General features: G+C 75.0%; 44 protein-coding genes and 1 pseudogene (2 of these 45 cut by a window edge). 10 read left to right on the forward strand and 35 right to left on the reverse strand.

Annotated features, from left to right (window positions below; all coding sequences use genetic code 11):
• Both ACIPYS_RS24990 and ACIPYS_RS24995 read right to left on the reverse strand, forming a co-directional pair.
• On the reverse strand, positions 1-646 hold the 5' portion of the coding sequence (locus ACIPYS_RS24990) for a YdcF family protein (RefSeq protein WP_093863605.1). It extends 368 nt beyond the left edge of the window; 646 of the gene's 1,014 nt are visible here — the first part of the coding sequence; the start codon lies at positions 644-646; its stop codon lies off the left edge, out of view.
• Positions 643-2,016 carry an MFS transporter gene (locus ACIPYS_RS24995; protein ID WP_400749725.1) on the reverse strand — a complete coding sequence of 458 codons (1,374 nt, stop codon included), beginning with the start codon at positions 2,014-2,016 and terminating at the stop codon, positions 643-645. The genes ACIPYS_RS24990 and ACIPYS_RS24995 overlap by 4 nt, the downstream gene beginning before the upstream one ends.
• An 89-nt stretch (positions 2,017-2,105) precedes the next feature.
• Here ACIPYS_RS24995 and ACIPYS_RS25000 point away from each other — a divergent pair.
• Positions 2,106-2,627: pseudogene (locus tag ACIPYS_RS25000) on the forward strand (MarR family winged helix-turn-helix transcriptional regulator); the annotation flags it as partial.
• A 234-nt stretch (positions 2,628-2,861) separates the two neighbouring features.
• Here the strand turns inward: ACIPYS_RS25000 and ACIPYS_RS25005 are convergent.
• Positions 2,862-4,478: an esterase/lipase family protein gene (locus ACIPYS_RS25005; RefSeq protein WP_400749728.1), complete on the reverse strand. Its 1,617-nt coding sequence runs from the start codon at positions 4,476-4,478 to the stop codon at positions 2,862-2,864.
• Positions 4,479-4,717: 239 nt separating this feature from the next.
• The gene (locus ACIPYS_RS25010; RefSeq protein ID WP_159425129.1) at positions 4,718-5,455 is read right to left on the reverse strand and encodes a TetR/AcrR family transcriptional regulator; all 738 of its coding nucleotides are present in this window, start codon (positions 5,453-5,455) and stop codon (positions 4,718-4,720) included.
• Positions 5,456-5,561: 106 nt separating this feature from the next.
• Here ACIPYS_RS25010 and ACIPYS_RS25015 point away from each other — a divergent pair, with 106 nt between their 5' ends.
• Positions 5,562-7,115 (forward strand): MFS transporter, encoded by a 1,554-nt coding sequence (locus ACIPYS_RS25015; protein WP_400749732.1) that lies wholly within the window; start codon positions 5,562-5,564, stop codon positions 7,113-7,115.
• A gap of 21 nt (positions 7,116-7,136) precedes the next feature.
• Here ACIPYS_RS25015 and ACIPYS_RS25020 read toward each other — a convergent pair whose 3' ends face one another.
• The 5 genes from ACIPYS_RS25020 to ACIPYS_RS25040 all read right to left on the reverse strand — a co-directional run bounded on the left by ACIPYS_RS25020 (position 7,137) and on the right by ACIPYS_RS25040 (position 12,272).
• Entirely contained in the window at positions 7,137-7,919 is a 783-nt protein-coding gene (locus tag ACIPYS_RS25020; RefSeq protein ID WP_093863611.1) for a hypothetical protein, read from the reverse strand.
• Positions 7,920-8,048: 129 nt separating this feature from the next.
• Positions 8,049-9,221 carry a substrate-binding domain-containing protein gene (locus ACIPYS_RS25025; protein ID WP_400749736.1) on the reverse strand — a complete coding sequence of 391 codons (1,173 nt, stop codon included), beginning with the start codon at positions 9,219-9,221 and terminating at the stop codon, positions 8,049-8,051.
• Positions 9,218-10,456, reverse strand: a complete 1,239-nt coding sequence (locus ACIPYS_RS25030) for a hypothetical protein (RefSeq protein WP_400749739.1) — start codon at positions 10,454-10,456, stop codon at positions 9,218-9,220. The genes ACIPYS_RS25025 and ACIPYS_RS25030 overlap by 4 nt, the downstream gene beginning before the upstream one ends.
• 98 nt (positions 10,457-10,554) lie before the next feature.
• Positions 10,555-11,373: a lysophospholipid acyltransferase family protein gene (locus tag ACIPYS_RS25035; protein ID WP_400749742.1), complete on the reverse strand. Its 819-nt coding sequence runs from the start codon at positions 11,371-11,373 to the stop codon at positions 10,555-10,557.
• On the reverse strand, positions 11,370-12,272 hold the full coding sequence (locus ACIPYS_RS25040) for a GNAT family N-acetyltransferase (RefSeq protein ID WP_400749745.1): 903 nt from the start codon (positions 12,270-12,272) through the stop codon (positions 11,370-11,372). Before ACIPYS_RS25040 ends, ACIPYS_RS25035 begins: the two co-directional genes overlap by 4 nt.
• 278 nt (positions 12,273-12,550) lie before the next feature.
• Between ACIPYS_RS25040 and ACIPYS_RS25045 the strand changes: the two genes are divergently transcribed.
• Positions 12,551-12,961 carry a hypothetical protein gene (locus ACIPYS_RS25045; RefSeq protein ID WP_159425130.1) on the forward strand — a complete coding sequence of 137 codons (411 nt, stop codon included), beginning with the start codon at positions 12,551-12,553 and terminating at the stop codon, positions 12,959-12,961.
• Between the two features lie 76 nt (positions 12,962-13,037).
• Here the strand turns inward: ACIPYS_RS25045 and ACIPYS_RS25050 are convergent, their stop codons facing one another.
• Positions 13,038-14,420 (reverse strand): serine hydrolase domain-containing protein, encoded by a 1,383-nt coding sequence (locus tag ACIPYS_RS25050; protein ID WP_400749748.1) that lies wholly within the window; start codon positions 14,418-14,420, stop codon positions 13,038-13,040.
• Between the two features lie 202 nt (positions 14,421-14,622).
• Here ACIPYS_RS25050 and ACIPYS_RS25055 point away from each other — a divergent pair, with 202 nt between their 5' ends.
• Complete coding sequence (locus tag ACIPYS_RS25055; RefSeq protein ID WP_400749750.1) at positions 14,623-15,936, forward strand: YhgE/Pip domain-containing protein; 1,314 nt, start codon at positions 14,623-14,625, stop codon at positions 15,934-15,936.
• 43 nt (positions 15,937-15,979) lie between these two features.
• Here the strand turns inward: ACIPYS_RS25055 and ACIPYS_RS25060 are convergent, their stop codons facing one another.
• The 6 genes from ACIPYS_RS25060 to ACIPYS_RS25085 all read right to left on the reverse strand — a co-directional run bounded on the left by ACIPYS_RS25060 (position 15,980) and on the right by ACIPYS_RS25085 (position 24,320).
• A complete protein-coding gene (locus ACIPYS_RS25060; protein ID WP_093863619.1) occupies positions 15,980-17,323 on the reverse strand; it encodes a M1 family metallopeptidase in 1,344 nt (447 codons plus the stop codon).
• Positions 17,324-17,453: 130 nt separating this feature from the next.
• Positions 17,454-21,386 (reverse strand): Pls/PosA family non-ribosomal peptide synthetase, encoded by a 3,933-nt coding sequence (locus tag ACIPYS_RS25065; protein ID WP_400749754.1) that lies wholly within the window; start codon positions 21,384-21,386, stop codon positions 17,454-17,456.
• A gap of 463 nt (positions 21,387-21,849) precedes the next feature.
• Positions 21,850-22,716 (reverse strand): NmrA family NAD(P)-binding protein, encoded by an 867-nt coding sequence (locus tag ACIPYS_RS25070; protein ID WP_400749757.1) that lies wholly within the window; start codon positions 22,714-22,716, stop codon positions 21,850-21,852.
• A gap of 104 nt (positions 22,717-22,820) precedes the next feature.
• Positions 22,821-23,318: a hypothetical protein gene (locus tag ACIPYS_RS25075; protein ID WP_400749759.1), complete on the reverse strand. Its 498-nt coding sequence runs from the start codon at positions 23,316-23,318 to the stop codon at positions 22,821-22,823.
• 140 nt (positions 23,319-23,458) lie between these two features.
• Positions 23,459-23,980 carry a MarR family winged helix-turn-helix transcriptional regulator gene (locus ACIPYS_RS25080; RefSeq protein ID WP_093863622.1) on the reverse strand — a complete coding sequence of 174 codons (522 nt, stop codon included), beginning with the start codon at positions 23,978-23,980 and terminating at the stop codon, positions 23,459-23,461.
• A gap of 136 nt (positions 23,981-24,116) precedes the next feature.
• Positions 24,117-24,320 carry a hypothetical protein gene (locus ACIPYS_RS25085; RefSeq protein ID WP_093863623.1) on the reverse strand — a complete coding sequence of 68 codons (204 nt, stop codon included), beginning with the start codon at positions 24,318-24,320 and terminating at the stop codon, positions 24,117-24,119.
• Positions 24,321-24,610: 290 nt separating this feature from the next.
• On the opposite strand from ACIPYS_RS25085, the gene ACIPYS_RS25090 reads away from it, so the two are divergent.
• Positions 24,611-26,245: an FAD-binding oxidoreductase gene (locus ACIPYS_RS25090; protein ID WP_400749763.1), complete on the forward strand. Its 1,635-nt coding sequence runs from the start codon at positions 24,611-24,613 to the stop codon at positions 26,243-26,245.
• On the opposite strand, the gene ACIPYS_RS25095 is transcribed toward ACIPYS_RS25090, so the two are convergent.
• The 3 genes from ACIPYS_RS25095 to ACIPYS_RS25105 all read right to left on the reverse strand — a co-directional run bounded on the left by ACIPYS_RS25095 (position 26,161) and on the right by ACIPYS_RS25105 (position 31,907).
• On the reverse strand, positions 26,161-26,541 hold the full coding sequence (locus ACIPYS_RS25095; protein WP_400749766.1) for a class I SAM-dependent methyltransferase: 381 nt from the start codon (positions 26,539-26,541) through the stop codon (positions 26,161-26,163). The two genes, ACIPYS_RS25090 and ACIPYS_RS25095, sit on opposite strands and share 85 nt — an antisense overlap.
• Before the next feature lie 21 nt (positions 26,542-26,562).
• Positions 26,563-30,522, reverse strand: coding sequence for a hypothetical protein (locus ACIPYS_RS25100; RefSeq protein ID WP_400749769.1), 3,960 nt, complete (start codon positions 30,520-30,522; stop codon positions 26,563-26,565).
• Between the two features lie 137 nt (positions 30,523-30,659).
• Positions 30,660-31,907 carry an aminotransferase class III-fold pyridoxal phosphate-dependent enzyme gene (locus ACIPYS_RS25105; protein ID WP_400749772.1) on the reverse strand — a complete coding sequence of 416 codons (1,248 nt, stop codon included), beginning with the start codon at positions 31,905-31,907 and terminating at the stop codon, positions 30,660-30,662.
• Between the two features lie 95 nt (positions 31,908-32,002).
• Between ACIPYS_RS25105 and ACIPYS_RS25110 the strand changes: the two genes are divergently transcribed.
• Positions 32,003-33,964 carry a hypothetical protein gene (locus ACIPYS_RS25110; protein WP_400749775.1) on the forward strand — a complete coding sequence of 654 codons (1,962 nt, stop codon included), beginning with the start codon at positions 32,003-32,005 and terminating at the stop codon, positions 33,962-33,964.
• Between the two features lie 71 nt (positions 33,965-34,035).
• On the opposite strand, the gene ACIPYS_RS25115 is transcribed toward ACIPYS_RS25110, so the two are convergent.
• The 12 genes from ACIPYS_RS25115 to ACIPYS_RS25170 form a co-directional block, all read right to left on the reverse strand.
• Positions 34,036-34,869, reverse strand: coding sequence for a PIG-L deacetylase family protein (locus tag ACIPYS_RS25115; RefSeq protein ID WP_400749778.1), 834 nt, complete (start codon positions 34,867-34,869; stop codon positions 34,036-34,038).
• Positions 34,866-35,936 (reverse strand): hypothetical protein, encoded by a 1,071-nt coding sequence (locus tag ACIPYS_RS25120; protein WP_400749781.1) that lies wholly within the window; start codon positions 35,934-35,936, stop codon positions 34,866-34,868. The genes ACIPYS_RS25115 and ACIPYS_RS25120 overlap by 4 nt, the downstream gene beginning before the upstream one ends.
• Complete coding sequence (locus ACIPYS_RS25125; RefSeq protein ID WP_093863631.1) at positions 35,929-36,165, reverse strand: DUF6137 domain-containing protein; 237 nt, start codon at positions 36,163-36,165, stop codon at positions 35,929-35,931. Before ACIPYS_RS25125 ends, ACIPYS_RS25120 begins: the two co-directional genes overlap by 8 nt.
• Positions 36,162-36,827, reverse strand: a complete 666-nt coding sequence (locus ACIPYS_RS25130) for a histidine phosphatase family protein (protein ID WP_400749785.1) — start codon at positions 36,825-36,827, stop codon at positions 36,162-36,164. The genes ACIPYS_RS25125 and ACIPYS_RS25130 overlap by 4 nt, the downstream gene beginning before the upstream one ends.
• Positions 36,824-37,726, reverse strand: a complete 903-nt coding sequence (locus tag ACIPYS_RS25135; protein WP_093863633.1) for a radical SAM protein — start codon at positions 37,724-37,726, stop codon at positions 36,824-36,826. Before ACIPYS_RS25135 ends, ACIPYS_RS25130 begins: the two co-directional genes overlap by 4 nt.
• Before the next feature lie 30 nt (positions 37,727-37,756).
• Complete coding sequence (locus tag ACIPYS_RS25140; RefSeq protein ID WP_400749789.1) at positions 37,757-39,397, reverse strand: GMC oxidoreductase; 1,641 nt, start codon at positions 39,395-39,397, stop codon at positions 37,757-37,759.
• Positions 39,394-41,364: an ABC transporter ATP-binding protein gene (locus ACIPYS_RS25145; protein WP_400749792.1), complete on the reverse strand. Its 1,971-nt coding sequence runs from the start codon at positions 41,362-41,364 to the stop codon at positions 39,394-39,396. Before ACIPYS_RS25145 ends, ACIPYS_RS25140 begins: the two co-directional genes overlap by 4 nt.
• Entirely contained in the window at positions 41,361-43,130 is a 1,770-nt protein-coding gene (locus ACIPYS_RS25150; protein ID WP_400749794.1) for an ABC transporter ATP-binding protein, read from the reverse strand. Before ACIPYS_RS25150 ends, ACIPYS_RS25145 begins: the two co-directional genes overlap by 4 nt.
• Positions 43,127-44,377, reverse strand: coding sequence for a glycosyltransferase family 4 protein (locus ACIPYS_RS25155; RefSeq protein WP_093863636.1), 1,251 nt, complete (start codon positions 44,375-44,377; stop codon positions 43,127-43,129). Before ACIPYS_RS25155 ends, ACIPYS_RS25150 begins: the two co-directional genes overlap by 4 nt.
• 48 nt (positions 44,378-44,425) lie before the next feature.
• On the reverse strand, positions 44,426-45,541 hold the full coding sequence (locus ACIPYS_RS25160; RefSeq protein WP_400749798.1) for a 2-deoxy-scyllo-inosose synthase: 1,116 nt from the start codon (positions 45,539-45,541) through the stop codon (positions 44,426-44,428).
• Positions 45,542-45,600: 59 nt separating this feature from the next.
• On the reverse strand, positions 45,601-46,878 hold the full coding sequence (locus tag ACIPYS_RS25165; protein ID WP_093863638.1) for a DegT/DnrJ/EryC1/StrS family aminotransferase: 1,278 nt from the start codon (positions 46,876-46,878) through the stop codon (positions 45,601-45,603).
• 64 nt (positions 46,879-46,942) lie between these two features.
• A complete protein-coding gene (locus tag ACIPYS_RS25170) occupies positions 46,943-47,962 on the reverse strand; it encodes a zinc-binding dehydrogenase (RefSeq protein WP_400749802.1) in 1,020 nt (339 codons plus the stop codon).
• Positions 47,963-48,229: 267 nt separating this feature from the next.
• Here ACIPYS_RS25170 and ACIPYS_RS25175 point away from each other — a divergent pair, with 267 nt between their 5' ends.
• Genes ACIPYS_RS25175 through ACIPYS_RS25185 form a run of 3 tightly spaced genes read left to right on the forward strand, consistent with a single transcriptional unit; the run spans position 48,230 to position 50,790 of the window.
• Positions 48,230-48,751: a hypothetical protein gene (locus tag ACIPYS_RS25175; RefSeq protein ID WP_093863640.1), complete on the forward strand. Its 522-nt coding sequence runs from the start codon at positions 48,230-48,232 to the stop codon at positions 48,749-48,751.
• Positions 48,741-49,964 carry an MAB_1171c family putative transporter gene (locus ACIPYS_RS25180; RefSeq protein WP_400749806.1) on the forward strand — a complete coding sequence of 408 codons (1,224 nt, stop codon included), beginning with the start codon at positions 48,741-48,743 and terminating at the stop codon, positions 49,962-49,964. The genes ACIPYS_RS25175 and ACIPYS_RS25180 overlap by 11 nt, the downstream gene beginning before the upstream one ends.
• Before the next feature lie 28 nt (positions 49,965-49,992).
• On the forward strand, positions 49,993-50,790 hold the full coding sequence (locus ACIPYS_RS25185) for an APH(3') family aminoglycoside O-phosphotransferase (RefSeq protein ID WP_400749809.1): 798 nt from the start codon (positions 49,993-49,995) through the stop codon (positions 50,788-50,790).
• 106 nt (positions 50,791-50,896) lie between these two features.
• On the opposite strand, the gene ACIPYS_RS25190 is transcribed toward ACIPYS_RS25185, so the two are convergent.
• The gene (locus tag ACIPYS_RS25190; RefSeq protein WP_400749813.1) at positions 50,897-52,282 is read right to left on the reverse strand and encodes an alkaline phosphatase; all 1,386 of its coding nucleotides are present in this window, start codon (positions 52,280-52,282) and stop codon (positions 50,897-50,899) included.
• A 198-nt stretch (positions 52,283-52,480) separates the two neighbouring features.
• Here ACIPYS_RS25190 and ACIPYS_RS25195 point away from each other — a divergent pair, with 198 nt between their 5' ends.
• On the forward strand, positions 52,481-52,966 hold the full coding sequence (locus ACIPYS_RS25195) for a hypothetical protein (protein WP_093863643.1): 486 nt from the start codon (positions 52,481-52,483) through the stop codon (positions 52,964-52,966).
• 611 nt (positions 52,967-53,577) lie between these two features.
• Here ACIPYS_RS25195 and ACIPYS_RS25200 read toward each other — a convergent pair.
• The 3 genes from ACIPYS_RS25200 to ACIPYS_RS25210 form a co-directional block, all read right to left on the reverse strand.
• Positions 53,578-54,288: an NADase-type glycan-binding domain-containing protein gene (locus ACIPYS_RS25200; protein WP_400749816.1), complete on the reverse strand. Its 711-nt coding sequence runs from the start codon at positions 54,286-54,288 to the stop codon at positions 53,578-53,580.
• Between the two features lie 416 nt (positions 54,289-54,704).
• Positions 54,705-55,301, reverse strand: a complete 597-nt coding sequence (locus tag ACIPYS_RS25205) for a phage tail protein (protein ID WP_400749819.1) — start codon at positions 55,299-55,301, stop codon at positions 54,705-54,707.
• Positions 55,298-56,893, reverse strand: partial view of a putative baseplate assembly protein gene (locus ACIPYS_RS25210; RefSeq protein ID WP_400749822.1) — the 3' portion only. It continues 366 nt past the right edge of the window; 1,596 of the gene's 1,962 nt are visible here — the last part of the coding sequence; its start codon lies beyond the right edge, outside the window; its stop codon occupies positions 55,298-55,300. Before ACIPYS_RS25210 ends, ACIPYS_RS25205 begins: the two co-directional genes overlap by 4 nt.

Raw genomic sequence — 56,893 nt, forward strand, 5'->3', positions numbered from 1 at the left:
ACTCCGGCACCTTCTCGTCCGGACCCTGGCCGCCCGAGGTGATCAGCACCGGCGGGTTGCCCCGTGCCGACTGCAGCTCGTAGAGCGCGCGGCCGAGGTCGAGCCGGCTGGCGAGCAGCGGCGGCACCCGGTCGCCGCCGATCAGGCCCGAGCCCAGTACCACCACGAAGTCCACCTCCTTGCGCGGCAGGTGGCGCTGGTAGAGGAAGGCGTAGCCGACGAAGCAGACGAAGAGGAAGGACACGTAGCCGACCACCAGGAGCGCGGTGGCGGCGAGGACGCCGAGGCGCGGGGAGTCGGTGACGACGGCTGCCCCGAGCAGACCGATCAGCCCGATGATGCCGAGGCCGGCGAGCAGCGAGAGCAGGTTCGCCGGGCGTCGGCCCTCCTTGCGGATCATCGTCACTCCGTTGGAGAGGAGGAACCAGACCAGGGCCACCGTGCCGACCGTCGGCAGCAGGGCGATGACGGCCACCGTCAGCTCGGCCACCAGGGTCGGCGCCCGGCGCACCTCCGCGATCAGCGCCAGGGCCAGCAGCGACACCCCGATACCGAGCAGGACGGCATTGCTGAACTTGCGTCGGTCGCGCAGGACTCCGATTCCGCAGAGGAGGAAGAAGAAGGCCGCTGGGGCATAGGCGATCATGTGCGTATCGTAGGGTCCCGCCGGGCGGCCCCGACCGCGGCCTCCTCGGCTGCGGGAGGCGCCCCGGTGACCTGGGGGCCGGTCGCCGCCGGGCCCTTGCCCGAGGAGTGCCGGCCGTCCGCCGGGCCGCCCGCCGGACTCTCCGTCAGGCCGTCCGCGTCGGTGCGGCACCCGATCCGGCGGACACCCGGGACGACGGCGGCCCCGCCACAGGCCAGCGCTACCAGGGCGGCCGTGACGAGCAGTGGCCCGGTGCTCCCCCAGGCGTCCGCGGCCAGCGGTGCGAGCGTGTACCCCAGCGGGGCGGCGGCGAGCGACAGCAGCCAGTCGTAGGAGGTGACCCGGGCCAGCACCTGCGGCGGGAACTCCTGCTGCACCACGGTCTGCCACACCGGGTTGAGGAAGCCCAGCCCGGTCATCGCCAGGGCGTACGAGGCGACGGTGACCGGTGCGGGCGCCGTCACTGCCAGGGCGACCAGCGGCAGCGCGTACAGGGCGAGGCCGAGGGAGGAGACCAGCAGCGGGCGCCGGGGCCGGAACCGGCCGGCGAGCAGCGAACCGGCCAGCACGCCGAAGGCGGCCGCCTGGGTCATCGCGATCCACACGCCCTCCCCGCCCATCCGCCGGGAGGCGATCAGCGGTCCGAGGGTGAGCAGGACGGCGGCTGCGCCGTTCCACACGGCATGGCCGATCAGGCTGGTCCAGTACCAGTCGCGCGAGCGGACCTCGCTCCAGCCCCGGACCAGGTCGGCGCGCAGCGACGACCTGCGCTCGGCCGGGGCACGGCGCACCTTCAGCCGCGTCAGCAGCGCGGCGCTGACCAGGAAGGAGGCGCCGTCCAGCAGGAACGCCCAGCCGGGGCCCGCGGTCAGGACGAGGAGGCCGGCCAGCGCCGGGCCGCCGAGCCGGGCGCCGTTGACGGCGGAGGCCAGCAGGGCGTTGGCGCGCAGCCGCTGCGGACCGTCCACGGCGGCCGCCACCAGCGGGCTGGCGGTCGGCATCGCGAACGCCGAGGCGATGCCGCCGACGGCCTCGGCGGCCGCGACGGCGGCGAGGCTGGGCCGGTCGCCGAGGAGTTCGACACCGACGGCGATCTGGGCGACGGCCCGGACCAGATCGGTGACGAGCGCGACCAGCCGGGGGTCGACCCGGTCCCCGACGACGCCGCCCAGGGGGAGCAGCAGCAGGCGCGGAACCATCGCGCAGCCCAGCACCAGGGCCAGCGCGGAGGAGGAGCCGGTCGCCCGGGTGACGGCGATGGCGAGGGCGGCGGGGACGACGGCGTCCCCCAGGGTGGAGATCGTCCGGCCGAGGAAGAGCAGTCGGAAGGCGGGCAGGCGCAGCGGGTGCGGGTGGTGGGTCGAAGTCACGGAAGCACTGTATTTCGGTGCCGAAATTTCGTCAACGAAATATCGGGAACCCGAAAACCCCTGGTCGGGGGCCGCCTAGACTCGGGGGTATGACACCCGGGACACCCGCGACGCACCGGGCGGCGGCCGACCGGCCCCGCGACTGGACCGACGGCCACGTCGACCGCTGGCGGCCGGTGCTGCCGCACCTGGATCCGGACGTCGAGGGCGCCGTCACCCGGATGAGCAAGCTCACCCGGCACCTCGGCCGGGTCCGTGAGCAGGGCGTGGCCGACTACGGACTGCAGAAGCACGAGTTCGACACCCTGCACGGGCTGGCCGGCCGCGGCGGCCGGGCCACCCCGTCCGAGCTGCGCGCCGACCTCGGCCTGGCGCCCGCCTCGGTGACCGGGCGTCTGGAGGCACTGGAACGGCGCGGATTCGTCGTCCGCACGCCGTCCAGCGACGACCGCCGCCGGGTCGACGTCGAACTGACCGAACAGGGCCGACTGGCCTGGGCGCAGGCGCTGGACGTGGTCGGCCGGGAGGAGCACCGACTGCTCGGCGTGCTCTCCCCGGCCGAGCGGCACCAGCTCGCCGATCTGCTGCGCCGGGTGCTGCTGGCCGCCGAGGGGCCGCCGCCGGAGCCGGGATCGCGTACCGGCCCGCAGCCCGGCGCCGACCCCCGGCTGGGCCCGGCGGCCGCGGCCTGGACCTTCTCCGGCACCGAGCCCAGGACCGACCCCCCGGCGGCCGACTGGCACGGCCACGACTGAGGCCGGAGGCCATGGCCGATGACGGAGCCGGAGCCATGGCCGGAGCCGGGAGCGGAGCCGGAAGCCGTGGAGCCGGGAGCGGAGCCGGGGTCAGCTCCAGGGGCCGACCGTGAGCCGGATCCTGGCGTCGGGGCCGAGGATCGGGCGGGTGGTGGCCGGAAGCGGGACGTGGGCGAGCCAGGCGTCGGCGCGCGGGTCCTCGTCCGGCAGCGGCGGGCCGCTCGGGTGGAGGTCCCGGATCGCGCCGTCCACCTCGGAGTTCCAGTGCGCCCAGGCCGCCGGACGCGGGGAGTCGGTGTCCACGTCGACGATCAGGGTGTCCGCGAAGTCGGCGGTCTGCTCCAGGTGGTCGCCGAAGCCGAAGAACCCGTTGTGCTCCTTGAGCCCGAGCACCCGCAGGTCGAGCGCGAACCGCACCGGCTCGCTCGCCCCCGGCCGTGTCCCGTCCACCGCCCTGTCCACCGCCGAGCGCTCCGCGTCCTCCCGCGGCGGGAGCAGCTTGCTGGAGAGGAAGGTGGTCGCCAGCTGGACGGCGCCGTCCCGGCCGGCCCGGGCCTGACGGGTGGCCGCGGTGGGGTCGGAGAGCTGGATCGGGCACCAGTGCGGGGCGGCACGTTCGTGCAGCAGTACCGGCAGTCCGCGGACCTGGAGCCGCACCTCGGCCTGCCAGGTGACGTCCGGGTCGCGGTCCGGCAGGGTCACGCCGACCAGGTCGACCCGGGCCCGCAGGTCGCCGAACAGGAAGCGGCGCAGGTTCTGGTAGCCCTCCTCGGAGTTGACCAGTCCGTACCGGCCGCTGTGGCTGCGGTGCGTGAACGCCCGGTTGGCCCCGGTGACCTGGGCGTTCTCGATCTGCACCAGACCGTCGCTGCGCGGGCCGACGGCCGAGGCGGAGATGCCGTGGGCGACGTCGTAGTCCTCGGAGTCGGTGCCGATCATGCAGAAGATCCGGTCGAGCGGGAACCCGCCCGCGGCCTCCTGTGGCGTCCCGCTGCCGTCGTCGTCCGGCAGGTCGACGGCCCGCCAGCCGTCCGGCGGCCCGTCCGGAGCGGGATCCGGCGTCAGGTATTGGTACATCCGGTCGGGTCCGAAGACGTCCGAGCCGTTCAGGGCGAAGGTGTCGCGCAGGAGTTCGGGGACGCCGAAGCCGACCGCGAAGGTGATGCCGCCGTGCGGCGTTCCGTAGGTGAACAGTTTGGACACGTAGTCGGTGGCGCGCTTTCCCCGGCGCTGCTCGGGGATGACCTTCTGGAGCAGGCAGCGGCAGATCAGTCCGCCCATCGAGTGGGCGACCAGGTGGACCCGCGGCGCGCCGGTGCGCTCCCGCAGGTCCTCGATCAGCCGGAGGAGGTCCTCGGCGGCGTGCTCCAGGCTGAACGCCTCGGGTTCGCCGCCCCAGGTGCCGGAGCAGCGGTCGTAGAAGCGGTGGATCCAGATGCTGTCGGGGCGGATGTCCTTGGGGTGGTTCGCCAGATAGGCCTCCTGGCCGCCCTCGACGAGGACGTGGTAGCCCTCGTCGGTGAGCAGGCGCACTAACGGGCTTTCGAACTGGTAGAAGACGGGGGAGTCCTGGCGCCCGACGCGGATGTGCGTCGAGCCTTCGTTGAATCCGTAGAACGGATCCGTCACGGCCTTCTCGATCCCGGGGGTGCCACCGGCGTATCCCCGGACATAGACGATCGGGAGTCTGGAGGACGGCGTACTCATGGCCGGCCTGCCCTCTCGGCGGCCGGTACCGGCCGGCACCGGCCGACCCGTTGATGTGGGAGCTTCTTCCTCCCAGTGTCGGCCGCCGGGGCGGCGCTGTCACCCCCCGTGTTCGGACCGTTGATGGGTCGTCACTGCCCGTCGCGACCAGGGATGTCGGACCGGCCGACCTGCCGGGCGGGGACGGTCGGACGGTCGGGCGGCCGCGGGGCAGTCCGCGGCCGGACGGCTCGGACGGATCAGCGACGGTCGGGCGGCAGCAGCGCGGCGAGTCCGTCGAGGATGCGGTCGAGGCCGAAGTCGAACCGGGCGTCCAGATCGGGGCCGGTCAGGTCGTCGGCCATCGCGACGAGGTTGGGGAACTCCGCGGCGGGCAGTGCGCGGAAGCGCTCGGCGGCGGCGTCGGCGACCTCGCGCCGCCCGGCTCCGGCGGTCTCGGCGGCCGCCATCGGGGACTCCTCCTGGAGGACGAAGCCCTGGACGTACGCGCCGAGCAGATAGGAGATCATCGCGCTGTCGGCGGGGGAGAAGCCGGCCTCCCGCAGCCGGTCGAGCTGGTCCTCCATCAGCCGCAGCAGGTGGGGGCCCGGGGCGAGCCGGCCCGCCACCACCTTGGCCGCGTCCCGCCTGCCCAGCAGGTGGGCGCGGTAGCGCCGGCAGTAGCCGCGCAGCTGGGTGCGCCAGTCGCCGGTGCGCGGCGGGGCCTCGGCGTCGGCCATCAGCGCGTCGTTGAGCAGGTCGAGCAGTTCCTCCTTGTTGCGGACGTGCCAGTACAGCGAGGCGGCCCTGACCCCGACCTCGGCGGCGACCTTGCGCATCGACAGGCCGGCCAGGCCCTCGCGCTCCAGGACCCGCAGGGCGGCCCGGGCGAGGGCGTCGCGGGTGAGTCCGGGCTGGGCGGCGTCGTCCTCGTCGGCAGGCATGAGGTCCTCGCTGTTCTTCGGGCGGAGCGGGCCGGGCCCGAATTCCAGTTGCAATCTAACACCGTTAGGGGCACGCTGTCCCCCGTCGAACCCGCCCCTAACGCCGTTAGGGATCCCGGGGGCACGCAGGTGTCCCGGGAACACGAGAGAGGAACACCCGATGGGGGAGAGCGGGGCGCCGGACGTCCGGCGCCGCCAGCGGCTCGCGCTCGCGACGCTGTGCACCACCATGTTCATGTCCATGCTGGACAACGTCATCGTCAACAACGCCCTGCCACGCATCGGCGAGGACCTCGACGCGGGCATCACCGGCCTCCAGTGGGTCGCCGAGGGATACAGCCTGGTCTTCGCCGCGCTGCTGCTCACCGGTGGCGCGCTCGGCGACCGGTACGGCCGCACCGCCGTCTTCCGGCTGGGCCTGGCGCTGTTCACGCTGGGGTCGGCCGCCGGGGCGCTGGCCGGAACCACCGGGGCCCTGGTCGCCGCGCGGATGCTCCAGGGTGTCGGCGCGGCCCTGCTCACCCCCGGCAGCCTCGCCATCCTGCGGCACGTCTTCACCGACGAACGGGAGCGCACCCGGGCCATCGGCCGGTGGTCCGGCGTCTCCGCGCTCGGCCTCTCGGTCGGCCCGGTGGTCGGCGGCCCGATGGTCGAGGCCTTCGGCTGGGCGAGCGTGTTCTGGATCAACGTCCCGATCGGCGTCGCCGCGCTCGTCCTGTCGGCCCGGGTGCTCCCGGCCGTCCCGGGCCGGGCCCGGCGGATCGACCTCGGCGGCCTCGTGCTCTCGGCGCTCGGCCTGGGCGCGGCCGTCCACACCCTGGTCGAGGGTCCGGACCGCGGCTGGACCGACGGCCGGGTGCTCACCACGGCGGCACTCGCGGTGCTGCTGCTGACGGCGTTCCTGCTGCTCGAACTGCGGACCGCCGAGCCGATGCTCGATCTCCGGCTGTTCCGCGACGGCGTGCTGGGCGGCGCGCTGCTGGGCGGATTCGCGGTGAGCTTCGGAATGTTCGGCGCGCTGTTCTTCCTGCCGCTGCTGATGCAGGGCGTCCTGGACTGGTCCCCGACGGCCGCCGGTCTCGCCGGGCTGCCGATGACGGCCATGATCGTCGTCGCGGGCCCGCTCTCGGCGCGGCTGACCGGCCGGTACGGACCCCGGCTCCCGCTGGTCCTGGGCATCGCCCTGTGCGCGGTCGGCCTCGCCGGTCTCTCCCGCTACGGCGAGAACGCCCACTACGCGGAGTACCTGTGGACGCTGTTCGTCCTCGGCCTGGGCCTGGGGACGACCTTCACCCCGGTCTCGATCGCCGTCCTGCAGCGGGTCGCCCCGGAGCGGATCGGCACCGCCTCGGCGACCGTCAACACCCTGCGCGAACTCGGCGGAGTGCTCGGCATCGCCGTCCTCGGCGCCGTCCTGACCCACCGCCTGGCCGGCTCCCTGGCCGGCCTCGGCCTCCCGCCCGAGGCCCTGACCGCCGCCACCGCGCCGGGCGCGGCCACCGCCGGGCTGCCCGGACCGGTCAGGTCGGCCGTCGAGGCCGCCTTCACCGACGGTATCCAGCTCGCCCTGCGCTGCGGCTCCGCCGCCCTGGCCCTGGCCGCCGTGCTGGTCGCCCTGCTGCTGCGCCGGGCCGCGCCGGGCCCGGCGGGACCGCGGGGCCCGGCCGGAGCCCGGCCCCGCGCGCAGGCCCCGGCCGGTGCCCGGCCGGAGTGAGGGAGCGGCGCCCCGCGGCCGTCAGCGGAAGACGGCGATCGCATGCACCTCCAGCGTCGCCTCCGCCGGGTCCCAGCCGTGGACGGTGCCGAGGCAGTACCCGGCGCGGGTCTGCGCGCCGGCCGCGGAGTCGCTCAGCCCCGGGCGGGTGCAGGTGACCCGTACCCGCCCGCTGCGGGAGAGATCGCCGGGTCGGCCGTAGCGGGCCAGGAAGACCGTGCTGCCCTCGGCGGTGTCCGGCCCCGGAGCGACGGCCTGGAACTTCCCCCGGAGCAGCACGTACGCCTCCGCCCGGGAGAGCCGGACCCCGGGCGGACGCGGACCGGAGTCCTCGACCACATCCAGCGACCGGGCCAGGGCCCGGTTCTTCCGGACGGTGCCGGACAGCAGGTCGGCGTGGATGATGCCGTCCCGGTCGTCGAGCGCCTTGATGATCACGCCGATCACGTCGATCGGCGCGTCGCTCCGCACGTACCGGCTGATCCGTTCCTCCGCGGCCTCCGTGCCGATGCCGACCGTCGTGCCCGGCAGCTCGCCGCCGAAGTGCAGGTTGCGGGTGATCCGTTGCTCGACCTCCTGGGTCAGTGCGGCGGTGTAGCGGCCCATCCGGTAGATGTCCATGACGGCCTTGTCGTCCAGGTGGACGCAGGCCTTGGTGGTGACGTCCACGCCGGCCGGCGGCCGTTTGCGGCGCAGCTCCAGGCCGCCGACGGCCAGCAGCGCGACCAGGCTGCCGAACGCCACCAGCCAGGTGGCGAGTTCGAGCCCGAGCACGCCCCACGAGGACTCGTCGAGAATGGTCACAGGTCTCCGATCACGAGGGCTGAGCGGGGCTCGAGGGTTGTGGGGCACGCGGGCTGTGCGGAACACGAGGGCTGTGGGCCACGAGGGCCGTGGGCCACGCGGGCTGTGCGGTCACGTCGGCCGCCCGGGTCACGGGGGCGGTGAGAGTGCCGGCGGCGAGGGTGCCGGGGAGCGGGTCGGGTCCGGGCCCGTCGCCGGGGTGTCGGCCCGGTACTGCGCCAGGAGGCGCTGGACGACCTCCGGCCGGTCGGGGAAGTAGAGGGCGTTGCCGATCGGGCGCTCCAGCCGGGGATCCCGGTCGACGGCCGGGTCGATCGGGCGGCGCAGCGTGAGCGTCATGATCTTCTTCTGCGCGGCGGGCGCGAGCAGCCACGCCAGCACCCGGTCGTAGGCGGCCCGCTTCGTCGGGTCGAGCAGCAGCAGCGGGTAGTCGGACAGCACGATGCCGTCCTGCGGGTAGACCAGCTCCAGAGGTTCGCGCAGGCGCCCGTCCCCGCCGAGCGCGAGCAGGTCCGACTCGTAGGCGATCACCGCGTCGGCCCGGTCCTGGTGGTCGAGGTAGGCGTCGACCAGGGCGTGGGTGGACGGCGCGGCGAGGGTCCGGCCGGTCAGGAAACCGCGGACCCGGTCCTGGGCGACGTCCTCCGGGCGGAGGGCCTCGCCGGTCCCGGCGCCGGCGGTCGCCACGGCGACGAGGGCGGCGAGCCCGCTGTGGGCGACGGTCGGGTCGCTCATCGCGTACCGCAGCTCCCCGCGCTCGGCCGCCGCGGCGATGTCGGCCCAGGACGGCTGCCGCGCGCCCGCGCCGGGCCACAGGCGGTGCGCGGTGCTCCGCCTCACGCCGAGGACGAGCGGCGACATCATGGTGCGGGTGGAGAGCGGGGTGCCCGTCCCGCCCGCGGCCTTGACGTTCAGTCGCAGCCAGCGGTCGGAGGAGAGCCAGGCCAGGTGGTGCCGGTCGGGCGTGCCGGAGCCGAGCAGTTCGCTCGCGCTGACGGTGCCGCCGAAGTCCAGCTCCAGGGTGATCCCGGTGGCGCGGCGCAGGTCGTCCAGGACCGGCCGGAGGTCGGTCAGCTCCGCGCTGGCCAGGACGGACAGCGTGGTGCCGGTGGGTGCGCCCGGACCGCAGCCGGCCACCGGGGCGGCGGAGCAGACGAGCAGGACCAGGGCGAGGAGCGCCCGGGCGGGCAGTCGAGCGGCGGTGGAGGCGGCGGTGGTGGAGGCAGCGGAGCGGACGCGGCGGCGGGCACGGTCGGCGCGCCGCCCCCGGGTGCGCCGGTGCCACCGGTCCGGCGGGTTCACGGGGTCGCTCCCGGAGCCGGGGTGCCGGGGTCGGCCGGACAGTCGCCGACCCTGCGGACCATCCGGTTCAGGATCTCCTGGGTCGGCATGACGGTCCTGGTGTCGTCGGTGCGGGTGTCCGGGGCCGGGATGCCGCGCGCGCCGAGGTACGTCCGGAGCTCGCCGGAGTCGGTGTCGTCGCCGATGGTGCGGAAGCCCAGGGCCACGGCGCGCTCGCGCAGCCGGCGGTCGTGGGTGAGCAGTTCGCCGAGCCGGTCGGCCTCCGGCCGGAGCGAGATGTACTGCGGCTGGGTGATGAACCGGGAGGTCGGGTACAGCAGGACGCGCTCGGTGTCGAGCCGGTGCCGGGTGTCCTGGAAGCGCGTCTGGTAGGCGAGGTACTGGTGCTCGTAGACCACCACCACGGGGGCGATGCCGCGGCCCTCGGGGCTGGCGTACGGCTCGAAGACGTCCACTCCGGGCATGCCCTGCGCCGAGAGCAGCGGCTTGATCCGGTCGGCGAGTTCGTCGGCGCCCGGGCCCTCGGGGACGCGGCCCCCGTTCTCGGTGAACGCGACCTGGGCCAGGAAGGTCTCGGCCGAGTTCGACTGGCAGATGTGGGAGGTCTGGGCGACCACGACGTTGCCGTTGGTGGTGCCGTGGCGGTCGATCCGGAGGTCGTTCCAGGACCGGTGGGTGGCCCCCTGCTGCAGGAACGCGGCCAGGTCGAGGCTGTAGTAGAGAGGCTCCTCGCCGCGCCCGGTCGGGTACTGCGGGGTGGCGATCCCGTTGTCCTCCAGGGTCCGGGCGTAGTCCCGGTAGGTGGCGAGCACCAGTGGGCTGACGAACGGGTTGTACGCCTTGGAGTATCCGTTCTCCCGTTTCAGCCGGGCCAGGATGTCGTTGGCCGGCGGCCGGCCGGAGGGGAGGAGGAAGGCCAGCCGGGAGTAGTCGCCGTTGACCAGCTCCTGCGAACCGGAGGCGGTGACGTGGACCCGGATGCCGTGGCGCAGCAGCAGCCGTTGGACCTCGGGGTCCTCGAAGAACGCCGCTTTGGAGCCGGTGCGGCCCTCCAGGAGGAGGACCTTGTCGAACGGGAGCAGCAGGTGGCCGGAGAGTGCCAGCGAGGTGGTGCCGGCGAGGAACAGCGCCAGCAGCCCGGCCACGGCGGCGGTGAACCGGGGGCGCCTGCGGACGATCGAGCGCTGGCGTTTGACGGTGAGTCTCGGCTCTTCAACAGCCGTTCCCTCATACATGACTGACACTGTGTCAGGGCAGGGGTCGGGCGGGCGGCCGAAGAACGGAGTTCACCGGATGGTTGTCCCGTGGTTCTGTCGGCCGCCGGCGACGGTGCTCAGCGGATGCCCTCCACCGAGGTCTGGGCGGCGTGGGCGAGTTCCTTCCGCGCCGCCCAGCGGCGGGCCGGGTCGGCCGCCGGAGCGGGGACGGTCGGGCGGAAGGTGAGTTCGGCCACCAGGCCGCGGACGGCGACCACCCGGGCCAGCGAGGTGGCCAGGTCGTCCTCGCCGACGAAGGCGGGGGCGCTGGTGGCGCGCCCGTCGGCGAGCCGGTAGCGGATCGAGACGGGCTGGACGGCGGCGCCGGACCGGACGGCGGCCTCGAAGAACGCCGGCCGGAACCGTCCGCTCTCCCGTCCGCACCAGGTGGACCCCTCCGGGAACACGATCACCGGGTGACCGGCCCGCAGCCGGTCGGTCACCTCGGCGACGGTCGCCGGAAGGGCGCGCAGTCGGTCGCGGTCCAGGAACACGGTGCCGCCCCAGGCGACGAGCCGCCCCAGCACCGGCCAGTCCCGCACCTCGGTCTTGGCGACCGACCGGCCCGGCCGGGCGGCGGCGATCAGCGGGATGTCCAGCCAGGAGACGTGGTTGGCCACCAGCAGCACCCCGCCCGGGCCGGCCGGGACCGGGCCGGGCACGATCCGGACCGCGACGCCCAGCGCGCCGAGCAGCCCGCGCGCCCAGAACCGGGCCAGCACGCCGCGCGGGCCCGGCGGCAGCAGCCGCACCGGCGGGATCAGCGCCAGCCCCGCCACGAGCAGCACCAGGAAGCCCGTCAGCCGCAGCACCCGGCGGGGGAGGGCGACGGTCGGTGCCGGATCGGTCAGACAGGCCTCCGGGGTGCAGGAGGCCGTCGGCAGCCAGACGCTCATGAGGCCGGTCCCGCCTCCACCGCGTCCGTACCGGCGTCCGTACGCGTGCCCGGGGCCGGCGCGGCCGCCGCGCCCACGCCGCCGACGCCGGACAGGAAGTGCCGCAGGTAGCGCGGGTCGGTGCGCTCCAGCGACAGCAGGACGTACAGGTCGGCACAGTCGAAGTCCGGGTCGTGCGCGGGCGCGCCGCAGACCCAGGCGCCCAGCCGGATGTAGCCGCGGAGCAGGGGCGGCAGCGGTGCCCGGTCGGCCCGCGCGACGCCGGTGGCGTCCCAGGGGCGGTGCGGGGCGACCCGGTACTGCTCGGGGGCGAGGTGCTTGGCGGAGACGGTGTCCCAGACCCGGGCGGCGGTGGCGCCGCCGTCCTCCAGCGGGATCGAGCAGCAGCCGCCGACCCAGGTGTTGCCGGTGTCGGCGAGGTAGCGGGCGATGCCGCCCCACATGAGGTTGATGACGGCGCCGTTGCCCCGGTGCTCGGCGGCGATGCAGGAGCGGCCGAGCTCGACCAGCCCGTCGCGCAGCGGGGCGAGGTTGCCGAGGTCGAACTCGCCGTCCGAGTAGAGCCGGCCGGCCCGGCGGGCGGCCTCGGGGCGCAGCAGCCGGTAGGTGCCGACGACGGCGCCGTCCTCGCCCTCGCGGACGAGCAGGTGGTCGCAGAAGTCGTCGAACGGGTCGACGTCCAGCCCCGGGACGGTGCTGTGCAGGCTGGCGCCGAGCTCGTCGGCGAAGACCTGGTGCCGCAGCCGCTGGGCGGCGCGGACGTCGGCCTCGTCGCGGGCCAGCGAGACGGTGTAGACGGCGGAGGCGGAGCCGGACGCGGCGGACGGGCGCGCGGCGGGCACCGGGGTGGCCCGGGTGGGGGTGACTGCGGTCGGAGTGTACGTGGGGACGGTGGTCATGGCAGACCCTCCAGGGCAGCACGGACGACGGCCGCCACGGCGTTCCGTGGCAGCGGCCCGGGTCGGACCCGTACAGTCGGGTCCGCGAACCGGCACCCGTATGTCTCTCCAAGTCCGCTGGCATCCACGTTGCCGTTCGGCGGAGCGCAGATGTGCACCTGCTGAATGCGACCACCCGACGTGTGCGGGACACCTGTTGGGCACCGCGGCGCCGCCCTATCCTCCGCTGCATGGGGTGGAATCCGGGGGCGGGACTCTGGCGGACCTTTGCCAGCGACATGACAGACGTATTGGTGTGCCAGACGGCGGCGACCGGCGGACTCGCCGTCGTGTACGCACTGGCGCGGGCGGTGGGGCTGGCGCCCTCGCCGTGGTGGTGCCTGGTGGTGGCGATGGCCGTCGCCCTGCACCTGGTCGGCGAGCGCTGCTGGGAGGACGACCGGCGGCCCCGGGCGGCGCTGGTGGCGCTGGCCGTGGCACTGGCGGTCGCGGTGGCGCCGTACCTGGTGCTGGGCGCGACCTCGGGGTGGGCCGAGGCGCAGGCGGCGGACACCTACGCCTCGGGCGCGATGGCGGGCGGGCTGCTGCTCGCCGGGTACGTGGCGCGCGCCGTGCACGCGCTGCGCAGCGGCGCGTACCCGCCGCGCCCCGCCGCCGCCCCCGCGCCGGGCCCGGGCGGGGGTGGTTAGGGCGGCGGAGCCGGAACGGCGCGCGCGCACCCGGGACGGAGGGCGCGGCGGGGAGGGCTGCCGGGGGCGGCGGGGCTCAGTACACCCGCCACCCCTGCGGGTCGACGCCGCCCGGGACCGCGTCGGCCGGCCCGTACGGCTCGCGGGTGAACACGAAGGAGCCGATGTCCAGGTGGCTCACCGAGCCGTCGGCGGCCCGTACCACCCGCAGGGTCTCGCCCGCGTAGTAGTCGTTCAGGCCGGTCCAGGTGCCGTCGGCCTCGGCCCGGAAGCGGCCGGCCCGGCCGGCGCGGCCGAGCACCGACAGCTCCAGCCCGCGGTCCGCCGTGAGCCGCAGACCGTGCGGCGCGGCGCCCCAGTACCAGGGACCGGTCAGGGCCAGCAGCTGCTCGTCGAACTCGGCCAGCGGGCGCCAGGGCTCGGGGATCCGCGGCTCGTGCTGCGCGGTGAGCGCCAGCAGCTCGGCGGCGACCGCCGCGGTGCGCGGGCCGCTGGTGGCGTTGGAGAAGGCGATCGCGGCCAGGCCGTCCGCCTCGCTCACCCACAGCCCGGCGGTGAAGCCCGGCATCGAGCCGGAGTGCCCGTGCAGGATCCGGCCGTCGTGCTGGACCAGCTGGAGGCCGAGGCCGTACGTCTCGCTCCAGTCGTCGGGCTCGGTGCCGACGGCCGGGCGGCGCATCTCGGCCACGGTCCCGGCGGACAGGACCTTCTCGTGGCCGGAGGTCAGGAAGGCGGCCCACTTGGCGAGATCGGCGACGGTGGACCAGAGCTGGCCGGCCGGGGCCATCCGGCCGGTGTCCGTGAGCGGCTCGGGCAGCAGCACGTCGGCCCACGGGTGGACGGCGAAGCCGCCCGCGTGCGGGTGCTCGGGGAGCAGCCCGGTGCGGTCCATGCCGAGCGGCTCGAGGACCTCCCGGCGCAGCACCTCGCCCCAGTGCTCGCCGCCGCGCAGCCGCTCGACCAGGGCGCCGAGCAGCGCGTAGGTGGGGTTGGAGTAGTGGTGGACCCGCCCGGCCGGATGCCGCAGCGGGCGCTCGGCCTCCAGGACGTCGGCGAGTCCGGGGCGGAGCGCGCCGTCGGTCCGCTCCCACCAGGGCCCCGGGGTCTCGGAGGCGAGGCCGGCCGAGTGCGAGAGCAACTGGGCGACGGTGGCACCGTCGGCGGGGGTGCCCGGCAGGTGGCGCCCCAGCGGGTCGGAGAGGTCGAGCAGGCCCTCGTCCCGCAGCCGCAGCACGAGCACGGCGACGAAGGTCTTGGTGATCGAGCCGATCCGGTACTGGACGTCGGTGGTCGGCGCGTGACCGTCGACCATGCTGCGGGCGCCGCTCCAGACGAGCCGCCCGTCCCGGAGCACGCCGGCGACCATCGAGGGGGTGCGGCCCTCCGCCTGGGCGACGGCCAGGCGGTGCAGCAGCGCGCGGCGGGTGGTGGGGAGCAGTTCGTCGGACAGGTCGGTCATGTGGTCCTCTGCGACGCTTCGGGGGATTCGGCCCGCGGTGCCATGGCACTGCGGCTCCAACCTAGTTCGATCACGTGCGGTTCTCCACCCATTTTCGCGCGGACCGTACGGGCGCCCGGGTGACCCCGGCGGCGTGGCACCACGGCCCGTCGGTGACCGGCTCCTAGGGTCCGTCTGACCGCCGACCACCCTACGGAGCGTCATGCCCTCCCAGCCCGAGCCGACCCTGCCCGAGCCGCGCCGGCCCGAACCGCCCACCGGCGTCAAGGCGCGCCGGGTACTGCGCAACCCCCGGATCTGGGTGGTCCCCGGTGTCCTGGTCGGGCTGCTCAGTCTGCTGATGTCGCTGCTCTACCTCGGCGGCATCCTCGACCCCCGCGGCGATCTGCACGACCTGCCGATCGCGCTGGTGAACACCGACCGCGGCGCCGCCGTCGCCGGACAGCAGCAGAACCTCGGCGAACAGGTCGTCACCGGCATCGCCACCGCCCCCGGCCAGGGCGACGCGGTGTCCTGGCGGCAGCTCGACGAGGCGACGGCCGAGGAGCAACTGGCCTCCGGCAAGATCTACGGGGCGCTCCGGGTGCCGCCCGATTTCACCGCCACCGTCGCCGCCCTCGGGGGCACGAGCGACAAGCCGGTACGCCCCACCGTGCTCCAGTACACCAACCCGGGCGTCGGCAGTCTGGGCTCCTCGCTGGCCGCCCAGATCGGCCAGCAGGCCGTCCACCAGGCCTCGCTGGCCCTCGGCGGCAAGCTCGCCGCGCTGCCGCAGGCCCGGGGCGCGGGCGACGCGGCCCGGCTGCTGATCGCCGATCCGATCGCCCTCACCACCACGGTCGGCCACCCGATCGGCAACCGCAGCGGACTCGGGCTGTCGGCCTTCTACTACACCCTGCTGCTCGTGCTGGCGGGCTTCTTCGGCGCCAACATCATCGGCAACGGCGTCGACGTCGCGCTCGGCTACGCCGACAACGAGATCGGACCCTGGCGTGCCCGGCACCCGGTGGTGCCGATCAGCCGCACCAGCACCCTCGCCGTCAAGTGCGCCATGTCGGTGGGCCTGTCGCTGCTGACGTCCTCGCTGATCATGCTGTCGGCGGCGGTGATCCTCGACATGGACGCCGACCACCTGCCGCTGCTGTGGATCTTCTCGGTCTGCGCCAGCAGCGCGGTCGGCCTCGGGGTCCAGGCGATCAACGCGGCCTTCGGCGGCCTCGGCCTGCTGATCAGCATGTTCGTCTTCATCGTGCTGGGACTGCCGTCCTCCGGAGCGACGATCCCGCTGGACGCCCTGCCGTCGTTCTACCGCTTCCTCTCGCTCTTCGAGCCGATGCGCCAGCTCACCGACGGCGTGCGGGCGATCCTGTTCTTCGACGCCCGGGCGGACGCGGGCCTGACCCGGGCCTGGGTCTGGATCGCCATCGGCACCGTCGCGGCGCTGCTCTTCGGCTTCGCGATGACCCGCTACTACGACCGCAAGGGCCTGCACCGCACCGTCCCCGAGCTGGCCTGAGCCCGGCCCGGGGACGGGAGAGCGGCGAGCGACCGCGTCGGCCTCAGCCGGCCGGCAGCGGCGGCAGCTCGGGCCGCCACAGCCAGGCGTCGAACAGGCCCTCCAGCGGCGTCCGCGCGTACCGGGCGGCGTGCGCGGTGAAGTCCGCGGTGGTGACCACCCCGTGGCGGTGGAACGTCGCCCAGTCCCTGAGCATCCGGAAGAACGCGGTGTCGCCGAGCGTCAGCCGCAGCGCGTGCACCACCAGCCCGCCGCGCTGGTACAGCCGGTCGTCGAACATCAGCTTGCGGCCGGGGTCGCCCAGCCGGAGGTCCTGCGGCAGCCCGGCCAGCAGCCGGTGCGCGTACAGCGCCCGCGCGGCCGCCGTCGGCCCGCCCGAACGCTCCGACCAGAGCCACTCGGCGTACTTGGCCAGCCCCTCGTTCAGCCAGATGTGGCTCCAGTCCCCGATCGAGACGCTGTTGCCGAACCACTGGTGCGCCAGCTCGTGGGCGACCAGCCGCTCCCGGTCCCAGCCGCCGCCCAGGTGGTTGGTGCCGAAGGTCGCCACCCCCTGCGCCTCCACCGGCACGTCCAGCTCCTCGTCGGCGACCACCACCGTGTACTCGCCGAACGGGTACGGGCCGAACACCTCGCCGAAGTAGGCCATCATCCTCGGCTGCCGCCCGAAGTCCGCCGCGAACGCCCCGGCCAGCCGCTCCGGCACGTAGCCGGTCTGCGGCACCTCCGGGTGCTCGGCCAGCGGCACCGGCCGGTACGGGCCGATCGAGACCGTCACCAGATAGGTCGACGTCGGCGCGGACTGCTCGTACACCCAGGTGGTGCTGGACGAGCGGGTCGTCCGGGTCAGCAGCCGGCCGCCCACCACCACGGTGTACGGGGACGGCGTGGTGACCGCTATCTGGTACGTGGCCTTGTCCGCCGGCCGGTCGTTGCAGGGGAACCAGGACGGCGCCCCGACCGGCTGGCTGGCCACCAGCGCGCCGTCGGTCAGCTCCTCCCAGCCCAGGCCGCCCCAGGGGCTGCGGACCGGCCGGGGATTGCCGGTGTAGTGCACCTCCACCGTGAAGGCCGCACCGGCCGACAGGGCCTTCACCGGTCGCACCCGCAGCTTGCCCGCCCGGTGGGTGTAGCGGGCCGGCCTGCCGTCCACCAGCACCCGGCCGATCCGGAAGTCCGCGAGGTCCAGCGCGAACTCGCTCAGCACGGTCGCCGCGACCGCGCTCAGCCGGGCCGTGCCGCCCAGCCGGTTGGGGCCGGGCCGGTAGTCCAGCGCCAGCTCGTACCGGTGCACCCGGTAGCGGGGATCCCCGCTGCCGGGGAAGTACGGGTCCGGCGGGGCGACGGGCTGCGAGGGCTGCGGGGACTGCGCCGGGCTGTGGTTCACCGGGTCGTACGCTCCTGGAACACGGGGTGGACGGAACAGGGGATGGACGGGGGATGAGGGACGGCGGGCACCGACCGGACGCCCGAGGGGCCGGACGGGGCGAACCCCGGCCGGCCCCCCTGGACGGCGGTCAGGACGTGGCCTGCCACACCTCGATCGGGTTGCCGAGCCACCTCGAGTCGGCGGGCACCGACTCGGCACGCATCACCAGCGAGGCCGGACCCAGCGTGCTGCGCGCGCCCACCGTACTGCCGGGCAGCACGATGCCGCCGGGCCCCAGGGTGGCGCCCTCGCGCAGGACGACAGTATCCATCCGCATGATCCGGTCGTGGAAGAGGTGGGTCTGCACCACGCAGCCCCGGTTGATCGACACCCCGTCGCCGAGGGTGACCAGGTCGGCCTCCGGCAGCCAGTAGCTCTCGCACCACACGCCGCGCCCGACCTTCGCGCCGAGCGCCCGCAGCCACAGGTTCAGCACCGGGGTGCCCGGCACCGCGCCCACCAGCCACGGCACCGCGAGCACCTCGACGAAGGTGTCCGCCAGCTCGTTGCGCCACACGAAGCCGCTCCACAGCGGGTGCTCCACCGCCCGGAACCGGCCGACCAGCACCCACTTCGCCGCCACCGCGACCGCGCACGCCACCGCACCCGAGGCCAGCAGCACCGGACCGGACAGCAGTGCCGCCGCGAGCGGCGACCACGCCACCGCCAGCCAGGACAGCCCGGCCAGCGTCAGCAGGCCCAGCGCGCCCGAGGCCAGCACCGGCAGCAGCCGGCACACCTCGACCAGCCCGCGCGCCCACAGCAGCCGGGCCGGCGGCTCGTAGGTCAGGCTCTGGTCCGCCGCGTCCGCCGAGCGGGGCAGCCGCACCGGCGGCATGCCCAGGTAGGAGCCGCCCTTCTTCGCCTTCTCCGGGGTCGCCGACAGCACGCCGACCAGGCCCCGCTTGGGCACCGAACGGCCCGGCGCGGTCATCCCCGAGTTGCCGAGGAACGCCCGCTCGCCGACCTTCGCCTCGCCGAGCCGCACCCAGCCGCCGCCCAGCTCGTACGGCGCCATCAGGGTGTCGTCGGCCAGGAACGCGCCGTCGCCGACCGTGGTCAGGCTCGGCAGCGCCAGCACCGTGGACACCTCCGCGTGCCGCCCGACCCGCATGCCCAGCGCCCGCAGCCAGAGCGGCGTGACCAGGCCCGCGTACAGCGGGAACAGCACCTCGCGGGCCTGGTCCATCAGCTGGGTGACCGTCCAGGCCTGCCAGCCGACCCGGCCGTACAGCGGATGCACACCGGGCTCCAGGCCGATCGACAGCAGCCGCACCGCCGCGACCAGCTGCGCCGCGTACACCACGCCGAACGCCAGCACGGCCGGCAGCAGGCCGAGCAGCGCGCCGCCGAGCGCGCCGCCCAGCCCGTCCGCCGGGTCGACGAACAGGGTCAGCACCGCCAGGCCGGCCACCGCCGGGAGCAGCGGCAGCAGGCTCAGCGCGGAGCCGCTCAGGCCGAACAGCGCGGACCAGCGGGCCCGGCGCACCGGGCGCTCCTTCGGCCAGGTCCGCTCGGCCCGGCCCAGCTTGACGGCGGGCGCGCCGCCCCAGCGCTGGCCGGTCGGGACGTGACCGGTGACGCTGGAGCCGGCCACGACCTGGGCCCGCTTGCCGATCCGGGCGCCCGGCAGCAGGGTCGAGCGGGTGCCGACCACGGCCCCCGACCCCACCTTGATCTGGCCGACCTCCAGCCGGTCGCCGTCGATCCAGTAGCCGTTGAGGTCCACCTCGGCCTCCACCGCGCAGCCCCGGCCGAGCTTGAGCATGCCGGTGACCGGCGGCAGCGCGTGCAGGTCGATCTCCTCGCCGACCTTGGCGCCGAGCGCCCGCGCGTACCGCACCAGCCAGGCGCCGGAGAGCGAGGTCGCGCCGCTCACCTCGGCCAGCCGTTCGGCGGCCCACAGGCGCAGGTGGACGCCGCCGCCGCGCGGGTAGCTGCCGGGCCGCAGACCGCGCAGCAGCAGCCGGGCACCGCCGGCGCCGATCGCCAGCCGGCCGGCCGGGGTGAACAGCACCGCGGCGAGCGGGGCGACCGCCCACCAGGAGGCGGTCGGCGCCCAGCCGAAGCCGTCCAGGTGCGAGAGCAGGTTGCCGAGCGCCAGCAGTGCCGTCGTCCAGCGCAGGCCGACCACGGTGAACAGCGGAACGAGCAGCAGCAGCTGGAGCAGCTTGGCCCGGGTCGGCACCGGGTCGACGGTCCGGGTCTCGCCGGTACCGGCCGAGGTGCGCTCCAGGTGCCGGGCGAGCTTGCGCAGGGTCGGGTTCTGGTAGATGTCCAGGACCGCCGCGTTCGGGTAGCGGGTGCGCAGCAGGGTGGTCAGCCGGGCGGCGGCCAGGCTGCCGCCGCCGATCGCGAAGAAGTCCTCCCGGGAGCCGCTCACCGGCACCCCGAGGATCTCCGTCCACTGCTCGGCCAGCCAGGCCTCGGTGCCGTACAGCTGCTCGGTCGGCCCGGACGTCTCCAGATCGGGCAGCGGCCAGGGCAGCGCGTTGCGGTCCACCTTGCCGGAGGTGCGGGTGGGCAGGGTGTCGACCGGGGCCAGCAGCGGGACGAGGGCGGCCGGCAGCTCGGCGCGCAGCCGCTGCACCGCCTGCTCCCGGTCCCAGCCCTCGCCGGTCACCAGGTAGCCGACCAGCAGCTGGTTGCCGCCGCGCGCGGTGCGCACGGCCGCGGCCGCCCCGGCCACGCCGGGCAGCGCCTGGAGCGCCGCGTCGACCTCGCCGAGCTCGATCCGGCGCCCGCCGAGCTTGATCTGCTCGTCCGCGCGGCCCAGGAACAGCAGGCCCTCCGGGTCGGCCTGGACCAGGTCGCCGCTGCGGTAGGCGCGCTCCCAGCCCATCGAGGGCAGCGGCGCGTACTTCTCGGCGTCCTTCTCCGGGTCCAGGTAGCGGGCCAGGCCGACGCCGCCGATCACCAGCTGACCGGTCCCGCCGGGTGCCACCGGCTCGCCGGCCTCGTCGACCACGACGAGGTCCCAGCCGTCCAGCGGCAGGCCGATCCGCACCGGGCCCTCGCCCGTCAGCAGCGCCCCGCAGGCGACCACGGTGGCCTCGGTGGGACCGTAGGTGTTCCACACCTCGCGACCCTCGGTGACCACGCGCTGCACCAGCTCGGGCGGGCAGGCCTCGCCGCCGAAGATCAGCAGCCGCACCTCGTTCAGCGCCTCGGCCGGCCACAGCGCGGCCAGCGTCGGCACGGTGGAGACCACGGTGATCTCCTGCTCGGCCAGCCAGGGGCCGAGGTCGGCGCCGCTGCGCACCTGGGAGCGGGGGACGGGCACCAGACAGGCGCCGTGCCGCCAGGCCAGCCACATCTCCTCGCAGGAGGCGTCGAAGGCGACCGACAGGCCGGCCATCACCCGGTCGCCGGGGCCGATCGGCTCCTCCTGGAGGAAGAGCGCGGCCTCGGCGTCGACGAAGGCGGCGGCGTTGCGGTGGGTGACGGCGACGCCCTTGGGGCGCCCGGTCGAGCCCGAGGTGAAGATGATCCAGGCGTCGTCGGCGGGCGTCGGGCGGTGCCCGCCGGGGGTCCGGTCGGCGAGCGGCTCGCGGGGCCCGCCGGTGAGGGTGAGCGCGCGCTCGGCGCCGAGCACGGCCGCGACGGCGGCCTCCTCGAAGACCAGCTGGGCCCGCTCGTCCGGGTCCTCGGCGTCCACCGGGACGTAGGCGGCGCCGGCGGCGAGCACGGCGAGCACGGAGACGTAGAGGTCGTTGGTGCCGGAGGGGACCCGGACGCCGACCCGGTCGCCTCGGCCGATGCCGGCGGCGGCGAGGCGGCCGCGCAGCTGCTCGACCTCGGCGGCCAGCGCCCGGTAGCCGAGCACGGTGCGGCCGTCGTCGAGGGCGGGCTCGGCCGGGTACTGCCGGGCGGTCTCGTCCAGGATGTCGATCAGGGTGCGGGGTGCGGGGGCCGGCCGGCCGGGGTAGTGGGCCTGCTTCTCGGCGGCGGTGTCCCGGTCGGTGGTGCCGCCGTCGGCGGGCGCCTCGGCGCCCGGTTCCCGGCTGGGTTCGGCTGTCATCAGTGCCGTGTGCTCCTAGGTCTCGCCCCGTCCCGATGGATCTTCCGGCCCTTGGGGGCGGTGGGAGCACTCGCCTGATCCGGGTGATCCCACTCCGGGGCCGGAGCGGACAACCCAACCGATGGTAGCCCGGTCCGGTGAAACGCACACCGGCCGACACTCCGCCCAACTGGCCCTGGAGTGGCCGAATCTGACGGAGCATCAGGTCACAACTGAGGCCGCATCGATCGGATGTGACGGACCGTCACTCGTTTTGACGGTCCGTCAGGTCGATTTTCCGACCGTGACCCATGCCACATCCGGAGCCGCTCCCGGAGGGCGGCGGGGCCGTTTTTCCGGGGTCGACGGGGTGGTGCCCCGGTGTCGACAGGGTCGCTCCCCGGGGGGTGACGGGCCCGCCGCCGGGGGAGGCGGCGGGCCCGTCGGAGCCCGGTCCGGTGGGTCGCGGAACCGTACGGACGGATCAGCGGAACCGGTCGAGGTGCTCCCCGAGGAATGCTTCCAGGGTACGGGGGGCGCGTCCGATCAGCCGGGTGGCGGCGTCGTCGGGGGCTTCCGGGCGCTCCACGGCGAGCCGCTGGATCTCGACCACGTGGGCGGCCAGCCAGTCCGGCATCCCGGCCCGGGCGACCAGGTGGGCGTGCAGTTCGGCGGGCGAGAGGTTCACCGCCTGCACCGGCCGGCCGCGCAGCGTGCCCAGCAGCTCGGCCAGCTCCGGGTGGCTGTACGCCCGGCCGCCGGTCAGCGGGATCTCGCCGCCGGCCGTGTCGGGCCTGGTCAGTACCGCGGCGGCGACGTCGCCGATGTCGCGGCAGTCGACGTAGTTGCACCGGGCGCCGTCCAGCGCGCCGAAGATCGCCCCGGCGGCGGCGATCCCGGGCGCGAGCAGCAGCAGCTTCTGCATGAACGCGTACGGCCGGAGCACCGTCGTGGTGATGTCGTAGGCCCGCAGCCGCTGCTCGATCAGGTGGTGGCCGCGGGAGACGGCGACCGGGGAGTCGGGCTCGGCGGCCGGCGCGGAGACCTTCACGACGTGCCGCACGCCCAGGAACACGGCCAGGTCCACGGCGCGCAGCTCGTGCTCGACCTGCTGCGGGCCGTTCTCCATGGTCAGGAAGAGCTGCGTGGTGCCCTTGAGGGCGGCGCGCATCGAGGCGGGGTCGCCGGCGTCGGCGGCCGCCACCTCGACCAGTCCGCGGGTGTGCGGGTCGAGCCCGGCCAGCAGGCGGTCCGGGTCCCGGCTCAGGGCGCGGACCGGGACGTCCAGGGCGGTGAGGCTGCGCAGGGTGGCGCCGCCGGTGGCGCCGGACGCGCCCATGATGGTGATCATTCGGGTACTGCTCCTTCGGTAGGTATGCCGGTAGGTATGCCGGTAGGGATGCCGGCAGGGGTGCCGGCAGGGTGGTGGTGCGGGAGTGCGGCGGTCGGCGCGGGTCAGTGGGCGCGCCGACGGCGGGGGAGGGAGACCCGCCAGCGCCAGGTGGTCATGGTCGCCGCGATCGCGGCGGACAGCGGGAGGTCGATGCGCAGCCGGCCCGGCCACGGGCTGTCGGCCAGCGCCGGTATCCGGGGCAGCAGCTCGGCGGCCGCCAGGCCGACGCCGAGGGCGAGCGCGGCGCAGCCGAGGCCGAAGCCGAGGGCGAGCAGCGGGACCGGCCCGCGGGCGGCCCAGGAGTCGGCGGGCCGGCGCCGGTGGCGCAGGCCGACCAGGGTGGCGACCAGGGCGGAGGTGCCGGCGATGGTGGTGAGGGCGGCGATCCTCAGCTCCGACTGGCCGGTGGCGAAACCGCCGGCGCTGGCCATGACGGCGGGTGCCGCGTAGGCGATCAGGACCTCGCGCCAGAGCACGAAGCGGGGCCGGGCGGCGGGCTCGGGGGTGGTGTCGTGGGTGCTGTCGGGGGTGATGGGGCGCTGCTTGGTTCTGCCGGGCATGGGGTCGTCCAAGTGATTAGGAGGCTAATTATAGGTGTGCAGTGGGCCAACAATGAGGTGGCGGAAGGGCTTGTGGTGGGCCGGTGGGCCCGGTGGCGCGGCGGGCCGGTCGACCGGCCCACCGCCCCCGCTGTCGTCCGTCAGTCGTCGGTCAGTGCGGACATGCCCGCGACCAACCTGCCCAGCAGGTCGAGGAAGACTGTCCGCTCCTCGACCGACAGTCCGGCGACCATGGCCTGCATCCGGTCGAAGTGCTCCGGCGCCATGTCGCGCAACCGCTGCGCGCCGCGTGCGGTCAGTATCACCACGTTGCCCCGCCCGTCCTCCGCGGACGGGCGCCGGGCGACCAGGCCGTCCCGCTCCAGCCCGTCGACCAGGCCGGTCACGGTCGCGCGGGAGACCCCGAGCGCCGCGGCCAGCTGCGACGGCGACTTCTCGCCGCCGTGGTCCTCCAGCTCGGCCAGCAGCCGGTAGCGCCCGGTGGACAGGCCGAAGCGGGCGAAGTGGGCCTCGCCGGCCTGGCTCAGCCTGGCTCCGGCGGCCATCAGTCGCGCCGCGACCAGGACCGCCTGAGGATCGGCGGCCAGGCCGTACCGGGAGAGTTGCCGGCGGGCCTGGTCGAGCGAGGGTGCGCCGTTGCCGGCCTGGTGCTGCTGTGCCATGAAAGTAATATGGCGCCTAACCTGATCTCCCGTCAAGCGCCCCGCCCGAGGCCGGGAAGCCCCGTTCCCGCTCCGGGGCGCGGAGCGGGAACGGGGCTTCCGTGGCGGGTCGCCTTTCGGCCCCGCGTGCACACGGCTAGCGCAGGCGGGCGCCGGCCCGGTTGTAGGAGTGGTAGAGGCCGAGGGCGTTGACGGCCAGCGTCGCGACGCCGACCGCGGTGGTGAGCGTCTCCTTGTGGTGCTTCAGGAAGTCCTCGATGGTGTCGAACGCGCTGTGGTGGTGCTCGCTGTCCAGGTGGACATCGCCGTGCGGGGTGACGACCGTGTACTGATAGGCCATGGCTGCCTGCCTCCCGATTGGTGCCTCTGTCGTGGTCGATCCCCGGCCGGGAGGGGCGGAAACCGGCCTCCGGCCCGGTGCAGCCGGATTCACCGGTTCCGGGTGGTCGGATCGGACTGTTCCGGCTACGCACGGGAACCCCGGTCGCGCCACCGCCGTTGGGCAATTGACACGCATGGCCAGAATTCGTCTACATACGGTCACACTTATTTGTGGACAATGGATTCCCTGTGCATTCCTTGCTAGCGTTCGCCCGCCACCTGTCGGAGTCGGGAAAGACGGTCCCAGGAATGAGCAACGAATTCTCCCGCCGCGGCTTCCTCGGCAGTACCGGAATGGTCGCCGCCGGAGCCTCCGCCGCCTCGCTCGGCCTGGTCGTCGGCGCCGCCGGCCCGGCCTCGGCCCGACCCGTCGAACAGCCCGAGGGCTGGACGGTCTTTCCCCCGGACTCCCGCTACGAGACGCTCAGCCAGGGCTTCAACCAGCGCTGGCGCAGTCGACCGGCGTACATCCGGCTGGTCGGCAACGAGGCCGACGCGGTGGCGGAGCTGCGTTCCGCGCTCGACCGCGGGCTGCGGCCGACGGTGCGCGGCGGCGGCCACTGCTACGAGGGCTTCGTCGACAACGACCGGGGCGTCATCCTCGATCTCAGCACCCTGCGCGGGGTCGGGGCGGGGACCGACAAGTACGGCGGCGCCACCTACGCCGTCGAGGGCGGAGCCACCAACTGGGACGTGTACACCACGCTCTTCCGCGAGTACGGGGTGACCGTTCCGGCCGGGTCCTGCTATTCGGTCGGCGCCGGCGGCCACATCTGCGGCGGCGGGTACGGGCTGCTCTCCCGGCGGCACGGACTGACCGTCGACCATCTGGTCCAGGTGGACGTGGCCACGGTCCGCGGCGGTGTGGTCGAGGTGACCCGGGCGCACCGCGGCGACCCCCCGGGCTCGCCCGAGCACGAGCTGTTCTGGGCCCACACCGGGGGCGGCGGCGGCAACTTCGGCGTGGTGCTGCGCTACCACTTCGCCCACGCGCTGCCGGCGCCGCCGCCCCGGGTCTGGCTCAGCAGCGTCGCCTGGAAGTGGTCCGACCTGCTCAAGCATCCCGAGGACTTCCGCACCCTGCTGGACAACTTCGGCGCCTTCTTCGCCGAGCACAGCGGCGCCGCGGAGAAGGTGTACCGCGGACTGTTCTCGATCCTCCACCTCACCCACCACTCGAACGGGAACGTCGTCCTGTTCAGCCAGTGGGACGAGGAGGACCCGGCGCCGCTGGACGCGTTCCTCGCCCGGGTGGAGCGCGGGATGCGCGCCAAGTCGACCGCGCAGACCAACGGCGTCGGCGGGCTCTACCTGCCCTACCCGGACAAGCGCCGCCAACTGCCCTGGTTCCAGGCGACCATGACGCTCAACGGCTCCGGCCCCAACCAGCGCGGCAAGTACAAGTCGGCCTACCACCGCAGAGCGTTCACGCCCACCCAGACCGACGCCTGGTGGACCTGGCTCACCAAGGACGTCGAGGGCCTCGACCTCACCCAGACACTGGTCCAGATCGACTCCTACGGCTGCCGGGTGAACGCGCGGGGCGCCGCCGAGACCGCCGTCCCGCAGCGGGACTCGGTCATGAAGCTGCAGTACCAGACCTACTGGACCGACCGGGCCGACGACGCCGCCCACCTCGCCTACCTCAGCGGCCTCTACCGGGACACCTACCGGGCGACCGGCGGCATCCCGGAGATCGACACCGACACCGACGGCGCCTACGTCAACTACCCGGACGTCGACCTGGGCACCACCGCCGACAAGCAGCCGGCCTACCAGCGCCTCTACTACAAGGCGAACTACACCCGCCTGCAGCGCGCCAAGAAGCTCTGGGACGCCGCCAACGTCTTCCACCACGCCCAGTCGGTGACCCTGCCGTCCTGAACGAGCGCACAGAGCCGTGCCGACCATCTGGTAAACGGACTGTATCTGGTCCCCTCCAGGGCGGGCGGCAGAGCGTGGACGTACTCGATGCCCCGGTGGCCGGCGGGCTCCTGCGCCCTCGCGTAGGAGAGCATGCCCTCCGACACGTCCTGTCCCACCACCAGTCCGGCCCCCTGCGCCTTCAGCAGGCGCGAACAGAGGCCGGTACCGCACCCGAGGTCCAGGACGCGTTCGCCCCGGACCTGCCCCAGGGCCGCCAGTACGCTGTGGCGCCGGTTGCAGAAGGCCGAGGACACCTGGCGCCCGAGGGCGTCCCGTCATCGACCTCCGGTGGAGAGGGCCGGGTCGGACTCGGTGAGGCGGGCGCGGATGTCGGACCTCAGGCGGCCGCCGACCGCTGCCACGGCCCGGGCCAGTGGTGCCTCCAGCTCCGGACCGGCGGCGTACGGCACGACCTCCAGGTCCTCGACCAGGAGGTCCAGGAGTCCGCCCGCGGCGAGCACGTCGGGGTGGCGGTGCGCCAGGTACTGCTTGCAGCGGCGGTGCGCCTTGGGTGCGGCGAGTACCGCGCGGGCGACGGCGCGGGGGTTCTCCGGGGTCACCGCGAGGTGCGGTGCGTGGCGCAGCACCAGAGCGGTGAGGCCGTGGTCGGGGTCGAGCGGCTCGCGGGGCAGCCTGGCGATGACCGCGGTCCAGAGGTCGGCGCGCGGCAGCAGGGCGCTCGCCAGGATGTCCTGCGCCCCGCCGGGTGGTTCGGCCGGGTCCGTGCGGGCCAACGCGCGGAGCGCCTCGTCGGGATGGAGGGCGGCTGTCAGGAGGGCGGTCTGCTGAACCCGGTTGTAGCGGAGGATCCATTCGGCCGGGTCGTCCTCGGCCTGCAGTGCCGCCCACACCGCGTCGAGCCGTCGCAGTGCGTCCTCGGCCCCGCCGGCCGCCAGCTCGCGGGCGACGGCGCGCAGTTCCGGGTCCGTGCAGAGCATGCCGACACTGGTGCCGAGCGGCAGCGTCTCCAGGGTCTCGAACTGGTGCGAGTCGTCGTACTGCAGCCGGTAGTGGACGAGCGCCGGGACGATCCGGCCCCACGCCGGGTGGGCGAACTCCTCGGCCAGCCCCGCGACCTCCTCGTCCTCGACGTAGGAGAAGTCGTACGACCCGTCGAAGAGGGTGCGGAACACGCCCAGGGCCAGGCGCATCAGTTCGAACGTCAGACGCTGCCGCGGGCCGCTCGACCGGGCCTCCATCCGCAGCGTCCAGGTGCCCGCCAGCAGCAGCTGCTCGGAGCGGAAGGTGAGGTCGGGGAACCAGGTGCCGGCGAGTTCCAGCAGGGTCCGGAACGCGCGCAGCCGCCCGGTCTCGCCCGCGACGACGCCTGGCTGCTCGCTCCACTCGCCCTCGACCCGGTCGGGGCGGAACACCAGGCTGGCCTTGTGCAGCGACAGCGGCACGTCGAGTTCGAACGCGCCCGCGCCGAGGCGCAGCAGTTTGTTGCCGCCGTGGCAGAACCGGTCGGAGATCCGCTGCAGTGCGGCGACGCCGCTGGGGGCGCGCCCGAGTGGGTAGCGTTCGGTGCGGGCGAGCTGCCACTGGTGGACGGCGTTGTGGAGCCGGTGCGGGTTGGCCGGTGCGGCTGCCGGCGAACCGGCGGCGTCCGCCAGCATCCGCTGCCAGGAGGCGTTCTCCTCGATGGTGTAGTCCGTGGCGGGCGGGCCGCCGCGCCAGTGGGCGAGCCAGGAGCGGAAGGTCGTGACGGCCCGTCGCTCGGCGGGGGTGAGGCCGAACTCCTCTGCCAGTCGCAGCCATTCGGACAGCACTCCGAGGTAGCCGTGCCAGCGGTCGGCGGTGGGGGCGTCGACCAGGTCGAGCAGGATCGCCTTGAGGGCGGCGTCGTAGGACTCGACCAGGTCGCAGCGGGCCAGCAGGCGCAGCACGGCCAGGTCCGGCCCGCCGTCGTTCGCGGTCCGGTCGTCCTGCGCCGGGCCGTGGGCCGGAGCCGGAGCCGGAGTCGGAGCCGGGGTGCCGGGGGCCGTCGGGTCGGAGGCGTAGTCCCGGTAGGCGGCCGTCAGCTCGGCGGCCCGGCGCGGTGCGGTACCGGGGTCGGCCGCCGCCAGCGCCACCCGGCAGCGCTCCAGTCGGAGGTGGCGGTCGGCGAAGCCGGGGTCGTCGGCGGCGGCCGCGAGCAGCCGGGGCACCTCGGCCGGCGGCAGCTGGGAGCGCGGCACCAGGCGGTACAGCGCCTCGGCACGCGTCGGGTCGATCGCCGGGCCGATCGTCGGGTCGGTCGCCCGGTCGGTCACCGGGAGTGCGGCGGCGAGTCCGGTCAGGACCTGCTCGCGCTCCTCCGGGGTGTGTACGTCGAGCGCCGCGAGGGCGTCGGCGAGGGCGTCGGCGGCGTGCAGCAGCGCGACCGCCGCGCCGGTGCCGGTGCCGGTGCCGGTGCCGCCGTCACCGTCGCCGTCCCTCGACGCGAGCGCGGCGGCCGCCGTGAGCAGTCGGCGCAGCGCCGGTTCCGGGACGTCCGGGCGCAGCTCCAGCCGGGCGAGGGCGACCGCCGGGCGGAGGTCCCCGGTCCCGGCCAGCAGCCCGACCGGTACGGCGCCGAGCGCGCGGGTGCTCCGCGGCAGCAGTTCGGCCGACCGGTCGGCCGAGCCGGCCCGAGCGGCGGCCAGACCCCGCAGGTAGGTCCTGGCCTGCGGCGGGGCGGCCGCGAGGAGGTCCTGCGGGTCGGTGCCCAGGGCGAGCAGCGCCTCGCCGACCCGGGCCGCGAACGAGGGCGAGGCGACCGAGTCGCCGTCCCGGCGGTGGCAGTCGGGGTCGGGCAGGTGGCTCCGGTCGACGAGTCGGCGCCGCACCGAGGGCGACAGGTGCGGCAGGGCGGTGAGTTCGGTCAGCCGGGGCATGGCCTCCGGGGCGAGGGCCGCCGCCGGGTCGGGCGCGCGCCGGACGGCTTCGAGCCCGTCCGCCGGATCGTGGAGCAGCCGGCAGCCCTGCGGCACGGCCGTCGTCCGGGCGCGGACGGTGTCGACGGCCGGTGGTCGGCCGGCCCCGAACCAGCACTCCTCCGCCCACGGGTCGGCGAGGACGTACGAGGCGCCCTCGGGGAGGTCCTCGGGGCGGCCGCGCAGCACGCCGATGCCGTACTGGCGGAACATCACCCCGGCGTGCTCCGCCGCGCTGCCCCGCTCGACCAGGACGTGCCCGACGCCCGCCCGCCCGGCGTCGTCGAGGGCGAGGTACTGCGCCCAGGCGTCGTCCAGTCGGACGGCGGTCAGGAACCCGGTCGCGGCGACCGCGGCCGGCGCCACCAGGATCTCCGCGGGACGGGCGGCGCGGTCCTGTCGCCACTCGCGCCGGGACTTCTCGGTGAGTGTCTCGACGACGGGTTCGGGATCGAACGCGGCGGCGGGGCGGAGTTGCACCAGACGGCGGTCGGTGACCTCCACGGCGGTCAGCACTTCGCCCCGCCACAGGGTGAGGCCGGGCGAGCCGGTGAGCCAGGCGAGGCTGTTGTCGGTGTGCTCCAGGCGCTGCGCCGAGGCGAAGCCGAAGCCGAACGAGAGCTGGCCCACCAGCCGGCCGTCGGGGCCGCGCTCGGTGAGGGCGGTGACCGAGACGGTGCCGTGGTCGGTCGCCAGAACCCATTCGGTGTCCAGCCGGGCCATCCCGAACCCGGTGTGGGCGCGGTCCAACCAGGCGGTGATTCCGGCGAGTTCGGCGTCGGACAGCAGTGGAGTCTCGGTCGGTGCGGGGAGCCGGTGCGGCGGAGCGGCGAGCAGTGGTTGGACGAAGGCGGGGATGGGCAGGGGGCGGTACCCGGGGTCGTGGAGCCGCTGCTGGGCGACGGAGCGTTCGGCGTAGCCGCTCCAGACCACGGCGGACACCACCCGGTGGAGCTCCGCGGGGTCGGCGCAGACCAGGCTCTCGTAGCCGCCCGCGTTGGTGTTGCCCTCGCCGTCCTCGGCCCCGGAGCTGCGGACGATCCACGGGCCGTCCCCGCAGACCGCCCGGACCTCGGTGTCCAGGGCGGGTCGGCGGGCCCGCAGGAATTCCGCGTAGGACTCGACGAGTTCGGCGGCGGGGGTGTCGGCCGCGGTGGCCAGGCCGGGGAATTCGGCGGTGCCGAGGCCGGGGAATTCCCCCACCGGTTCGGCCGGCAGCGGGAACACCGGAAGGGCGACGTCGGCGAACCGTTCGTCGTGGGCGAGTCGCAGTAGGCGGGCGCATTTCGCGCCGATTCCTCCGGGGTCGACGGTCCGCCCGGAAGCGGCCGGCAGGTGCATGGAAATGGTGTTCTCCTGTGGACGGAAGGTGCGGGGAGAGCGCGGGAGCGGGGCGGCGGTGGCTGCGGGTGCTGGGGCGGGCCGGGCGTTGTGCGGAGGTCCGGTCCGGACGTCGGTCGTCGAGCGGCCCGGGGAGGTCAGTCGTCGAGCAGCTCGGCGAGCCACCGCCGGGTCCGCTCCGGAGTGCGGTCGGCCTCGCGCAGGCCGTCGATCACGTTCCAGGCGGCGCGGTAGCGGGCCGGTTCGTCGACCGGGTCGCCGCCCGCGTGCGGGGCCAGCCGTTCGCAGAGCCGGTCGAAGCGCCGCTCGGCGTCGGTCAGCACGGTGTCGTCGAAGGCCGCCGAAACGGCCTGGTTGTCGCCGTCGTAGAAGAGCAGTCCCTCGTCGGCGGCCGCCTGCCGGAAGGCCCGGGCGAGGGTCCTGGAGGCCGGGACGAACTGGAACAGGGTGCCGTCCCCGGCGATCTCGACCGCCAGGCCCGCCGTCTCCAGGGCCTTGCGGGCGTGGCCGACGAAGCGCTCGCCGGCGGCCCGGGCCGAACGCTGGGGCTCGCCGGTGGCTGCGCGCGCGAGCGTCCGGTCGGCGGCGGCCAGGATGGTCGGCTCGAAGAACGAGGTGAACGAGATCTCGCGCAGCGGAGCGAGCAGCTCGCGCGGGCCGCCGACGGCGGCCACCGCGTGGCCGTTGGCGACGCCCTTGGCGACCGTCCAGACGTCCGGGGCCAGCAGCTCGGCGGTGGACAGGCCGGGGCCGTAGCGCAGCCCGACCTTCACCTCGTCGGCGATCAGCGGCACTCCGGCCGCGCTGACCAGTTCGCGGGCGCGGGCGTACCAGCGGGGGGAGAGGTGCATGTGGTCGGGGGAGAGGACCACCGCGGCCGCCCTGTCGTCGCGCAGCAGCTCGGCGAGCAGTCCGAGGTCGAAGTAGAAGTCGGCGATCCCGTCCGCGTTCGGCTCTCCGGGTGTGCCGGCCGGGCGCCACATCGGGTCGTAGCCGTGGTAGCCGGCGCTCAGCACCAGCGGTCGGCCGACGGACTCACGGACCGCCAGCACGGCTGCCCGGACAGCCGCGGTGCCCGACCGGAACAGTCCGACCACCTCGCCCCCGCACAGCTCCCGCAGCCGGCCGGTGACGGTGTCGACCCGCGCGTTCCAGCCGGTCGCGGAACCGGACTCGCCGGCCGCGGCCCGGGCCACGGCGGCGGCGACCTCCGGGTCGCCGTGACCGAGCGTCACCGATCCCCGGGCGTTGTCGAAGTCGATCCAGCTCTTTCCGGAATCGTCCGTGAGATAGCCGCCGCGGGCGGCGGTGAATACCCGGGGAATGCCGTCGGGAGTGCGCGGACAGGTCGGCCTTTCGGCCAGGACGGAGGGAATTCGCGTCATTGTCGACCGCTTTCTCGAAGGGGAGTTGAGGAAATCCGGGAAATCCGGGCAGAGTCGCCGGGAAATCTGTCCCCGAGGTTCACAGGGAGGCTGTCGTGGCCGGATCGGGAGCATTTCCGCCACTGCCGTGGCCGGCGGTGCCCGCCCTGCACCGGGCGGCCCTGGAGCAGGCCCGGCGGGACGGCGGGGCGGCGGCCGCGTACGCCTGCGGGTGCCTGCTGGAGCAGGTCCTGGCGGACGCCCTGGCCTGTCCGGGTGCCGAACGTCTCGCGCCGGTCGGACAGGTCGGACAGGTCGGGCGCGTCGGACAGGTCGGACGCGTCGGACAGGTCGGGCCGACCGGACCGGCTGTTCTGGCCGTGCTGGACGAACTGCGAGCCTGCTGTGCGGATTTGGCGGCGCTCGCCGCGGACGGCGGCGACCTCGACCGGGTGCCCGTGCGGACGGCGACGCACACCCTGCTCGGCCGGGCCGCGGCCGTCGCGGCCGGGCTGACCGACCTCCTCTGGTCCGCACCGGAGACGGTCGCCGACCCGGCCGGTGGCGCCCTGCTGCGGCACGCCACCGACTGGAAGACCCCCGAGTGCCACGCCTACGACCTGGCCGACCCGGAGCTGACGTACCGGCAGGCCGAGGACTGGCTGGCCGGGCACGCCCGCCCCCGCCCCGTCCTGGTGGTCGGAATACGCACCGGAGGCTCCTACCTGGCGCCGTTCTGGGCCGCCGCGGTCGCCGCCGCCGGCCGCACCGCGGCACCCTGGACCACCCTGCGCCCGCTTCGCCTCCCGGACGGGATCACTCTGCCCGAGGCCGAACTCGACCGGCTGCCCACGACGCTGCCGACCGGCACCCTCGTGGTGGCCGTCGACGACCAGCCCGACACCGGCGACACCGCCCGCGCGGTGCGGGCCGCCCTCGTCCGGCGGCTGCCCGGTCGGCCCGAGGTCCTTCTCGCGTCCCCGGGCCGGCTGTACCGGGTCGGGCCGGGAGTCCTGCGCACCATCGCCTCGGTCCCGCCCGTCCACCCGGGCCGCGAGCGGCTGTGGCAGCTGCTCGCACCGGCCGACCGGCCGCGCCTGCTGGCCCGGATCCGCGCCGCCGGGGTGCCGCTCACCGCCGACGACCGGGACCTGCGGGTGGAGCCCTTCCGGGGCCCGTTCCTGACCCGCTACCCGACCGGCCCCGGCCCGGCAGGCCGGCCCGGCGGTCCGCACCGGATCAGTCCGCGGGCCACGCCGTTCACCGTCGTCGGCCCGGCACACACCCGGCACTTCCGGTTCGCCGGCACCGGCGCGCACGGCGCCCAGTGCGCGGCGGCACTCGCAGAATGGGGCGGACCTGCACCGGCGTTCCGCTACGTCGACGGCTACCTGGTGACCGACCACGAGCCGGGGCTGCGGCCGCTCGCGGACGGACTCCCGGCGCTGGACCCGGCGCACCGGCGCCAGGTGCTCGCCACCGTGGTCCGCGGCTGGCGGTCGCAGCAGCGGCTCGGCGACCTCGGCCGGGTCGCCCCGGAGGCCGGGTACGACCCGCAGGACGCGCTGCGCCGGGCCCTGGCGAGGCTGCGGGACCTGGTCGGCGGCCCGCTGCCGGTCGACGAGGCCTGGCTGCGCCGCCACGTGCCCGGCCACGCGAGGCTCGGCGGGGCCGACGGCCGACTGCTGCGGACCTCGCTGCCGTACTCGCACCAGGACTGGCACTGGCAGCTCGCCCCGGCCGGGCCCCCGCCCGAGGACCCGGAGGGGGAGCCGGACGGCCCGCCGGCCGTCCGCCGCTTCGGCCTCGACTGGGTGTGGGGCGGGGCGGGTCGGCTGGAGTCCGAGGTGGCCTCCTTCGTGGTCGAGAACGGCCTGACCGGCGAGGCGCTGGCGGATCTGCGCACGGCGCTGGACGACGACGCGGTCTTCACGGGCGCGTTGCGGCTGGGTGGGGAGGCGCTGCTCCTCAACGCCAAGTCCTGGCTGCGCCGCTGCCTCGCACCAGGGCCGGCGACGGCGGAGCGGATCCGTGCCCGGCTGGCGGAGCTGGCCGACCGGGTGGCCGCCCTGTCCTGACCGCCGCCGACCGGCGGAGGGTCCGGCGGCACGTCCTGGGGTGGGCCGGTCGGTGGGCCGACCGGTGGCGGTCATCGGTCGGCCTCCTCGGGCAGCGCCCAGAGCCGCTCGACCGCGCCGTGCCCGTCGGCGGCGCAGCGGCGGGCGTGTCCGAGGGCCTGGCGCACGCACTCGTCGTCGGTCTGGCTCCCGTACACGTACATGCCGCGGACCTTGTGCGCCAGCACCCCGGAGATCTCCACCGTGTGCCGCAGGGTCAGCCCGCGCTCCTCGGCGAGCGTCCGGCGCACCTGCGGCGCGGGGTGCTGTCCCGCGTACGGGAGGTCCTCGTACCAGAGCACGGTGGCGGACGGCAGGCCGGCGGCGCGGACGGCCCGGTGCACAAGCAGGTGGTCGACGTGGCCGCCGACGGCGGCGGGCGCGAGCACGGTGTCCGCCGCGGTGTCGCGCAGCGCGGGCACCAGGGCGGTGGTGAGGGCGGGTCCGACCGGGTCGGCCGCCGGATCCGCGGTCAGTTCGCCGACGTCGTCGTAGCCGCGCAGGCTCGCGTCGTCGAGGCCGAGCGGACGGTAGTCGGCCAGCCCGCGCAGCCGGCAGTAGCGCAGTTCCTCGGTGCGGCGGCGGGCCCCGACCACCTGCGGGCCGGCCTTCCGCAGTCGCCTCGGCAGGGCCCAGGCGGAGCGGGTGAAGACGGTGAGCAGGGTGGCCCGGGGCAGCGGTCCGGCCAGGGCCAGCAGGCCACCGACGGAGTAGGCGATGTCGTCGGGGTGCGGGGAGACCAGCAGGGTCCGCCCGTCCCGCAGCCGGTCGACCAGGTCACCGGCCCGCGCGGCACCACCGGCCCGCGCACCACCGGCCCGTGCGGCAACGACCTGCGCACCACCGGCCCGCAGATCAGAGGTCATCGGACACCCCCCGCACCGATCAGGTCGGCGTACCGCAGCGCGACATCGTGCCAGCCGAGGCCGGGCCGCGGGCGGGGCGGCGGGGCCGCACCCGCGGCGACCAGCTCGCTCAGCTCGTCGACGCTGTCCGCGAGCAGCGAGGCGAACCGGGGCAGGCTGCCGCTGCTGCCGAGCGCGCAGACCGGGACCCCGAGCTGGACCGCCTCGGCGGCCAGGAAGTTGAAGGTCTCGTGGAAGACCGACGGCAGGACGAGCAGCCGGGCGCCGCCGAGCACCCGCTTCCAGTCCGAGCGGATGTCGTAGGAGTCGATCACCTCGATCCGTCCGGCAAGCCGGTGCCGGCGCAGTTCGTCCCGCATCTCCCGGCCCGTCCGGGACCAGGTGGTGAGGACGATCCGCAGCGGGAGGTCGGCCGCGGCGAGGCGGCGCAGGCAGCGGTGGGCGTCCTCGGCGGGGATCTTCCCCAGGTGCAGGACCACCGGGCCGACCGGGTCCCGCAGGTCGGCGGCGGGCACGTGGTCCGCGGCCCAGGGGATGTAGTGGCGGTCCGGGAAGCAGCGGGTCCAGGACCGGTCGCGCAGGAACACCTCGCGCATCGGTCCCTCGGGGTGCGCGGCCCGGGCCGGGCAACCGTCCACCGTCCCCCCGTCCACAGAGTCGGACCCCCCGACGACGGATCCTCCGGCCACCGTCCCCCCGCCCACCGACTGCCCGTGCCGCAGGCAGTGCGGCGGTGCGGTCATGCCGGGCGCCAGCAGGCTGACGTCGTGCCAGATCCGCACCACCCTGCGGTACAGGTCCGGGAAGCGCGCCCACTCGGTGCCCCGGAACACCGGGCTGTCCACCAGCGGGAACACCGCGTCGGCCCGGTCCTGCCGGGTCAGCCGGGCCAGCGCCGCCGGGTCGGGGGCCTGCGCCGAGCGGTAGAAGCGGACCTCCACCCGGCACCGCCGGAGGTGTTCGGTCAGGTACCACAGGGCGGTCTCGACCCCGCCCCAGGTGTCGCTGTCGAAGCCCTCGTCGTAGATCTCGAAGAGGGCCCGGGGAGCCCGCGGCGTGTCAGGCACGGCCCGCCCCCGCGGTCCGGAGGACCAGCCGGGCCACCAGCTCGTCCACGTCGAACCGGTCCGCGGGGGCGCCGAGCAGGTCGAGCGAGCAGTCGAAGTAGGACTCCAGCCGGTTGACGATCTTGACGAACTCCCGGGCGTTCACCTCCAGGTACCCGGCCTCCGCGATCTCCCCGGGGTCGTCCCCGGTCTCGTCGCTGAGGCACTTCACGACCAGCAGCCGTGTCATGCGGTCCGCGCCAGGTGCGCCTTGGAGTTCGCCACCACCAGAGAGCTGCATTCCTCCTCCGTCCTGTCCACGATGAAGACACCCGTGTTGCTGATCCTGAACCGGACCGTGCGCAGCAGCTCGTCACCCAGGCCGAGCAGCTCGAACAGCAGGGCCTGGATGGTCTCCGCGTGGGAGACCAGCACCAGGCCGCCCCGCCGCTCCGGCGGCCCGCCGCAGGCGGCGAGGAACTCCCGCACCCGGGCCCGCTGCGCCGTCCAGCTCTCCACCCCGGCGATCCGCTCGTCCGGTCGGAGCAGGCGCTGTTCCAGCACGGCGTCCCACTCGTGCACCCGCAGCGGGCGGGGGAACCGTTCGGGGGCGCCGACCTCCGCCAGTCGGGTGTCGTGCTCCGACGGCAGTCCGAGGGCGCCGGAGAGCACCTGGGCGGTTCGGGCGGCCCGGCGCTGCGGGCTGCTGATCAGCCGCCAGTCGGACAGCCGCGGTGCGGCCCAGCGGGCGCTGCCGCGCCTCAGGTGCGCGCCCAGTGCGGCGGCCTGGCGCCGGCCGAGCGCGGTGAGGTCGGCGTCCGGGTCGAAGCCGGGCATCAGGTCGTCGTCCCGCAGCACGTTGACGCTCGCCTGCGCGTGCCGGACCAGCACGAACCGCCGGTGGCCGGTCATACCAGCGGCAGCGGGATGCGGCCCTGGGGGATCTGCATCCGGCTGCGCGAGTTGTTGAACTCCTGGTTGGCGATGCACGTCCCGCACGGCCAGTTGTCGTACTCGCGGGGCGCGCCGAAGGCGTGGAACAGGTGCTTGGGCACCGAGTAGCAGTCGCACTTGACCATGCGGATCTGCTCGCCGGTCACCTGGTAGTTGTAGCCGTTGGTGATCTGGTCGCAGACCGCGTCCCGGGTGCCGGTCTCGAAGATGTGGTTCCACCGGCGGAAGTACTCCGGGGGCGCGAGGAACTCCGCCGGGTGCAGGTCCTGGTACCGCAGGTCGACCTCCAGCGGCCGGCCCTTGAACGCCAGCAGCGGCATGAAGTGCAGCAGTCCCCGGTAGCCGCGCTCCGCGAGCAGGTCGATGTAGGCGTTGACCTGCTCGATCGGCTGGCCCCAGTACACGGACTGGAGTTCGGCGCCGAGGTCCACCGCGGCGTCGATGATCCGGTCCACCTGCTGCTGGCTCAGCCCGCGCTTGGCGTTCATCTCGGCGGTGTGGCCGTCCACCGAGAAGACCCAGAGCAGATCGGGCCGGCCGGCCAGGGCGGTGGGCAGTTTGGTGCCGTTGCTGAGCACCTCGATCCGGTAGCCCTCCGCGGCCCGGCGCTGCAGGTGGTCGACGATCTTGCGGTAGAGGGTGATCTCGCCGTCGGACTCCACCCGGAAGAGCACCGAGTCGGGCTCGTACTCGGCGAAGATGCGGTCCAGCGAGGCGATCGTGGCGGCCTGGTCGACCTTGGCCTTCTTCACCTCGCAGTAGGTGCAGCGGATGTTGCAGGCGCCGTCGACGACGATGTTGCGGTAGAGGCGCACCTGTCGGGTGCGCGGCGGCCAGCTCTGCTCGGCGGTGGTCATCAGCTCTCCTCGTGGTGCGGCCGGGGCCGCTCAGACGGTGGCGGCGCGTGCGGCCGCCAGGTGGAAGGCGACCGCCCGCGCACTGCGCAGGGCGTGCGCCTGGATGGTCAGGGTGGGGTTGAGGCCGCCGGGGTACGGCATGAAGCTGCCGTCGACGACGAAGACGTTGGGCGCGGTGTGCACCCGGCCCCAGCCGTCGACGACCGAACTCCTCGGGTCCTCGCCGGCCCGGCAGGTGCCGTGCAGATGGCTGCTGCCCTGGGCGAACCCGCTGGCCTTGCGGCGCACGCCCGCCGCCCCGGCCTGCCGCAGCAGCCGCTCGCAGCGGCCGGCCATGTGGTCGAGCCGGGCGAGGTCGCGCGGGTCCGGCGTGTAGTCGATGACGACGGCGGGCAGGCCGTCCTCGTCGAGGTGCGGGGAGAGGCCGACCCGGTTGTCCAGGTTCGGGTGGTCGGCCAGGATGGTCTCCACCCGGAGCTCCAGCGCGTCCCGCACCAGCTTGTGCGGCTGGTCGGTGCGGGACTCGTAGATCAGCCCGCCGACCCCGGTCGGGCACTCCGGGTCCAGGTAGTGGTCCAGGAAGGCGATGGTGGAGAACGGCCCGGTGTGCGCGGCCGGGTCCGCCAGGGTGTCGGCCGGCGCGGGCACGGTGCCGGTCACGTACTCGCTGAGCTTCAGGCACAGGCCGCGCCCGACCAGGCCGTTCTCGTTCCCCACCCCGTCCGGGGTGCGTCGGCCGCGGGAGCGCAGCAGCAGGGCCGCGCTCTGCACGGCGTTGCAGGCGAGCACGAAGGCACGCGCCCTGATCCGGTGCGGGGTGCGGGTCAGCCGGTCCAGGCAGCGCACCGCGGACACCCCGTCCGGGCCGTCCTGTTCGAGTTCCAGGGCCCGGACACCGGTGCGCAGGGCGAAGCCGGGCCGGTCGGCCAACGGGGCCAGGAACACCGCGACCACATCGCCCTTGGCGCCGGTCGGGCACTGGTGGCTGACGCAGAGCGTCGCCCGGGTGCAGGCCGAACGTCCCTCGTGGGGGCTCCGGTTGATAGCCAGTGGGGTGGGGAACGGCCGGTAGCCGAGGGCCGTGCCCGCCTCGTGCAGCACCTCGGCGGCGGCGGTCGGCGGGTGTGCCGGGCCCCGGCTGTGACCCCGGCCGCGCGGCACCGGTTCGTGGTCGCCGCCGCACACCCCCAGCCGTCGCTCCAGCACCTCGTAGTAGGGCACCAGGTCGGCGAGGGTGTACGGCCAGCGGACGTCGAGGCCGTCGGTGCGGATCAGCTCGCCCGGGTCGAAGTCGAACGGCCGGTAGCGCCAGGACGCGCCGCCGTAGAAGACCGTCCCACCGCCCAGATTGGTGGTGCTCCACGGCCAGCCGCCGTCGTTCCAGCCGCCGTCCCCGTCGCGGGCGACGGCCTGCCGGCTCAGGTCGTCCAACTCGTCGTGACCCAGTCCGGGCGGGAGCCGGTAGCCCTCCTCGATCATCAGGACGTCCAGGCCCTGGCGGACCAGCCGCTCGGCCGCGACCGCGCCGCTGGCGCCGCTGCCGATCACGCAGACGTCCCAGATCCGGTCCGCGGCGGCGGGCTCCAGGCCGTCCCGGTGGGAGCGGCCGAGCGGTTCCGGATCGCGGGCGTGCGGGGCGTCCTGGGGGAGGGTGCCCCTCAGTCGCTTCATGTGCTCCCTTTCGTCTGCGGGTTGCCGGTTCGCGCCTGGACGGCTCGCGCCGGGCCGGTGGGCGCGGCGGTGGGCGGTGTGGCGGGCGGCGGCTCGCCGGGGCCGGTCGCCGCGGCCCAGGCGGCGCACAGCTCGGCGAAGCGGCCGCCGCCGTCGGCGAGTTCGCCGGGCGGGCCGTCCTCGACGACGGCGCCGCCCTCGATCACCAGGACGCGGTCGGCGATCGCCAGCGTCGACAACCGGTGCGCGATCAGCAGGGCACTGCGGCCGGCCAGCACCCGGGCGAGCGCGTCGTGCACGGCCCGTTCGGTCGGGGTGTCCATCGCGGAGGTCGCCTCGTCGAGAATGAGGACCCGCGGCGAGGTCAGCATCACCCGGGCCAGCGCGATGAGTTGGCGCTGTCCCGCGGAGAGGGCGGCGCCGCGCTTGTGGACGTCGGTGTCGTAGCCGTCGGGCAGCCGGCCGATGAACGCGTCCGCCCCGACCGCCTCGGCGGCGGCGCGGACCTGGGCCCGGTCGGCGCCCGGGCGGCCCAGCGCGATGTTGTCGGCGACCGAGCCGGAGAACAGGAACGCCTCCTGGGTGACCATCGAGACGGCGCCGCGCAGCTCCGGGTCGGCGAGGTCCCTGAGGTCCACGCCGTCCAGCGTGATCCGGCCGGCCGTCGGGTCGTAGAACCGGGCGAGCAGCTTCGCGATGGTCGACTTCCCGGCCCCCGTGGTGCCGACCAGGGCGACGGTGCGGCCCGGCGCGAGGTCGAGGTCCAGGCCCGCGAGGACCGGCGGGGCGCCCTGCGCGTACCCGAACCGCACCCGCTCGAAGCGGACCGCTCCCGGCGCCGCCGCGGCCGGCAGCGCGCGCGGCCGGCCCGGTTCGGGCAGCGGGGCCCGCTCCGCCAGCAGGGCGCCGATCCTCTCCAGGCCGGCCGAGGCGGCGGCGAAGGCGTTGGCGAAGCTCGCCAGCTCGTCGATCGGGTCGTAGAGCCGGTGCACGTACAGCAGGAAGGCGGTCAGGTCACCCGGCTCCAGCCGGCCCTGCGCGATCCGTACGGAGCCCAGCGCCAGCAGCACGGCCAACGACAGGTTGCCGATCAGCTTGACGCCGCCGCTGAACAGCGCGCTCACCCGGCCGGACTGCAGCCGCGCGGCCGCGTACCCCGCGTCCAGCTCCCGCAGCCGGGCCGCGTTGCGCGCCTCCCGCCGGAAGGCCTGGACGGCCCGGATGCCGTTGTACGCCTCGGAGGTGTGCCGCACCACCTCCTCGGTGGCGGCCCGGGTCCGGCGGTAGGCGTGCCGAGAACCCCGGCGGAACCAGCGGGTCAGCAGCACCAGGGGGACGAAGAACGCGATCACCGCGGTGGCCATCGGCAGGTCGAGCCAGAGCATCACGGCGACGATGCCGACCATCGAGAACAGCGCGGAGAACAGCCCGTCCAGGCCGGTCTCCAGTACTTCCTCGACCGCCTCGACGTCGCCGGACAGCCGGGCCACCACCCGCCCGGACGGCGTCGCCTCGTGGAACGCGAGCGGCTGCGCCATGACGTGGCCGAAGGTGTGCCGCCGCAGGTCGAACAGCAGGCTCTGGGCGATTCCGCCGGAGTACCGCAGGAAGCCGTACTTGAGGGTGGCGGTCGCCTGGCCGGCGGCCAGCGCGGCTGCCGCGCAGCCGGCGAGCACCCCCCAGCGGCCGTCGGCCGCCGCAGGCAGGCCGCGGTCGATGGCGGCCGCGACCAGCAGTGGGGTGGCCAGGCCGCAGAGGTTCTCCAGCACCGCCAGGGCGACGGCGACCGCCAGCCGGTGGCGGTGCGGGCGCAGCAGCAGGCGCAGCAGGGCGTTCCGCCGGTCGGTCAGCAGCCGGTCGGTCGGCGGACGGTCGGCAGCCGGTCGGTCGGCAGCCGGCGGTCGGTCGGTGGTCGGTCGGTCCGTCGACGGTCGGTCGGTCGGCAGGTGGTCGGCACCGGTGCTCATCGGACGTCCACCGCCCGGCCCGCCGTCCCCGGCACCAGCGTGGCGGGGGTCGCCAGCAGCCGCCGGTACTCGCCGTGGCGGGCCATCAGCTCCTCGTGGCCGCCGACGGCGGCGACCCGCCCGTCCACCAGCAGCGCCACCTGGTCGGCGAGTCGCAGGGTGCCGGGGCGGTGCGCCGCGAACACCGTCGTCACACCGCCCAGGACGGTCCGCAGGGCGTGCTCCACCTCGCGCTCGGTCCGCACGTCGAGCGCGGACAGCGCGTCGTCCAGGACCAGCACGGCGGGGCGCGGCAGGACGGCGCGGGCGAGCGCCAGCCGCTGGCGCTGCCCGCCGGACAGGGCCAGGCCCTCCTCGCCGATCCGGGTGTCCAGCCGCTCGGGCAGCGCGGCCACGAAGCCGTCCGCCCGGGCGATCCGCAGCGCCTCGTGGATCCGGGCGTCCTCGCAGTCCTCGGCGCCGAGCGCGACGTTGTCCCGGACCGTCCCGGAGAACAGCACCGGGTCGTCGAAGGCGCAGCAGACCGCGGCCCGCAGGTCGTCGAGGGGGAGTTCGCGCAGGTCCACGCCGTCGAGGGTGATCCGGCCCGAGGTCGGGTCGTCGAGGCGGGCGAGCAGGGCGAGCAGGGTGCTCTTGCCGGAGCCGCTGGCGCCGACCAGCGCCAGCGAGCTGCCGGCCGGGACGGTCAGGTCGATGCCGCGCAGCGCCGGCACGGCCGCGCCGGGGTGGGTGTGGTGGAGGTCCTCGAGGGCGAGTTCGCCGCGCGGCGGGCGGAGGCGGCGGTGCGGGCGGGCAGGCTCGGCGACCGTCAGCGGCTCGTCCCGCAGCTGCCAGTACCGGTCGGCGGCCGCGGCGGCGGTGCTGGCGTCGGCGATCAGCCAGCCCAGGGTGTCGGCCGGCCAGCGCAGGTAGGTGGCGACGCTGACCGCCGCCATCAGGGTGCCGAGGGTGAGGTCGCCGGTGGCCACCCGGTGGCCGCCGTAGCCGATCAGGGCGACCACCGCGAGTTCGGGCAGCGCGGTGATCACCCACCACAGGGCGGCGGTGAGGGAGAGCTTGCGCAGTTCGGTCAGCCGGAGCCGGCGGGCCCGGCCGAGGAACCGGGCGACCGTTCCCGGCCCGCGGCCGAAGGCCTTCAGCACCCGGATGCCGAGCACGGACTCCTCGACGGTCGTCATCAGGTCGCCGGACTGCTCCTGGGCGGAGCGCGCGACGCTCCGGAACCGGCGCTCGAAGGCGGTGGTGGCCAGCACCATCGGGGCGTACGCGGCCAGCACCAGCACGGCCAGGGCGGGAGCGAGCACGGCCAGGACGACCAGGCCGGCCACCAGGGCGAGCACGTTCACCAGCAGGTAGACCGCGGAGAACGCGGCGAACCGGCCGATCTCGGCCACGTCGGAGACCGTCCGGGACAGCAGTTGGCCGGACGACCAGCGGATGTGGAAGGACTGCGGCAGCCGGTGCAGGTGCGCCGACAGGTCCGCGCGCATCGCCGTCTCCAGCCGGTTGACCGGGCGGACCACCAGCAGCCGGCGGGCGCCGAGCAGGACCGCCTCGACGGTGCCGAGCACGGTGAGGCCGACGATCGGCCAGGGCAGGGCGGCGGTGTCCCGGTGGGCGACCGGCCCGTCCACCAGTCGTTGCAGGACCAGCGGCACGGTCAGTCCGGCAAGCATCGAGCCGAGGGCGGCGGCGCAGGCACCGGCCATCGCCCAGCGGTGCGGCCGGAGGTAGCCGGCGCAGCGGCGCAGCGAACCGGGGATCACCGGGCGGCCCCGGCGGCGAGGGCCCGGTGGTAGTGGGCCAGGGCGCGTTCGGTGGCGGTGGCGCCGCCGTACCGCTCGGTCAGCCGGGGCAGCGCCGCCGCGACCGCGGCGCGGTGGACGGCGGGCGAGGTGACGGCCTCGCGCACCGCGTCGGTCAGCGCCCCGACGTCGCCGCGCGGGACGAGCAGCCCGGGGGTGACGTCGCCGACCGTCTCGCGCAGCCCGCCGACCGCGTATCCGGCGACCGGGGTGCCGCAGACCATCGCCTCCAGGGCGCTGCCGCCGAGTTCCTCGTGCACCGAGGGCATCACCAGGACGTCCAGCGCGGTCATCACGGCGGGGATGTCGGAGTGCGGCAGGAAGCCGGTGAAGCGGAACCGCGCGGTGAGGCCCGCCGCGGCGACCGCCTGCCGCATCCGCTCGCCCTGCGGGCCGTCGCCGACGACCAGGAAGACGCTGTCCGGGGTGTCGGTCCGCGCGCTCCAGCGGGCGGCCGCGGCGACGAAGTCGCGCCAGCCCTTCTCGTGGGCGATCCGGCCCACGTAGCCGATCACCGCGACGCCGTCCGGGACGCCCAGGGTGCGGACGAACGCCCGGGCGGTGTCCCCGGGCTGGCGCTCGACCGGGCCGACCGAGTCGGGCACGACGTCGATCAGCTCGCGGCTCATCGGCATCTCCCGGGCGACCACGTCGGCGGTGCGTTCGGTGAGCGTGGAGACGCGTGCGGCGCGGCGCAGCGCCCGGCGTTCGGCGGCGTGCACCAGCCGGTGCTGGAGGCGGTCGACCCGGGACATCGGCTCGTACACCGAGAGCCGCGAGCAGTGCAGGGTGACGCAGTAGGGCGCGGCCAGCAGCCGGGCCGCCAGGGGTCCGGCCAGCAGCGCCCACAGCTGCCCGTCGGCGTGCACATGGATCAGGTCGGGCCGCCAGCTGCGGCGCAGCCGCAGGCAGGCGGCGAGCGCGCCGAGCAGCCAGGCCTGGTTGAGGCCGGCGATCCCGGTCAGTTCCGACCGCAGCCGCGGCAGCGGTGCCCTGGTCACCCGGACCACCAGACCGGGACGGTCCAGGCGCCGGGCCGGCAGGCCGGGGAACCCGACCGTCAGGACCTGCTGCTCGACGCCGCGTTCGGCCAGCTCCCGCGACAGCCTGAGGATCTGGACCTGCATGCCGCCGACGGCGTCGAACTCGGGGGGCCAGCTGTCGACGCAGTCGTGGTGGAAGAAGGGGGTGAGCCGCAGCACGCGCACGGGAACTCCACGGTGGAAGGCGGGGGGTGACGGGCCGGGTGGCGCGGGTCACCCCGGCGAGGCCGCCGCGGGCGCGCCCAGGACGTCCCGGACGGCGGCCAGCGGCACCGGCACCAGCGGCAGCGCGCCGGTGCGCAGGACCCGGCCGGGCTCCGAGAGCAGCACCATCGGGGTGTGCCCGGGGGCGCAGTCCAGGTAGCCGCGCTTGTTGTCGAAGGCGAGCCAGTTCCCGACCTCGGCCGCGTCGACGTCGGCCGGCAGGGCGGTGTGCAGCCCGGCGGCGGCCACCAGCTCGTGGTGCAGCTCGACGAGCCCGGCGTCGGCGTGGCCGAGCCGGCGGGAGACCTCGGCGGCCACGACCGACCCGATCGCGACGCCGGCGCCGTGGGCGATCGCGCCCCGGGTGGTGTGCTCGACGGCGTGGCCCACGGTGTGGCCGTACTCCAGCACGAGGCCGTCGCGCCGCTCGTGCTTGTCTGCGTGAGTCACCTGCGCCTTGGCGGCGAGGCTCTCGCCGATGATCCAGTGCAGGGCCTCGTCCGCGTACCGGCCGTCGGGCCGCAGCTCGTCGGCGAGCCGCGGTGCCATCGAGGGGCGGATCGCCAGCGCGTTCTTCACCACCTCGCCCATTCCGGAGCGGAGTTCGCGCAGCGGCAGGGTGCGCAGCATCGCGGTGTCGGCGAGCACCTCCACCGGCTGGTGGAAGGTGCCGACCAGGTTCTTGCCGAAGCCGGTGTTGACCGCCTGTTTGAGCGAGAGCACCGAGTCCAGCATGGCGACGACGGTGGTGGGCACGTGCACCAGCCGGATCCCGCGGAAGAGCAGGGCGGCCAGCAGTCCGGCGATGTTGCCGGTGAGGCCGCCGCCGAGGGCGACCACGGCGGTGCGGCGGTCGGCGCCGAGTTCCAGCGCCTGTTCGGCGAGCCGGTGGACGGTGGCGAGGTCCTTGTTGGCCTCGCCGGCCGGGTGGGTCAGCAGGGTGGCCGGGCCGGCCTCCTTCTCCAGTCTGGTGGTGAGGTCGAAGCCGTAGAGCGCGGCCACCGTGGTGTCGCTGACCACGAGGTAGCGGCTGGCCCCGAGTTCGGCGAGCCGGGCGACGATGCCGTCCGCGCAGTCCGTTCCCAGCCGGTACGGAAAGCTCGCGTCTTCCATGGTGATGGGCATGACGTGCAAGGTTCACCCCGATTGTCCGACGGATCGTGTGGCGGTGCGGGGCCCGGCGCTCAGCCGGGCAGGTCGGCGCTGTGCCGAAGGACCTTGGTGAAGGCGGTGGCGATGTCGTGCATGTCGCCCTCGTCGCCGAGCAGGGCCGCGTGGTGCAGGGTGGCGGTGCGCCGGGCGGACTCCCGGGCGACCGGCAGGCCGGCGGCGTCCGGGGCGGTGCGGCGGCGGTACTCCTCGTCGAGGGCGAACCGGGGGCGGCCGGCCGGGTCGTAGAGCCGGTTGGCGGGCAGCGGCGGGTAGCCGGGGGAGACCGGGAAGCCGAGTTCGGCGGTCAGGGCGCGGCAGGCCGACCCGCTGCCGAGGGTGCCGAGGGCGTCCTCGGGCAGCGCCGCGGCATAGGTGTAGTAGGTGCGCCGGGTGGTGCCGGGGCTGGTGGACTGGGGCCGGCAGCCGGCCTCGGCCAGCAGCCGGTCGAGCAGCGCGGCGTTGCGCCGGCGGGTCTCGTTCTGGCCGTCCAGTTCGGGCAGTTGCTCGGTGAGCAGAGCGGCCTGGAACTCGGACAGGCAGCGGTTGCTGCCCATCAGTTCGCCGGTCTCGACGAGTTCCATCGCACCGGGCGCGGGCGGGTGGGCCGCAAGGACCCGGCCGTCGGCGCGCAGGTGCTCGACGCGGCGGGCGAGCGCGGCGTCGGCGGTGATCACGGCGCCGCCCTCGCCGCTGGTGAGGACCTTGCTGTGCTGCATGCTGAAGGTGCCGGCGGTGCCCAGGGTGCCGACCTTGCGGCCGCGGTACTCGGCGCCGTGCGCCTGGGCGCAGTCCTCGATCAGCGGCAGGCCGTGCCGGCGGGCCAGCGCGGTGAGCGCGTCCAGGTCGGCGACGGCGGAGTAGAGGTGCACCACCACGACGGCCTTGGTGCGGCCGGTGACGAGGGCCTCGGCGGCGGCCGGGTCGAGGCAGAGCGTGTCCGGGTCGACGTCGCAGAACACCGGGACGGCGTTGACGCCGAGGACGGTGGAGGCGGACGCCACCCAGGACAGGGCCGGCACGATGACCTCGTCGCCGGCGCCCACCCCGCACGCCTCCAGGGCCAGCATCAGCGAGGCGGTGCCGCTGGCGGCGGGCACGCAGTGCGGGACGCCGTGGTAGTCGGCGAACGCGCGGGCGAAGCGGCGCTCCTGGGACTCGGTCCCGCGGTAGGGGCCGCTGATCGCCCAGCGGCCCGACTCCAGGACCTCCTCCAGGGCCTTGGCGGCACCCGGCGCCGCCTGCGGCCACCGGGGCCAGGGCCGGTCGCGGACCGCCGGGCCGCCGTTGACGGCCAGGGTGTGCGAGTCCATGCTCTCTTCCTTTCGCTGGGGACGGCGGGGCCCGGGCCGGCGGCGGTCGCGGCCGGGGCCGCCGTCAGGCCCGGAGGTTGAAGTACGAGCGGGTGTTGCCGTCGGCCCGGCGCAGGGCCACGTCGAGGGCGGTGGCGTAGTCGTCGAGCGGGTACTCGTGGCTGAGCAGCGGGCCGACCGGCACGGTGCCCGCGGCGAGCAGGGCGACGGCCTCGTCGAAGCGGTCGCCGGGGCCCATCGAGGCCTGGACGGTGAGCACCTTCAGCACGATGTGGTGCGGGGCCATCCGGTCGCTCTCCTCGATCCGGTAGCCGACCAGGCCGATCCGGCCGCCCGCGCGGACCGCTTCGACGGCCTCCTGGACCGCGAGGGGGTAGCCCGACGCCTCCAGCACCACGTCCGGCCGCAGTTCGGGGCGCTTCTCCACCAGCCGGACCAGGTCACCGGGGTGACCGGCGACGGTGGCCTCCACGCCGAGGGCCTCGGCGGCCCGGCGCCGCTCGGCGACCGGCTCCGAGACCGCGGTCACGATCCCGCCGCGCTGCCGCACGGCGAGCGCCAGCATCAGCCCGATGCCGCCCGCCCCGGTGATCGCGACCTTCTCGCCGGGCGTGACGGCGAGGCGGTCGACCGCGTTGAGCGCGACGGCCAGCGGCTCGACCTGGCAGGCCTCGCGCAGCGGTGTGCCGGCGGGCAGCCGGTGCAGGTTGCCCACCGGGACCGTCATGTACTCGGCGCAGGCGCCGTCCCGGGTGAACCCGAGCTCCTGGAGGCCGTCGCAGAGCGTGGGCGTGCCCTCCCGGCAGGCCCGGCAGCGGCCGCAGGCGCAGGTGAGGTCGCCGACCACGTCGGCGCCGACGAGCTCGGACCCGACGCCGTTGACCTCGACGACGGTGCCGCTCCACTCGTGTCCGGGGACGACGGGGTAGCTGAAGCCGTGCCAGACGCCCTTGTAGAAGGACAGGTCGCTGCCGCAGACCGAGTTGTAGGCCAGTCGCACCAGCGCCTCCCCCGGCGCCGGCGCGGGTACCTCGCGCCGGTCGAGCACGGCGCGGTGGGGGGCTTCGAACACCAGGGCTTTCATGCCGCAGTACCTCCGGATCGACCAGAACACAGTCCTGACGGCCTGTGACGACTGTCCGCTATAGCGGATGGTGGGCTCGGTGAGCGTACGCCGTCAATGGGTTTGCTTGTCAACCCTGGTGAATGGATGTATTGGTAGGACGGGATGGGCGTCCGCTTGAGCGGGCGGTCTGGACCTGTTGGCGGGGCATCGGCGATGAGACCCCGCACCGACCCCCAACCACCGGCCCTCACCACCGGCCCCGAGCGAAGGCGACGCACAACCTCGATGCCCCCAGTCGTCAGAAAGCTGCGTCGGCGCTGCGCGGCGGTGCTCGACGAGCTCCGCCTGCCGCAGCCGTTCTCCCTGGACACCCTCTGTCCGCACATCGCCGGACTGCGCGGGCGGCCCCTGCACCTGCACCCGCTGCCCGCCCAGGCCGCCTCGGCCGGCGCCTGCGGACTCTGGCTGGCCACCGCCACCGACGACCACGTCTTCGTCGAGCAGCGGACCGTGCGCCTGCACCAGGAGCACATCGTGCTGCACGAGATCGGCCACATGCTCCTCGGTCACCAGGGCCTCAGCCTCTCCGGCCGGCTGCCGGAGACCCTGCTGCCCGACCTGTCGCCGCGACTGGTCCGCCACCTGCTCGCCCGCGCGGACTACTCCACCGAGCAGGAGCAGGAGGCCGAGATGCTGGCCAGCATGATCCGTACCGACACCGGCCGCACGCGTCCGCCCGTGCCGACCGGCGCGCTCGGTCGGCTCCGGGCCGCGCTCGGCGTCCGGGACGGCGGCCATGGCGGGTGACCTCACCTCCGGCTTACAGCTCGCCGCGACGGCCGGGATGTGGGGCGCCGTCGCGGTCCGCGCCCGGCCCGCCCTGCGCTCGCCCCACCAGCGCGGCCTCTGGCTGGCCCTCGCGGCCTCCGCCGTGGCCATGACCCTCCAACTGCCCGGGGTGTGCGAGGCGCTGAACCTGCTGGTCGGGCCCGTCCACGTCGCCTGCCTGGTGCGCAACCTCGCCGGACTGGTGTCGACCGCCGCGGTCGTCCACTTCGTCGCCACCACCACCGGCCGACCGGAACGGCGCGGGCTGCTGGCCGCCCCGTTCGCCGCTGTCCTGATCACCCTCGTCGTCATCGACGTGCTGACCATGCCCCACCCCGAACCCGGCGGCGCACCGCCGCGGATCGGCTCCGACGTCCAACCCCTGGCCTACTGGGTGCTCCTGATCGGCACCCACCTGGCCGCGAACGCCGCCTGCGCCTGGACCTGTTGGCGCTACAGCGGCCCCACCGTCGGGCGGGAGCTGCGGCTCGGTCTGCGACTGTTCGGCTGGAGCGCGGCCTTGGCCGGGGTGTACTGGCTCGGCCACGGCGTGCTGCTGGCCGTACCCGCGGACCGGCTGCGGCCCGGGCTGCGGCTGCTGCTGGACCTGTACGCGGTGCTGCGCACGGCCGCGGTCCTGGTGCCCACGGTGACGGCGGTGGCCGGGGCGGCGGCCGACGTCCGGACGGTCTGGCGGCTGGCCCCGCTCTGGCGCGACCTGGTGACCGTGGTGCCGCAGGTCGCCCTCGGCGAGGTCCGCCCGCGGGTCGCGGAGCTCCTGCGGCCCCGGCTGCCGTGGCGGCTGCTCGCCTACCGGAAGGTCATCGAGACCCGGGACGCGATCCTCGTCCTGCAGGAGTACGTCGGGCCCCGGCTCGTCGAACGGGCCCGGGCCGTGACCGCCCACCTGCCGGCGCGGTCGGCCGAGGCCGAGGCGTTGGCCTGCGTGCTGCTGGTGGCGCGGCGCAACCGGCTCGCGGGTCGGGCCCCGGACCGGGCGGCCGCCGCCGGGACCGCCGGGCCCGGGCTCGGTGGCGAGCCGCCGACCGCGGGCGGGCCCGCCCGGTCCGGCGGCCTCGGGCGTCAACTCGCCGACGAGACCGCCTTCCTGGTGGCGGTGGCGCGGGCCCGCAGATCACCACTGGTCCGCCGGTTCGAGGCGGGCGGCGCCGCGCGGGGCCGGGATGCGTGAGGGCCCGGCCGTGCGGCATGATGACGCCATGGACCGCACGTTACGCCATCGTTACTCGACCTATGAGTGGACGCCGGTGACTGACGGTGACTCAGGGGCCTTCGTGCACCTGCTCGTCGGACCGCGCTCGAAGCTCTACGCCAAGATCGCCCCGGCGGCGCCGGACGGCAATCCCGCGCTCGACCTGGCCGCCGAGGCCGACCGCCTGGCCTGGCTGGCCGACCAGGGCATCCCGGTGCCGCGCATCGTCGACCGCGGCGCGGACGCCGACGCGGTCTGGCTGGTCACCGAGGCCGTCCCCGGCGTCGGCGCCGCCGAGGAATGGCCGGCACACCGGCGCCCGGCGGTGGCCGCCGCGATCGCCGGGATCGCCCGGGCGCTGCACGAACTCCCGGTCGACAAGTGCCCCTTCGACCGCAGCCTCGCCACAGCCGTCCCGCTCGCCGAACAGGCCGTCGCCCACGGCCTGGTGGACCTGGAGAACCTGGAGGACGAGCGGGAGGGCTGGTCGGGGGAGCGGCTGCTCGCCGAACTCCGGCGCACCCGCCCGGCCGACGAGGACCTCGTCGTCTGCCACGGTGACCTGTGCCCCAACAACGTCCTGATCGACCCCGACACCCTCACGGTGACCGGGCTGATCGACGTGGGCCGCCTGGGCCGCGCCGACCGGCACGCCGACCTGGCGATCGCGCTCCGCGAGCTCCGGCACGTCGAGGACCCGTGGTTCGGCCCGGACTGCGTGGAGAGCTTCCTGGAGCGCTACGGGGCGACGGAGCTGCGGAGCGACCGGATCGCCTTCTACCAACTGCTCGACGAGTTCTTCTAGTTCTTCGCAGTCCCTTCGAGCTCGTTCGAGTCCGACCGGTTGTGGCGGTCGCTCCGGCCGCTCCTGTTCCTCCGGGCCCGGCCCGGAGGAACAGGAGCGGCCGCGCTCAGCGAATGCCGAGCGCGGTGCGCAGCGTGTCGAACAACTCGGTCTGGTCGGTGACGCCGAGGACACGCTGGGAGTACGGCCCCTGGGCGGCGATCCGCACCTGTACGCCGGTGTGCTCCTCGCCGTCGCCGTCCGCGTTGGTGGCGTAGGCGACCTTCAGCGGAGAGCCCTCGTCGGTGACCAGGGTGGTCGACAGTCCGCGCGCCCTGGCCTCCACCGGCAGGATCTGACTGGCGTGCCCGTGGTCGGCGGTGGTGATCACCAGCGTCCCGGGGTGGCGGGCGGCGTAGTCCCGGGCGACCGCGACCGCGCGGTCGAAGGCCACCGTTTCGCCGATCTGTCCGCAGGGGTCGGCCTCGTGGCCCTGCTTGTCGACGGAGGCGCCCTCGACCTGGAGGAAGAACCCCTTGCCGTCCTTCCGGTCGGGCCGTCGGGCGGTCAGCAGCTCCAGCGCCCGGGCGGTCTGGGCGGCCAGGCTCGGGGCGCCGACGGGCCGCTCGGGGTTGCTCGGCACGCACCGCTGCGGCGCGGTGCCGCCGAGCACGGCCGGCTTCCCGGTCCACTCGACGGGGACGGCTCCCGGCGCGAACAGTCCGAGGACCGGCCGGCCCGGGTCGACCCCGCGCAGGCCGGCCGCGTCGGTCACCACCTGGTGGCCGCGCCGTCGGGCGACCTGGGCGACCGTCAGCCCCTGGTCGGGTCCGTCGGTGACGACCTGGTCGAAGCGCTCCCGCCCGCCGCCGAGCAGGACGTCCACGTCGAGCGCCACGGTCTGCTCGGCGATCGAGCCGCCGCCGCCGGCGGCCCGCAGGTCGGCCGGGCAGTCCGCCATGTCGGCGGGCCCCTGGCAACTGCGGTCGCCGACATGGGCGGTGAGGGCCGCGGGAGTGGCGTCGGTGAGCTCGGCGGTGGTGACGCTGCCGGTCGCCAGGCCGGCCCGGCGGGCGAGTTCCAGGACGGTCGGCAGCGGCCGGTCGGTGTCGGGCGTCTTGGAGATCCGGCCGTTGACGGTCTTGCGGCCGGTGGCCCAGGCGCTCGCGCTCGCCGCGGAGTCGGTGACGTACTCGGGACGGCCGCCGCTGTCGACGGCGTAGGTGGTGTAGACGCCGGTGGCGGGGAACCGGTCGAGCTGGAGGCGTCCGGCCGCGCCGACGGTGTAGTTGCGGGCGAGGGTGATCTCGGAGTCCCCCATGCCGTCGCCGATCAGCAGGATGACGCCGGTGGCCGGGCGGTTGCGGGCCGACTCCTCGGCCCCGGCCGGAGCGGCCGCCGCGGCCGCGGCGGCCGCGGCGACCACCAGGGCTCCGGCGGCCACGGCCGCGATGCGCCGCAGGGCGGTTCGGCGCCGGTTCGAACTCGGCGGACCGGAAGGGGAATTCGTCACGCTGCCGCACCTCCGCTGGGAACGGTCGGGGGAGACTTTGGTGTCCGCTGTAGCGGACAGGTGTGTGCGTGAGCGTACGCCTACGCGGAGTTTCCTTGTCAACCCCGCCGGATGGCGGTATTTGTAGCGAGCAGACTTGTCCACATCAGCGGGCGGAACACCTCTCGACCGGGGGACCGCAGCGGGCGGGAGTGACGGATGACCGACAGCGACCCGGTGGCGGACCGAGCGGTGGGAAGATCCCTGCTGCGGAAGTTCGACCAGCGACTCAACACGCTGATCAGCGCCATCTACCCGGACGAGCGGACCCGGCCCGGCTACGCCCGGCTGGCCAAGGAGATCCGCGACACCACAGGCGGCGCGATCTCCGCGACCTACCTGTGGGAACTCGCCACCGGCAAGAAGCGCAATGTCACGCTCGAACAACTCGACGTCCTCGCCGAGTTCTTCGGCGTGCCGCCCGAGTACTTCCTGAACGACGCGGTCGCCGAGCGGGTCAACTCCCAGCTCAGGCTCGCGCACGCGCTGCGCGACACACGCGTGCGCTCGCTCGCGCTGCGCGCCGAGGGGCTCTCCGCGGCGAGCCTCGACGCGCTGCTGATCATGGTCGACCAGGCCCGGGCCGTCCAGAACCTCTCACCCGTCAGCGCCGACCCGGACCTTCCGGCCGACGGCACGAACTGACCGCCCTGCCCCGCTCGTGCGGCGAAGCTCCGCACCAGTGCCAGGGTGATCGCCAGGTATCCCGCCAGGCCCGCCGTCGCGACCAGGCAGTTCCACCGCCCCGCCCGATCGGGGCCGCCGCCCGTGCACCGTCCGGCGCCAGGAGAGGACGGTGGCGACGACCGCCAGCAGGAGGAAGTCGGTCAGGGCCTCCTGGGCGATCCGGTGGACCGCCCGCTGGACGGGCTCCGGCTTCTTTCGGGCACTCCACCGACCAGGCGGGCGTCCAGACCGCTGCCCGTCACGAGGGCGGCGAGCTGTTCCCGGGTGGGCCGGGGGCGGTCCCGGTCTCCGTGCTGCCGGAAGCGCGCAGCAGGGTGACCATGTGCCGCAGCTCCTCCGGGGTGGCGACGCTCGGCCTGCGGATGGTGCGCGCCGCCTCCCTGGTCCCGCTGCTGTCCGCCCCACCTGCAGGGCACCGGCGCCCACCGCGGTCCGGCCCTGGGGGAGCGCTGTCATCCTCGGACGACGTCCGCGTACGGCGCGTCCGCGTACGGCGCGTCCGCGTACGGCGCGTCGACGGGGGGTGCGGTGCGGATCGGCGCCGGTCCGGCACCGGTGCCCGCCGGGGCTCAGCTCCGCCGGAAGAACTCCAGCTCGGCCAGGGCGAGATGGCGGTCGCCGTCCAGGCCCGCGGGGTCGTCGAGGGTCAGCCGGACGGTGGTGGCGTCGCTGATTCCGGTGGGGAAGGTCTGCGGGCCGGGCTTGTCGATCAGGTTCAGCCGCTCGACCGTCTTCCGGCCGTCCGAGGCCGTCACCTCCATGTCGATCCGCAGCGCCCGCCCCTCGCGGGCGTAGTCCTCGGGCGAGGTCGAGGCGCCGTTGGTGACGATCACGGCCACCAGGCGGAAGGGCTTGGCGAAGGTGAAGGTGATCGAGGCGCCGGGGCCCGGTGCGCCCCAGTAGCGGTTGCTGAGCCCGTCCGTGGCGTTGCCCGCCGGCCGGCCGGCGACCTCGGCACTCGCCTCCACCCGGACCGGGGTCACCGGCTTGCTCTTGCCCAGCTTGTCCCGGGTGTCCTCGATCAGGTTCCGGCCGGCCGGCAGCAGCAGGAAGCCGCCCGCGCACAGGGCCAGCACCACGGCCAGGACCACCAGGAAGCGCGTCGTCCGGCCCGAGCCCGCCCGGGTGCGGCGGCCCGGCCGGATCCTCCGCCACCAGGGGAGCGGCGGTGGGGCCGCACCGGGTGCGAGCCGGGTCGCGCAGCGGCGGCAGAAGCGCCGGTCGGGCGGGTTGGGCGTGCCGCAGGACGGGCAGGGCGTCCCGGCGGTGTCGTCGTCCACCGGGACCGGCCGGACGACCGGACGCGGTGCGACGGCCTTCGCCGGCCGCACCGGCTGCGGTGAGTCGGCGGGAGTAGGGGCGGAGACGTGCGGTGGCCCGGCGGGCGGCGGGAGCTCGGCGGGTGCCGCGGGGGCGGCAGGCAGCGCGGGGGCGGGGGGAGGTGAGGGGTCGGGAGTCGGTGAGGGGTCGGCACGCCGGGGCGCGGCGGATCCGGCCGGGTGGTCGGCAGCCGGGGCCGTCGGGGCCGTCGGGGCAGCCGGGGAAACCGGGGCCGTGGGGGCAGCCGGGGAAACCGGGGCCGTCGGCGCAACCGCCGGGGCAACCGGGGTGTCCGACCAGCCCAGGTACGAGCCGCAGTTGCCGCAGAAGCCGTCCGTCGGGCCGTTGGACGCCCCGCACGCGGGACACTCACGCATCACTGTCGCCCCTCCTCGCTCGTGGGCGGTCCCGGCAGGACCTCCACCCGGCAGACCGTGTGGACCGGGCACAGGCTCCGGACCAGCGCCCGGACCCGGTCCGCGTCCACCCGGTGCGCCCCGTCCGCCCCGTCCACCGCTCCGCCGTGCCGAGGCCACACCCGGACGAGCACCTCGTCGGCCGGGGCGGGCGGCAGCGCGCCACCGGCCGTGTTCGACCAGGCGGCCCCGCCGTCCCCGGTGATGTCGGCGGACACCCCCAGCATCAGGCGCAGGGCCTCGACCAGGCCGCGCCGGGTGCCGCTCCAGCGGTGCAGTTCCACCGCGCCGGCCACCGCCTCGCGGCGCAGCGCCGTCGGCCAGCGCGGGTCGTCGGTGCCGCCCACCCAGGTGGCCAGCCAGGCCAGGAAGTCGGCCGGGGCCAGTCGCGGATCGAAGTACGAGGGCAGGTTGTCGAGGGTGGTGAACACCGGGGCCAGTACCGTGTCCAGCCCCGCTGTGAACCGCTGCGCGAAGTCGTCCTCGGCGTACAGCGCGGGCAGCTGCTCACCGATCGGGTACCGGCTGGGCAGGCCCGGGACGGCGGCCCGGCTCATCCGCGCACCTCCGGCTCCCGCGCGGTCACGACCACCTGGTGCTGGTAGGAGAAGACCAGCGCGCCCGGCCCGACGTCGATCCGGTCGACCGGGGCGCCGCGCCGGCCCGTGACCGGGTCGGCGGCGAACAGCCGGATCTCCTCCACCACCACCTCCCCGACGGCGCGTTGCAGCACGCCGAACACCTCCCCGTACTGAACGGGCCGCCCGAACGCCCGGCCCGTTCCGTCGGGTCCGCCGCGCAGGGGGTCGAGGTGCCGGTAGAGCGCGTCGAGTGCCGCGTCGCGCACCCGGTCGGCGTCCGCGGCCGGTGCCGAGAGCCGGGCGACGACGGTGACGCCCTGGTAGAACGGCGGCTCGACGAGGAGCCGGGTGCCGATCAGGCGCCGCTCGTCGAGGGCCGCGGTGATCCTGGCGAGGACCTGGTCGGACGGGATCAGCTGCTCGAAGCGCAGCCGGCCGCCCTCGTCGGCCACCGCGTCCGGCACCACCAGGACCCGGACCGCGCCCGCGCCCGCGTCCCGGTCGGGAAGGCAGCGGACCCGGCGCACGGAGGGGGCCGCCTGCCGGGCGATGATCTCGTGGTCCTCGGCGGTCACCGCGCGCTCCTGCATGCGGAGGGTCTCCGGTGCCCGCAGCTTGGCGTTGTCGACCGTCTCCCCGGCGACACCGCCGCGCGCCGCCTCCCGGTTGACGACCCGGGCGACGTAGGGGACGGAGCTGCGCAGGACGGAGACCGCGCCGCGGGAGACGTTGCCCGCCGGGCCGCCGCCGGTGCGGTAGCGGGCCACCCGGATCCGGGCGCCCTTGGCCGGCACGGCCCCGCACGGACGCAGGGTGCCGTCGGCCTCGCGCAGCACCGGCGGGAACGTGAACTCGCCGGTGGTGGCGTCCACCCGGACGTGCCGGTCGGCCGGTCCCGAGCGGCCGAAGTGCTCCACCACCTCCCAGCGCTGCCACCCGTCCGGGGAGGACACCTCCACCACCGGTGGTTCCCCGTCGAGCAGCACGGGCGGACGGCCGAGCCGGAAGGACTGCCCCGCCACCCCCTCCGACACACCGAGCGGTACGTCGGTCACCCGCTCGGCGTGCTCCACGGCCGTCGTGCCGCCGACGGTGAAGACGGCGGCCTCGCGCACCGTCGGCGACTCGGAGTAGAACGGCTGCCCCGGCTCCGCCTCGGTGACCCGGCAGCGCAGCCAGCCCGCCCTGGTCCCGCTGACCAGCGACGCCGTGTGCCCGGCCGGGACGTACACGATGACCTCACCGGGCCGGTTCAGCCCGCCGGTGGTGTCGGAACCGGTCTCGCAGCGCTGCCACCGGCCGCCGTCCCACGCCTCCCAGACCAGCGGGGGCTGGCGCGGGTCGACACCGACGCCCTCGACGCGGCTGTCCAGGCGGACCGCCACCACGCAGCGCGGCACCGCCGTCGGCAGTCCGAACAGCACCGCGTCGCCGGGCTCGGGCGCGGCCTGGAAGCACGGGATGTCCCGGCCCTCGGCCAGGGCACCCGTCCGGTCGGTCTGCTCACCGGTGCGGGGCGCGGTGACCAACCTGGTCAACTCGCTCGGCACGATGCGCAGGTCGTCGGT

Source organism: Kitasatospora sp. NPDC089913 (genome assembly GCF_044748625.1).
Lineage (GTDB): Bacteria > Actinomycetota > Actinomycetes > Streptomycetales > Streptomycetaceae > Kitasatospora.

What these genes read in the sequence shown, in the direction of transcription:
- ACIPYS_RS25175 (WP_093863640.1), top strand. Translation starts at nt 48,230, where the DNA reads ATGCCCCCAGTCGTCAGAAAGCTGCGTCGGCGCTGCGCGGCGGTGCTC.
- ACIPYS_RS25050 (WP_400749748.1), bottom strand. Translation starts at nt 14,420, where the DNA reads ATGACCGACCTGTCCGACGAACTGCTCCCCACCACCCGCCGCGCGCTG.
- ACIPYS_RS25130 (WP_400749785.1), bottom strand. Translation starts at nt 36,827, where the DNA reads ATGACCGGCCACCGGCGGTTCGTGCTGGTCCGGCACGCGCAGGCGAGC.
- ACIPYS_RS25180 (WP_400749806.1), top strand. Translation starts at nt 48,741, where the DNA reads ATGGCGGGTGACCTCACCTCCGGCTTACAGCTCGCCGCGACGGCCGGG.
- ACIPYS_RS25035 (WP_400749742.1), bottom strand. Translation starts at nt 11,373, where the DNA reads ATGAGCGTCTGGCTGCCGACGGCCTCCTGCACCCCGGAGGCCTGTCTG.
- ACIPYS_RS25065 (WP_400749754.1), bottom strand. Translation starts at nt 21,386, where the DNA reads ATGACAGCCGAACCCAGCCGGGAACCGGGCGCCGAGGCGCCCGCCGAC.
- ACIPYS_RS25105 (WP_400749772.1), bottom strand. Translation starts at nt 31,907, where the DNA reads ATGACGCGAATTCCCTCCGTCCTGGCCGAAAGGCCGACCTGTCCGCGC.
- ACIPYS_RS25185 (WP_400749809.1), top strand. Translation starts at nt 49,993, where the DNA reads ATGGACCGCACGTTACGCCATCGTTACTCGACCTATGAGTGGACGCCG.
- ACIPYS_RS25045 (WP_159425130.1), top strand. Translation starts at nt 12,551, where the DNA reads ATGACAGACGTATTGGTGTGCCAGACGGCGGCGACCGGCGGACTCGCC.
- ACIPYS_RS25160 (WP_400749798.1), bottom strand. Translation starts at nt 45,541, where the DNA reads ATGCCCATCACCATGGAAGACGCGAGCTTTCCGTACCGGCTGGGAACG.
- ACIPYS_RS25100 (WP_400749769.1), bottom strand. Translation starts at nt 30,522, where the DNA reads ATGCACCTGCCGGCCGCTTCCGGGCGGACCGTCGACCCCGGAGGAATC.
- ACIPYS_RS25090 (WP_400749763.1), top strand. Translation starts at nt 24,611, where the DNA reads ATGAGCAACGAATTCTCCCGCCGCGGCTTCCTCGGCAGTACCGGAATG.
- ACIPYS_RS25040 (WP_400749745.1), bottom strand. Translation starts at nt 12,272, where the DNA reads ATGACCACCGTCCCCACGTACACTCCGACCGCAGTCACCCCCACCCGG.
- ACIPYS_RS25055 (WP_400749750.1), top strand. Translation starts at nt 14,623, where the DNA reads ATGCCCTCCCAGCCCGAGCCGACCCTGCCCGAGCCGCGCCGGCCCGAA.
- ACIPYS_RS25205 (WP_400749819.1), bottom strand. Translation starts at nt 55,301, where the DNA reads ATGAGCCGGGCCGCCGTCCCGGGCCTGCCCAGCCGGTACCCGATCGGT.
- ACIPYS_RS25115 (WP_400749778.1), bottom strand. Translation starts at nt 34,869, where the DNA reads ATGACCTCTGATCTGCGGGCCGGTGGTGCGCAGGTCGTTGCCGCACGG.
- ACIPYS_RS25165 (WP_093863638.1), bottom strand. Translation starts at nt 46,878, where the DNA reads ATGGACTCGCACACCCTGGCCGTCAACGGCGGCCCGGCGGTCCGCGAC.
- ACIPYS_RS25125 (WP_093863631.1), bottom strand. Translation starts at nt 36,165, where the DNA reads ATGACACGGCTGCTGGTCGTGAAGTGCCTCAGCGACGAGACCGGGGAC.
- ACIPYS_RS25070 (WP_400749757.1), bottom strand. Translation starts at nt 22,716, where the DNA reads ATGATCACCATCATGGGCGCGTCCGGCGCCACCGGCGGCGCCACCCTG.
- ACIPYS_RS25145 (WP_400749792.1), bottom strand. Translation starts at nt 41,364, where the DNA reads ATGAGCACCGGTGCCGACCACCTGCCGACCGACCGACCGTCGACGGAC.
- ACIPYS_RS25075 (WP_400749759.1), bottom strand. Translation starts at nt 23,318, where the DNA reads ATGCCCGGCAGAACCAAGCAGCGCCCCATCACCCCCGACAGCACCCAC.
- ACIPYS_RS25030 (WP_400749739.1), bottom strand. Translation starts at nt 10,456, where the DNA reads ATGTATGAGGGAACGGCTGTTGAAGAGCCGAGACTCACCGTCAAACGC.
- ACIPYS_RS25140 (WP_400749789.1), bottom strand. Translation starts at nt 39,397, where the DNA reads ATGAAGCGACTGAGGGGCACCCTCCCCCAGGACGCCCCGCACGCCCGC.
- ACIPYS_RS25085 (WP_093863623.1), bottom strand. Translation starts at nt 24,320, where the DNA reads ATGGCCTATCAGTACACGGTCGTCACCCCGCACGGCGATGTCCACCTG.
- ACIPYS_RS25080 (WP_093863622.1), bottom strand. Translation starts at nt 23,980, where the DNA reads ATGGCACAGCAGCACCAGGCCGGCAACGGCGCACCCTCGCTCGACCAG.
- ACIPYS_RS25170 (WP_400749802.1), bottom strand. Translation starts at nt 47,962, where the DNA reads ATGAAAGCCCTGGTGTTCGAAGCCCCCCACCGCGCCGTGCTCGACCGG.
- ACIPYS_RS25135 (WP_093863633.1), bottom strand. Translation starts at nt 37,726, where the DNA reads ATGACCACCGCCGAGCAGAGCTGGCCGCCGCGCACCCGACAGGTGCGC.
- ACIPYS_RS25195 (WP_093863643.1), top strand. Translation starts at nt 52,481, where the DNA reads ATGACCGACAGCGACCCGGTGGCGGACCGAGCGGTGGGAAGATCCCTG.
- ACIPYS_RS25015 (WP_400749732.1), top strand. Translation starts at nt 5,562, where the DNA reads ATGGGGGAGAGCGGGGCGCCGGACGTCCGGCGCCGCCAGCGGCTCGCG.
- ACIPYS_RS25005 (WP_400749728.1), bottom strand. Translation starts at nt 4,478, where the DNA reads ATGAGTACGCCGTCCTCCAGACTCCCGATCGTCTATGTCCGGGGATAC.